The following is a 57,198-nucleotide window of genomic DNA, read 5'->3' as shown; positions in this document are numbered from 1 at the left end:
CGACGGCCCACTCGACGTCGTCGGCGGCCAGCAACGCCGGGTCGGCCGCCCGGCACGCCGCGGCGGCGCCCAGGTCGTCGGACTCGTCGGCGGTGAGCAGCCGCTCCTCGGCGGCGGCCCGCACCACCCCCGGGGCGCTCCACCGCATGCCCAGGTCACCCTCCACGGTGCGGGCCCGCCACAGGCTGCCGGCGACCTCCCGACCCGGCCCGGTGGCCCGCTCGTCCGGGGTGAGCACCGAGTACACGTCGGTGGTGGCGCCACCCACGTCGACCACGGCCAGGTCACCGCCGAGGGTGTCGGCGAGCACCTCCACACCGGTGAGCACCGCGTCGGGGGTGGCCGCGCGCACCAGCCGCGCGAACCGGGTGCCCCTCGACAGCCGCTTCCCACCGATGACGTGGCGCAGGAACACCGCGCGGATCGCCGCCCGCGCCGACACCGGGGCGAGCACCCCGATGCGCGGCAGGACGTTGTCGGCGTCGGTGACCGGCACCCCGGCGTCGCGCAGCAGCCCGGTCAACTGCTCGCGGACGTCGGCGTTGCCCGCGTACACCACCGGTCGGCGCCACCGGGCCCGGGCCAGGCGGGTCGCGTTGTGGGTGACCGTCTCGGCGTCACCGCCGTCGGTGCCCCCCACGAGCAGCACCACGTCCGGGCGGGACGCCCGCAACGCCGTCAGGTCCGCCGCACCGAGCCGACCGGCCGCGACGTGCACCACGTGCGCGCCAGCGGACAACCCGACCCGCCGGCCCGCCTGCGCGGTGACCAGCGGCTCGTAGCCGACCACGGCCAGCCGCAGCCCACCACCGGCCGACGAGCACACGTACCACGGCACGTCGCGCACCCCGAGCCCGACGGTGGCCGCCGCGACCGCGGTGTCCAGGCCGTGCAGCACGTCGGTGCCCACCGTGGTCGGCGCGGCCGCCGCGCCGACCAGGACACCGGCGGCCAGGTCCACCACCGCCACCTTGGTGTACGTGGACCCGACGTCCGCGCAGACCGCCAGGCTCACGAGGCGGGCGGAACGACCACGGTGCCGGTCGCGGTGACCGCCACGATCGGCGGGTCCAGGACCTCGGCGGCGGACGCGGAGCGGTCCGGACGGCCCCGGCACACCACCGCGCAGGACAACTCCAGGGTGCGGCTGCGGGTGCCCACCCGCGACACCCGCGCGGTCACCTCCACCACGTCACCGGCTCGGATCGGGGCACCGAACCGCACGTCGGAGTACCCGGCGAACAGACCCTCGTCGCCGTCGGTGCGGATGCACACCTCCGTCGCGACGTCCCCGAACAGGGCCAGGGCGTACGCCCCGTCGACGAGGTTGCCCGCGTAGTGGGCGTGCGAGTACGGCACATACCGCCGGTGCGTCACCGTCAACCCGAGCCGTTCGTCAGTCATGCCATCGCCTTCCGCTGCGTGATCAGGGCGTGCACGAGGTAGCTGGCCACCTCGCCGGGCGTGGTGCCCCGACCGAAGATCCGGTCCACGCCCAACTCGTCGGTCATCGACTCGTCGAACCGGGGACCACCGACGATCAGCAGCGGCCGCCGACCCGCCGGCATCGCCTCCCGGAACGCCGCCGACATCTCCCGGGTGTTGTGCAGGTGCGCGTCGCGTTGGGTGACCACCTGCGACACCAGCACCGCGTCGGCCTTCTCCACCCGGGCGGTCTCCACCAACTCCGGCACACTGACCTGCGCACCCATGTTGGTGACCTTCAACTCCCGGTAGTACTCCAGGCCCTTCTCCCCCGCGATGCCCTTGACGTTGAGGATCGCGTCGATGCCCACGGTGTGCGCGTCGGTGCCGATGCACGCCCCGACCACGGACAACTTGCGCCGTAACCGCTGCTTGATCACCGTGTTGATGTCCTTGGCCGACAACAACGCGAAGTCGCGTTCCGCCACCTGCACGGCGGTCAGGTCGACCAGGTGGTTGACCCGCCCGTACACCACGAAGAACGTGAACCCGTCACCCATCGGCTTGGCGTGCACCACCATCGCCGGGTCGATGCCCATCCTGTTGGCCAACTGCACCGCCGCGCCCTCGGCCCGCTTGTCGTGGGTCACCGGCAGGGTGAACGACACCTGCACCATCCCGTCACCGGTGGTGTCCCCGTACGGCCGCACGATCTGCTTGCTCACGCCGCCGCCTCCAGGATGTCGGTGGCCGGGTTGCAGTAGTCGGCCTCGTGCGCGGCGACCCCACCCAGGCCCTTGCCCCGGTCGGCGGGCCGCTTCATGATCCCGAACGTGCCCTCGGCGATCGCCGTGAGCAACGTCTGCTCCCCGATGCGCTCCAGCAGGTCCAGTGCCTCACCGAGGACCTGGTTGGCGCGGCGGCGGATGAACCCGCCCGGCGCCGGCACGAAGTCCTCGTGCAGCCCACCGGCCGCACCCAGCACGTAGCGCACGTTCTGCAGGGCGATGTCCCGATCCGACAACCACGGCGTCACCACCGCCTCGGTCATCATCCCCACCAGCAGGATGCCCTGACCGGTCAGCGCCCCGGCCAGGTTGAAGAACCCGTCGAGCAGGTTGCCCCGGAACACGTCACCGGTCATGTGCTTCGTCGGCGGCATCCACTTCAACGGCGCGTCCGGGAACAACTCCCGCGCCAGCAGGGCGTGCGCCAACTCCAACCGGAACGACTCCGGCACCTCCGGGTTGATCTCGAACGCGTGCCCCAACCCCAACTGCCAGTCCGCCAACCCCGCCTCGTGTGCGAAGAACTCGTTGAGCAGCTGCGACACCGTCACCGTGTGCGCCTCGTCCACCGCGTCGGCGGTGGTCAGGTAGTTGTCCTCACCGGTGTTGATGATGATCCCGGCACGGGCGTGCACCTGCCGGGAGAACCGCTGGTCGACGAACGTGCGCACCGGGTTGATGTCGCGGAACAGGATCCCGTACATCGAGTCGTTGAGCATCATGTCGAGGCGTTCCAACCCGGCCAGGGTCGCCATCTCCGGCATGCACAACCCGGACGCGTAGTTGGTCAACCGTACGTAGCGGCCCACCTCCCTCGACGACTCGTCCAACGCCGCCCGCATCAACCGGAAGTTCTCCTGCGTGGCGTACGTGCCGGCGAACCCCTCCCGGGTCGCACCCTCCGGCACGTAGTCCAACAACGACTGCCCCGTGGAACGGATCACCGCGATCACGTCCGCACCGGCACGCGCCGCCGCCTGCGCCTGCGGAATGTCCTCGTAGATGTCACCCGTGGCGACGATCAGGTAGATCCACGGCCGCTGCTGCGGATCACCGTGCCGCTTGACCAGCCGGTCCCGCTCGGCGCGCCGCCGGTCGATGCGCCGGATGCCCGCACCGACCGCCTTCCGCGCCGCCGACCGGGCGACCGTGGCGGCCCGACCGGACGGCACGGCGAACCGCACCGACCCGGCGGCGGCCTTCTGCGCCAGCAACGTCACATCCGTCATGCCGTCCCGGGCCAGGGCGTCGAACACCGGCACCGCCACCCCGTGCCCCAACCCCACCTCCGCGGCGACCGCGTCGACGAGCCGGTTGACCCACGGGATGCCGTCCGGGTCCGCGCCGGTCACCCCGGCCAGGCGCAGCACCGCCCGCTCCACCGACACCGTCGTGTGGCTACGCGCCAGGTCCACCACCGGCTGCCCGGCCCGCCGCGCCAACTCCCGCGCCCGCGCCACCAACACCGGATCAAGATCAAGCTTCCCGGTCATGATGACCCTTCCTCATAGATGACCTCACCGCGCAGCACCAACCGCCGGCACACCGGCAACGGCGTCGGGTCGTCCGGACCCCGCAGGTCCGGGTCCTCGGCCAGCAGCACCGGCAGACCCCGCTCCACCCCCGCCGGCGTCGACCACACCGCGAACGTCGCCGGCGCACCCAGCGCGAGAACCCCCTCGGCGTCCAGGTGCACCGCCCGCCACCCACCACGAGTGTGCGCGGCGAACGCCGCCCGCACACTCATCCGCTGCGCCCGGTTGTGGTGCGCCGCCGCCGCCCGCACCGACCCCCACGGGTCCAGCGGCGTCACCGGCGAATCCGACCCGAACGCCAACGCCACACCCACACCGTGCATGGCACCCATCGGATTCGACTCCAACGCCCGGTCCAGACCCAGCCGCGACTCGTACATCCGACCCGCACCACCCCACAACCTGTCGAACGCCGGCTGCATGCTCGCCACCACCCCGTACTCCACGAACCCGGCGATCAACCGCTTGTTCATGATCTCCGCGTGCTCGATGCGGTGCCGGGCGGCCCGCAACCGCTCCACACCCAGCGTCCGCGCCGCCTGCCCGAACCCGTCGAGGACCGTGCCGATCGCCGCGTCACCGATCGCGTGGAACCCGCCCTGCAAGCCGTGCGCCGCGCAGTCCAGCAGGTGATCACGCACCTGCTCGGCGCTCAGGTAGGCGTGCCCACAACCGTCACCGTCGCCGTACGCCTGCGACACGTGCGCCGTACGCGCACCCAACGCACCATCGGCGAACAGGTCACCACCGGCACCCACCGCCCCCAACTCCCGGGCCCGCGCCGCACCACCCAACTCACCCCAGTACCCGTACACCTCCGGCAACCCCGCACCCGAGATGCCCAGCAGGCCGGTGAAGTCCTCCTCGTCGGAGATCTCCGGCCCACCGCACTCGTGCACGGCCGCGATGCCCAGCGACGCCGCGTGGGCGAGGGCCACCCGCTGCGCGGCGACCCGCTGCGCCCGACTCACCGACCCCTGCGCCGCCGCCCGCACCACGTGATGCGCGTCGCGACGCAACCACCCCGACGCGTCGTACCCGGTCGCCCTCACCACCTGCGGACACGCCGCCAGCAACGCCGACGACACCAACGCCGAATGCAGCGACGCCTGCGACACGTACACCTGCCGCCCACCGGCCGCCCGACCCAACGCCGCCGCGTCCGGCACCGTCGCATCCGACCAGGCCGACTCGTCCCAGCCGTGCCCGAGCACCACCGCGTCCGCCGGCAGACCCGCCGCGAACCCGGCCACCGCGTCCAGCAGCTGCCCCGCCGAGCGCACCCCGGCCAGATCCAGCCCGGACAACGCCAGCCCGGTGTCGGTGGCGTGCACGTGCGCGTCGACGAACGCCGGCGTCACCAACGCACCACCCAGGTCCACCACCTTCTCGGCCGGCGGCGCGTCACCGTCGGTCCCCAACCAGGTGATCCGCCCACCGGACACCAGCAGCGCGGTGGCGCTCGGGTCGGCGGGGCAGTGCAGCACGCCGCCGCGGTACAACGTCGAGGGGTTCGTCATGACCTCAGTCTGCCGCGATCCGCGCCGTGAACAGCTGACGCACCCCCGGCTCGGAGCGCAGCAGCCCCAACGCCAACTCCGCGTGCCCCGGCACGTACCCGTTGCCCACCAGCATCGTCACGTCCGCCGCCAGCCCCTCCGCGCCCAACGCCGCCGCGGAGAAGCTCGTCGCCATCGAGAAAAAGATCACCGTGCCGCCGTCCGCGGTAGCCAGGACCGCCCCGTGCTCACACCCCGGCACGTCCACGCACACCACAGTCACGTCCGCCGGCGCCCCCAACGCGGTGGTCACCGCCGTGGACAACCCCACCGGGTCCCGCGCGTCGGCCACCGCCACCACCGACGCCAGGCCAGCGGCCGTCAGCGCGTCGCGCTCCGCCGCCACCGGCACCACCCCGACGGTACGCGCGGCACCGGCCCGCCGCGCGGCGGCCAGCGACAGCGACCCGCTCTTGCCCGCCCCGCCGATCACCGCGACCCGCACCGGTGTGGGATCACCAGCCCGTTGGCGGTCCTCGACGTAGCGCGACACCACCCGCGCGGTCAGCGCGGGCGCCCCGCACACGTCCAGCACCGCCAGGGACAACTGCGGGTCCTCGTCCTCAGGCAACACCGCGGCGATGGACCGCGCGAACAGGATCGCCCACCCGTCACAGGGCACCTGCTCACTGCGCCCGTCCCAACGAGCCAGCCCGTCGGTAATCACCAACGGCGTCAGGGTCAACGACACCAGAGTGGCCACCCGCTCCCCCACCCGGAGCCCCAGCGGGGACCGCCGACCGGCCTCCTCGACCGTGCCGATCAGCATCCCACCCGACCCGGTCACCGGGTTCTGCATCTTGCCCCGCGTCGAGATGATCTCCAGCACCTCGGCCCGGACCGCGGCACCGTTCCCGCCGTGCTTCTCCGACAACTGTCGGAAACTCGCCGCGTCCAGGTTGAGCCGCCGCACCCGGATCCGCACCTCGTTCGGCGCGATCGCCGCCGACGCGTCCAGGCGCCAAGCCGCCTGCGGCAGCACCCCCGCCGGTTGCACGACGCGGTGCAGTCCCACCGGTGACGTCACGCCAACCTCCCCTGCCAAGCCGCTCGAAGCCCCGGTCAAGGCTCGCGTAACGGGAAAACTTACGGCAGACTAATTTCTTCACCGAATATTTTCCAGTAGCGTTCGGGCTCCGATGATCAGCCGCACCACCGAGGAGGGGCCGTGACCCACACCATCCCGCACCCGAGTCACGCCCCGGTCGCCACACCGACCGCCGGGCAACCCTACGAATACGTCCGCCGTCCCCTCGTCGAACCCGACTGGACCCGCTTCCCCGGCTGGCGCCACGTCACCCGCGACCAGTGGGAATCCGCCCAGTGGCAACGCGTCAACTGCGTCAAGAACACCAAGCAGCTCCGCGCCGTCCTCGGCGACCTCGTCGACGACAGCTTCTACGCCAACCTCGAGGCCGACCAGAAGACCCTGGCCACCATGTCCATGCTGGTGCCACCACAAATGATCAACACGATGGTGCCGTTCGCGACCCCCACCACCGAGGCACTGCTCGCCGACCCCATCCGCCGCTACATGATCCCCGTCGCCTCCGACCGCCGCACCGACTGGCCCTCACACCCCTACGCCAGCCGCGACAGCCTGCACGAGCACGACATGTGGGTCGCCGAAGGCCTCACCCACCGCTACCCCACCAAGGTCCTCGCCGAACTGCTCTCCACCTGCCCCCAGTACTGCGGGCACTGCACCCGGATGGACCTCGTCGGCAACTCCACCCCCGCCGTCGACAAACTCAAACTCACCCTCAAACCCGTCGACCGCTACGACGCCCACATCGCCTACCTCAAGGCCCACCCCGGCGTCCGCGACGTGGTCGTCTCCGGCGGCGACGTCGCCAACGTCCCCTGGCGCAACCTCGAGTCGTACCTCATGCGCCTGCTGGAACTGGAGACCGTCCGCGACATCCGGCTCGCCACCAAGGCCCTCATGGGCCTGCCCCAACACTGGCTGCAACCCGACGTCGTCGAAGGCCTCGAACGCGTCGCCCGCACCGCCGCCCGCCGCGGCGTCAACCTCGCCATCCACACCCACGTCAACCACGCCCAGTCACTCACCCCACTGGTCGCCAAGGCCGCCCAGACCGCCCTCGACGTCGGCGTCCGCGACGTCCGCAACCAGGGCGTCCTCATGCGCGGCGTCAACGCCACCACACCCGAACTGCTCGACCTCTGCTTCGCACTCCAGGGTGAAGCCGGGATCCTGCCGTACTACTTCTACATGTGCGACATGATCCCCAACGCCGAACACTGGCGCGTCCCCGTCTGGCACGCCCAGCAACTCCAGCACGACATCATGGGCTACCTCCCCGGCTACGCCACCCCCCGCATCGTCTGCGACGTGCCCTTCGTCGGCAAACGCTGGGTGCACATGCTCACCGACTACGACCGCGAACGCGGCATCTCCTACTGGACCAAGAACTACCGCACCTCCATCGAATCCGCCGACCTGGAGGCGCTCAACAAGCGCTACGCCTACTACGACCCGATCGACACCCTCCTCGCCGACGGCCAGCAGTGGTGGCACGACCACCGCGACGACTGACCCACCAACGGCGGCACCCCCGGATTCCCCCGGGGGCGCCGCCGTTCCCCGTCACCGGCAGCCCAGGGCCTGCACATACCCGGCCCGCACCGTCCCCGCCGCGACCTCGTCGGCGTACTCCCAGAACACCTCCGCCCAGTCACCGGCCCCGTCCAGGTCCCGCAGCACCCGCCACCCGTGACTGCCCCGCAACGCGTCCGCGGCCCGCCGCACCGCGGCCTCGTCCCCGCTCGCCCGCGCCCGCTGCCACTCCGCGATCCACCCGCACCCGACCCGGGACGTCACACCCACGCCGAACTGGTACGAGTCACTCACACCGATGCCGTCCAGCGAGGCGCCATCGAACCCGGGCGGCAGCGGCACGCCAACGAGCACCCGCACCGCCCGCTCCCGCACCGGCATCACCATCTCCGCCGGCAGCGCAGCCAACCACGTCCGCACGTCCACCCGCACGATGTCCGCGAGAATCCGGTCCAGGTCCGCACGCGACCAGCTCCCGGAGGTACTCATCTCCACGAACACGTCGTCGCGGGGACGCAACAGCACCGTGAAATCACCGTTGAGGTTCTGGAACAGCTCACCCGGCCACCCATCGACCCGCACCGACTTCGCGGGACCGTCGGCAAGCCGATCGGAATAGCGGTACGCGTACACGGACGCCGAATACCAGTTCATCTCCAACTCCCGCCCACCCCGGCGAAAACGGATCATGCCCTGCTCCTCGGCAAACCCGGACAGATCAGTCACCTTCCAGCCAGCCCGATCGATCAGCAGCCGTGGGTTCCGCTCCGCCGCCGCCATCGCCAACGGCGCATAGACCACGCCCGCGTCGACGGTGGGAATCGGCGAGACCCCACCACCCTCGGCCTGCCCCCGCAACACCATGGAGGCCGGCACGACGCTCATGAGCACGGCTGCCGCCGTCACGACGCCCGCGAAACGACGCACCCGCAACCGCCGCCGCGGCACCTCGACGACACGATCAGGCTCCGACCCGGACATGATCCCCTCCAGCAGGTCCCGCTTCACCCCGCCGAGATCCCCCAGCCCACCGAGCCCACCCGGGTCGGCAACCCGAACCAGCCGGTCGACACCCTCATCCGCGCTCACCAGTCCTCCTTCCGAGTCGATGCGCTCAGCACGTCGAGTACATGTCCGGGCGGCCCCGGGTCGTCACCGACCAGCCCCCGCAACCGCGCCCGCGCCCGCGACAGCCGGGTCCGCACCGCGGCAGGAGCCACCCCCAACACCGCAGCCACCTCATGCGGCCGCAGACCCTCCCACACGGTGAGCATCAACACCTCCCGATCCACCTCAGCCAGACCCGCCAACGCCGCCCGCACGGCAAGCCGCTCCGGCACCTCACTCCCCGGATCCGTGACCGAAGCAGAGATCTGCTGGCGCAACCGCTCACCGAGACGCTGCCGGCGAACACCACCACGGTGCTGGTTGGCCAACACCCGCCGGGCCACCCCGTACAACCACAGCCGCGCCTCCCCGCCGACCGGAATGTCCTGCCGGCGACGCCACGCCACCAGGAAGGTCTCCGCGACGACGTCAGCCGCGTCCTCCGGATGCGCGACACGGCGCAGCGCGTACGCCAACAACGACTCGAAGTCCTCGGCATACGCCCGCCGGAAGCGGTCCTCGTCCTGCGCTGTCCCTGAGCTCACGTCCAGTCCATGTCCGGTGCGACCACAACCGTGACAGCCCGCACCAGTCAGGCGCGGATACCGGCGAGCACGAGACCGGCGACCCTACCGATCACCTCGGCACTCGTCGTCGCCGGCAACCGCCGTAGCGACGCAATGGCCAGCAGGCCGGCCCGGACATCGCCCGCGTCGACGCCGTCGCGCAGCACACCCGCGGCCCGCGCCCGTACGACGAGCACATTCAACGCCTGCGCATGCTCCCGCCGCTCCGCCTGGAACGCCGCACCCACCTCACCCGGCCCCAACAACGCCTCGTTGAGCGCCCGGTCATGGATCTGCCGCTCAGCGAACTCGCGCACCACCCCCGACAGCGCCCGCCACGGGTCCGGGTCGTCGAGCGCGCGGCGCATCCGCACACCGCAGTCCTCGACACGCTCGGCCAAGACCGTCGCGACCAACTCCGTACGCGTCGGAAAGTGCCGGTACAGGGTCGCCACCCCCACCCCAGCCCGTCGCGCCACCTCCCGCATGGGCACCTCGAGCCCCGCCGACGCGAACGCCGCCCGCGCCGCCGCCACCACCCGATCACGGTTGAACCGGGCATCGGCACGCTGCATCTGAGACATCCTCGGCCGGCCTCCCTCTCACTTGACCCCACAACGGAACAGCTGCTCCGTTTCCCGCCTACGGTACGACCAACGCCCCGTCACCCCAGGCAGAGGAGCCCTTCATGTTCGCCGTCCAGTACGACGGGTTCGGTGGCCCCGAGGTACTCCACCTTGGCACCACCGACGCGCCGCACCCCCGGGCCGGCCAGATCCGCATCCGCCTCCAGGCCGCCGGGGTCTCCCCCGTCGACGTCGGCCTCCGCTCCGGCCGCACCCCGATGAGCGCCCAACTACCGCTGCCCCACATTCCCGGGGTCGACGCGGCCGGCATCGTCGACGAGATCGGCGACGACGTCGACGATGTGACAGTCGGCGACCACGTCTTCGGCATCGTCGAGCTGGCCAGACTCGGCGGCGCGAGCGCACAGTTCGCGGTACTACAGCTCTGGGCGCACAAGCCCAGCACCATGCCGTGGGCCCAGGCGGGCGCGGCGGGCACCAGCATCGAGACCGCCACCCGAGCCCTCGACCTGCTGGACCTACGGCCCGGCCTGACGCTCCTCGTCGACGGCGCCGCTGGTGGCGTCGGCAGCATCGCCATCCAACTCGCCGCCGCCCGAGGCATCAACGTCATCGGCACCGCCCGCGCCGACAACCACGACCTCCTCCGCCAGCTCGGGGCGACACCGCTCACCTACGGCCCCGACCTCACGAACCGCCTCGACGCCCTCGGCGTGACCCGGGTCGACCGCGCCCTCGACGTCGCCGGCGCCGGGTCCCTGCCCGAACTGCTCCACCTCACCGGCGACCCGACAGCGGTCGTCACCCTCGCCGACTTCACCGCCCCCACGCACGGCGTCCGCCTGTCGATGGGGCAACTGGCGGGCCAACCCGACGGCCGCCACGGCCTGCCCGCAGCAGCCGAACTGTTCACCGAGGGCCGGTTCAGGGTGCCGATCGACGCCGCCTTTCCCCTGGAGAAGGCGGCCGACGCGCACCAGGCGGCCGAACGCGGCTCCCGCCGCGGCAAGATCGTCCTGACTGTCGACGACGTACGGGAAAGCTGATCCTCAGCCGCCGGCCAGCACCTCCGACAACGGCGCCGGCGCCAAGCCTCGCTCCCGCAACCCGGCCAGGATGTGCGGCAACGCCTCGTCGGTCATCGCCGCGTTCGCCTCGGTCACGTGCATGATCACCACCGAGCCGGGGCGGACGTGATCCAACACCGCCCGCACCAGCGGCTTCCACGCGGTCGCGAAGGGATCACCACTGACCACGTCCCCGTCGACGACAGTCACACCCAGCGGGGCCAGGGCATCCAGCGTCGCCGCGTTGTGGCACAGCCCCGGAAAGCGGAAGTACCGGGTCTGCCGACCCCCGTACGGCTTGATGACCTCGAACGTCTTCGCCACGTCCCCGGCCAACTTGTCCACCGGCAGTGAAGGCAGGTCATAGCAGTCAGCGGTGAACGCCGCGTGCCCGTAGGTGTGGTTGGCCAGCTCGAAGCGCGGGTTGCCCGCGATCCGCCGGGTCACGTCCGGGTACCGCTGCACCCACTTGCCGGTCAGGAAGAACGTGGCCGGCACCTCGTCGCGCTCCAGCAGGTCGAGGATGCGCAGGTTGGCGTACGACGTCACCCGACCGGCACGCAGACTGGCCAACATCGCGTCGGTCATGTCCGCGTCGAAGGTCAACGCGACCCGGTTGCCCCGACGTGGCCCGTGGTCCACCACCGGCGCCCGGGTCCCCACCCGCGTCGCCCCCGGGACGGCCGACGCCCCCTGCGGTGCGGTGGCGCTGACCGACGGGGCGGCCGTGGTCTCGGATGAGCCGACGAAGGCCGGTCGCTCCGTCGGCGGCACCCGGGACGCCGAGCACGCGGCGCTGCCGAGAACAGCCGCCGCCACCAGGACGCCCAACCGGAAACGAAGCCGAGGTCGATTCACGCCGCCGATCATCGCAGAAGCGAGGAACGCTCACCGTCCCCGAAGCTCAGGGCAGCAAGGACCTCAGGCGCCCCGGGGGGCGTACATGATGACCGCGACGCCGAGCAGACAGAACGCCGCGCCGGTCAGGTCCCACCGGTCCGGGCGGAAGCCGTCCACCACCATCGCCCAGCCCAACGAACCCGCCACGAACACCCCGCCGTACGCGGCCAGGATCCGGCCGAAGTGCGCGTCCGGCTGGAACGTGGCGACGAACCCGTAACAGCCCAACGCGACCACCCCGGCGGCGATCCACCACAGGCCCCGCTGTTCGCGCCAGCCCTGCCACACCAGCCAGGCGCCACCGATCTCGGCCAACGCCGCCAACGCGAACAACACCAGGGAACGCAGCACCGTCACCGGCCGACCCTAGCCGCGGACAGCGACGGGTCCCCGGGCGGCAGTGCCACCCGGGGACCCGGGGACCGCTCAGGTCACTTCGTGAAGGAGTCCTTCACGTTGCGACCGGCGTCCTTCATGTTCTGACCGGCCTGCTTGGCGCGCGCGTCACTCTCCTGGCTGGCGCCCTCGCCACGCATCCGCTCGTTGTCGGTCATGTCGCCGACGCGCTCCCGTGCGGCGCCGGCCATCTGCTCGACCTTGTTTCGTGCCTTCTCGGTGAAGCTCATCGCGCCTCCTCGGTCTGGCGGTTGTCCTGGCTCGCTTGCCCGCTGTCCGGGTGCCGAAACCGGCGGTGTCGGTCGGCACATCCGCCAAGGCATCCTAGGAAGATAGGTTGAGGGAGGGTCGCCTGCCGGGGTCGATCCCGATGGTTAACTTGCCGCATGGGAGAGCTCCTGCTGATCCGGCACGGCGAGACCACCTGGAGTGCCAGCCTGCGGCACACCTCGTACACCGACCTGGAGCTGACCCCCGACGGCGAGCGACAGGCGCGCACGCTCGCCGCGTTCCTGGCCGGACGGCGGTTCGCGACGGTGCTGTCCAGCCCCCGCTCCCGGGCGCTGCGCACCGCACAGCTCGCCGGCCTCACCGTCGACGCCGTCGACGAGGACCTCAGCGAGTGGAACTACGGCGAGTACGAGGGCCGCACCACCGTCGACATCCACGCCGACCAGCCGCACTGGAACATCTGGACCGACGGCTGCCCCGGCGGCGAGTCACCCGCGCAGGTGGGCGAACGACTCGACCGGGTGCTGGCACGGGTCACCCCGCTGCTCGACCGGGGCACCGTCGCACTTGTCGGGCACGCGCACAGCCTGCGGGTCCTCGGCGCCCGCTGGATCGGCCTGCCCCCGTCCGCCGGCGGACGGCTGCGCCTGGAGACCGCCACGGTCAGCGCGCTCGGTCACGAGCACGGCCGGCAGGTCATCCTGCGCTGGAACCAGCCGGCTCCTCCGGCACCCGGGACCGCGACCGACTCGGTGCCGCCGCGTTGAGCTGACCCGGTGCCGCCGCGCCGATCTTCGGCGGCCGATTCTCGTACGGGGTGGACAGCACCACCGTGGTCCGGGTCGTCACGTTCGCCGAGGTGCGGATCTCCTGGAGCACCCGCTCCAGGTCGGTCGGGCTCGCCACCCGCACCAACAACAGGTAGAAGTCCTCCCCCGCCACCGAGTAGCACGAGTCGATCTCGGGCAGGTGGGCCAGCCGCTCCGGCGCGTCGTCCGGCTGCGACGGGTCGAACGGGCGGATCGCCACGAACGCGGTGAGCGGCAGGTCCAGCGCCTCGAACGACACCCGGGCGGCGTACCCCTTGATCACCCCGCGCTGCTCCAGCCGACGCACCCGCTGGTGCACCGCGGACACCGACAACCCCACCTTCTCGGCCAGGTCGGTGTACGACAGTCGGCCGTCGGCGGTCAGCGCGGCGACGATAGCGCGGTCGATCTCCTCCACGGCGTGCAACCTACCGGGAAAACGGCCCGACGGCGACGAGGTACCCGCCGGGGCGGCCGCGGTGGGTCCCGCCGCGGCCGCCCCGGCACTGCTCAGCCCTTCGCCAACGCCCGGGAAATCACCATCCGCTGGATCTGGTTGGTGCCCTCCACGATCTGCAACACCTTGGCCTCGCGCATGTACCGCTCCACCGGGTGATCGGCCACGTAGCCGGCGCCGCCGAGCACCTGCACCGCGTCGGTGGTCACCCGCATCGCCATGTCGGTGGCGAAGAGCTTCGCCTTGGCCGCCTCGATCGCGTACGGGCGGCCGGCGTCGCGCAGCCGGGCCGCGGCGAGGGTCAGCGCGCGGGCGGCGGAGATCTGGGTGGCCGCGTCGGCGAGGAGGAAGCCGAGGCCCTGGAAGTCGATGATGGAGCGGCCGAACTGCTGCCGCTCCCGGGCGTAGGAGACCGCGTAGTCCAGGGCCGCCTGGGCCAGACCGACCGCGCACGCGGCGATGCCCAGGCGACCGGAGTCGAGCGCGGACATGGCGATGGTGAAGCCCGCGCCCTCGCCGCCGATCAGCCGGTCGGCCGGCACCCGCGCCTCGTCGAAGGCGATCTGCGCCACCGGGGAGGCGCGCAGCCCCATCGTCCGTTCCGCGGCCTGCGGGTTGATGCCGGCGGTGCCCGCGTCGGCGAGCAGGCAGGAGATCCCCTTCGGCCCGGGCCCGCCGGTGCGGCAGAAGACGTTGTAGAAGTCGGCCGTGCGCGCATGGGTGATCCATGCCTTGGTGCCGGACACCAGGTACGCGTCGCCGTCGCGAACCGCCCGGGTGCTCAGCGCCGCCGCGTCCGAGCCACCCTGCGGCTCGGAGAGGCAGTACGCGCCCAGCAGCTCCCCGCCGATCATGTCCGGCAGCAGCTTGCGCTGCTCGTCACTGCCGAACGCGAACACCGGGTAGCAGGACAGGGTGTGCACGCTGACCGCCTCGGCGACCGCGAGCCAGCGGCTGGCCAGGATCTCCAGCACCTGCAGGTACACCTCGTAGGGCTGGGCCGCGCCGCCGTACTCCTCGGGGTAGGGCAGGCCGAGCAGACCGGCACGGCCGAGGGTCCGGAGCACCTCGCGGGGGAATTCGGCGCGCTCCTCGAAGGCGGCGGCCTTCGGCGCGAGCTCGCGGTCGGCGAGCTCGGTGGCGAGACCCAGCAGGTCGTGGGCCTCGTCGGTGGGCAGGATCCGGTCGACAGTCATAGCGCGATGAGCTCCGTGGGGGTGGTGTTGAGCCGTTGCACGCCGTCCGTGGTGCAGACGACGATGTCCTCGATGCGGGCGCCGTGCCGGCCCGCCAGGTAGACGCCCGGTTCGATGGAGAACGCCATCCCGGCCTCGATCGGGCGGTCGTTGCCGGCCACCAGGTAGGGCTCCTCGTGACCGTCGAGACCGATGCCGTGGCCGGTGCGGTGCAGGAAGGCGGGGCCGTAGCCGGCGGCGGCGATCGGGTCGCGGGCCGCGGCGTCGGCCGCCGCGGCGGTTACTCCGGGCCGCACCGCGGCGACCGCGGCGCGCTGGGCGTCGTGCAGCACCGCGTAGTAGTCCAGGAAGTCCGCCGGCGCCGGCGCACCCATCAGGTAGGTGCGGGTGCAGTCCGAGCGGTACCCCGACGCCATCGTGCCGCCGATGTCGACCACCACCGGCTCGCCGGCGCCGATCGGCCGGTCCGAGGTGCCGTGGTGTGGGCTGGCCCCGTTGGGTCCGGCCGCCACGATGACGAAGTCGACGGTGACGTGCCCGGCGGCCCGGATCGCCGCGGCGATGTCGGTGGCGACCTCCGCCTCGGTGCGACCGGGGCGCAGCCACTGCCCCATCCGCAGGTGCACCTCGTCGATCGCCGCGCCGGCCTCGGCGAGGGCCGCGACCTCCGCCGGGGACTTGCGGATCCGCAGCTCGCGCAGCACCTCCCCGGCGAGGCGTTGCGCGGCGCCGGGCAGGGCGGCGCGCAACGCGAGGACCTGCTCGGCCCACATCCGGTCGGCCAGCCCGACCGCCGCGACCGGCCCGCCGAGGGCGGCGACCACCAGGGGGTACGGGTCGGAGCCGTCGACGTGGTCGACGATGCGCACACCGGTGGCCGGTGCCGCCTCCGCCGCCGGACGTTCCAGCCGGGGCACGACGAGGGTCGGCTCACCCACGGCGGGCAGCACCAGGCAGGTCAGCCGCTCCCCCGCGTGGGCGTCGTACCCGGTCAGGTACCGCAGGTCGGAGCCGGGGGTGAGCAGCAGGGCATCCAGACCGGCGGCGGCGGTGGCGCGCTGCGCGGCGATCAGCCGATCGGGCGGGTACAGCTCGTCGATTCCCACCCCAGCAGCTTAACGGTCGTTTGGGTAAACCCCCATATCGGTTCCGGCTCGCGGAAATCCACAGGCGTTGATTGACGCGGACAGTTAACACTCTTTAAGATTTGGCTGCCTCGAGGCCCACCCGTTCCTGCGTCCCGCACTCCCGCCCGCGACAACCCTGCGCGGGTGGCGTCGTTCCCCGCCCACGGGAAGGCCCCCGATGTCCTCACCACTGCGCCGCGCCCTCGCCGCCGGCCTGCTCGCGCTGGCCACCGCCGGCGCCACCCTCACCGTCACCTCCACCGCCGCGCAGGCCGTGGTGCTGCCCAACAACTTCAAGAGCGTCGGCTACATGCCCTCCTGGGCCGGCAACATCAACACGATCCAGTACAACAAGCTCACCCACATCAACTACGCCTTCATCCTGCCCAACAGCGACGGCAGCCTGCAGGGGGTCGACGGGGCGCGACTGTCCTCGCTGGTCTCGCAGGGACACGCCAACAACGTCAAGGTGTCGATCGCCGTCGGCGGCTGGAACGACGGCAACGACTCGGCGTTCGAAGCCCTGGCCGCCAACTCCGGCAGCCGGACCAACTTCGTCAACAACCTGGTCAACTTCGTCAACCAGTACAACCTCGACGGCGTCGACATGGACTGGGAGTACCCCGACGCGGGCGCCTCGGCCAACAACTACACGGCGCTCATGACGCAGCTCGGCAGCGCCCTGCACAGCCGGGGCAAGCTGCTCACCGCCGCCGTGGTCTCCGAGGGCCCCAGCGTGCAGGGTGTGCAGACGGCCGTGTTCAACCAGGTCGACTGGCTCAACATCATGGCGTACGACGGCGGCAACCCCCACGCCAACTACGACTGGTCGATCAACAGCATCAACCTGTGGAAGGCGCGTGGCCTGCCGGCCAGCAAGGCGGTGCTCGGCATCCCGTTCTACAGCCGCCCGGTCTACTACAACTACTCGTACATCGTCGGCCTGGACCCGGCGAACGCCAACCGGGACTGCGCCACCATCGGCGGGTCGCAGCAGTGCTGGAACGGCATCCCGACGGTCAAGCGCAAGACGCAGTGGGCGTTGGCCAACGCCGGCGGCGTGATGAACTGGGAGCTGAGCCAGGACACCAGCGGCTCGACCTCACTGCTCAGCGCCATGTACGACACCATCATGGGCGGCACCACCCCGCCGCCGACCGGTCGCACCGGCCAGATCACCGGCCTCGGCGGCAAGTGCGTCGACGTGGCGGCGGCCAGCACCGCCAACGGCGCCGCCATCCAGCTCTACGGCTGCAACGGCACCAACGCCCAGACCTGGACGGTGGCCGGCGACAGCACGCTGCGCGCCCTCGGCAAGTGCGCCGACATCGCCAGCGGCTCCACCGCCAACGGCGCGAAGGTGCAGCTCTGGGAGTGCAACGGCAGCGGCGCCCAGGTGTGGCAGGCCCAGTCCAACGGCACGTTGCGCAACCCGCAGTCGAACAAGTGCCTGGACGTCACGGACAACAGCTCCGCCGACGGCACCCGGCTGCAGATCTGGGACTGCTTCGCCGGCGCCAACCAGCGCTGGACGCTCCCCGCCTGACCGTACGGCCCGCCCGGTCCCCGGTCGACGCCAGGCGTCAGCCGGGGACCCGCGCGTGTGCGCGGGCCAGGGCGAGCATCTCCTGCACCGAGCCGGCCGGGTCGGTGACCGGGAACTGCACGGCACGCACCACCGCCGCCGGGTCGACAAGCAGCGTCAGCCGCTTGAACCGGGTCACCCCGCCGGCCCGGAAGACCGGCAGCAGCAGCCCCGCCGCCAACCGGCCGTCCTGGTCGGACAGCAGCGGAAACGGCAGCCCGGCGTACGCGGCGAAGTCGGCGAGCTGGTCCGGACGCTGGGTGCTGATCCCGTGCACCCGCACCCCGGCGGCCTCGAAGTCCGAGTGACGCTTGGCGTACGTGCTCGACTCCAGGGTGCAGCCCCGGGCGCCGGGGATCTCCGCCCAGCCCGGCGGATAGCCGGGCGTTCCCGGCGCGTACGCCCCAGGGAAGAGGTAGAGGACCGCCCAGGTGTCCATCGTTGCCAACGCGACCGGCCGACCGTCGGGACCGGGCAGGACGACCTCGGGCAGTCGCCGCCCGACCAGGTGGTGGGCCCGGCGCGCCTCGGCGGAGTCGGCGTCGGCCGTCGCGGTCAGCTCACCGTCACCCATGAGATGCCTCGTTCCCCAGTCCTGTAGGGCGATCAGAACCGGCAGCAGCCCCTCGCCCCGAGCGGTGAGCAGGTAGTCGTAGCGCGGTGGGTGTCGCGAGTAGGACCGGCGCTCCAACACCCCGTGCTCGACCAGGGCGGCGAGGCGTTCGGTAAGCGCCCGCCGGCTGACGCCCAGTTCACGTTGCAGCGCGTCGAAGCGGGTCGTCCCCCCGGCGACGTCGCGCACGATGAGGAACGTCCACCAGTCCCCCAGTACGCCGAGCGCCTGCGCGATGCCGCAGTCCGCGTCGGCGAGATCCTCTCGCCGCACCCGCTACCTCCGTCGGTCCTCATCCGACTATAGTGCGTTCCAGATTGGAACTCATTGGTCCGACGAAACGGGGGCCGACGACACGCGCGTCGACGATCGGGCCGGGATCGTCTGGCGTTGGTGGGCCGCCGGCACGACCAGCATGGTCGGGTCGGCGGTCGGCTCGGTGGCCCGGCCGCCGACACCCGTCGGGGCGGTGCGATCACCCGGCGCGCGACGACGCCATCCGTAGCGCGGTGGCGGCGTCCGGCGGACCGAGCACGATCCACGAGCCGTCGGCGAAGAGCAGGGCGAGACGCCCGATCGTGCCGCCGGGCAGCGCGTCGAGGCGGACCAGCGACTCCACGCCCAGCTGCCAGGCCACCTCCAGTGGCCCGTCCCGGTCCACCGGGCCGGGCCCCTGCCAGGCCGCCCGCACCTGGTTGGCCGCCGCCGCGAGGCGATCCCGCAGACCGCCGCCGGCGGGTGGCGGCGTCGGGGCCGGTCGACCGCCCGGGCGGCGCAGCACCAGCACACGACGGTTGGTCAGCGCCAGCACCTGGGCGACCGTGGGCTCGGGCAGCCGCTCGTCCAGCCCGACGCCCACCGAACCGGGCGGGCCGCCGAGCACCCCGTTGCGGGCCGCCTGATACCACTCCACGCCGGGCCCGGTGGAGGCAGTCACCCCGACGGCATCCCAGGCCAGCCCCTCCGCCACCCGCAGCGGATTCAACTCGGCACGGAACACCTCCCCCGCCGATCGCCGGCCCGGGACGCGGGTGAACCAGCACGCCTCCCGCAGGGTCTCGCCCGGGGCCAACCCGGCCCCCACCTGAGCGAGCAGCTCCGCTCGGCGCGCCGCCTGCTCGTCCATCGATCCTCCCCGCGTCACGGCGCCCGGTCGGCTGCCGGGTCCGTCCAGGAACTCACGGTACGCCGCCAGCGACTGCCGTCGCCGTCGTCACCGCCGCGGCGATCCTCGTACTCGTCGGCGGAGGAGTTGATGACCATGTCACCGACCGACTGCAACCCCTCGCCGACGATCGACCCGTCCAGTGGGGTGGCGAGCTTGATGCCCATCTTCAGCATGGCCTTCGGGCCGTACAGCTTGTTGATGGTCCACGCGGCGATCTTGCCGACGGTGCCCAGCGCCTTGAGGGCCTCCATCATGGCCTTGTACGCCTCCAGCGCCCGGTGCAGCTGCGCCATGATCCGGGTGGTCCGGCTGACCGCGATGCCGGTCTCCGCCGCCGAGGCGACGGCGGCCGCCGCCTCGGACGCACCGGCGGTGATGATCGCCAACGCCTGCGCGGCGAGCCAGGTGATCACCAGCCACTCGACCAGCTCCCGGATGATGGTCCGGATGATCTCCTCACAGTCGCGCAGGTCCATCGCGGTGTCGCCGAGGCTGTCGGCGGTCCGGGCCATCTCCCCGGCCGCCGCGTCCAACCCCTGCACCAGCGCGTCAATCCGCTTGGCGTACGCCTCGGCCGCCTGACCGGTCCATTCCGGACGCAGCGCGTCCAGGCCCTGCCGCTCCTGCTCGGCGACCTGCCGCAGCTGGGTGGCGGCGTTGCGCCAGGCACCCGCGTGCGCGTCGAGCTGGTCGGGGTCGCCGACGCACAGCTCCAGCAACTGCAGCAGCGGCCAGACGAACGGGTAGAGCAGCGCGTCCAACCCGGTGTTGAGCGCCTCGGAGGCGGGGCTGGTGACCTGGTCCCAGGTGTCGCGGACCTGCTGGTAGCCCTTGGCGACGTCGACGGCGCCCGGCTGGCTCATGACCGCTCCGGGTACTGGCTGGCCAGGTGGTCGGCGTTGCCCGAGTCGGTGTGCTCGTACGCCTCGGCGTTGGCGTGCAGCCCGTCGGCCAGGTCGTGCAGGTACTGGACGAGCGCCTCCAGCGAGGTCACCTCGTCGGCCACCCAGCCGCGGTAGCCGGCGTCCAGGCCGGCCATCTGCCCGATCACGCCGAAGAGGTTGCCCTGGGCGGTGGCCGACTCGACGGTGCGGGCGGTCGACTCGACGGCCCCGGCCACGGCCTCCTGAGCAGCGGCAGCCGCGCGCAGCGCCGCCGGCTGGACGGTGAAGCCGTCGCCGCTCACCGACGCCTGCCGAACTGGTCGTCGGCGGAGTCGAGCTGCTCCGCGGCCGCACGGAACCGGCCCTTGTCGACCGCCCGGTCGACCATCGATCGCACGTCGACGGCCCCGCCGGTGGCCGGGCCGATGAGCTCCTGGACCACCTCGGCCTGCCGCCGCCCGGCCTCGGCCGCGGCCTCCCGCTGGGTCGCCACGATGCGCTCCGCCAGCTCCTGCGGCCCCAGCCGCAACGCCGAGGCGCTCAGCGTGAGCCGGACCGGCATCCCCCCGGGCGCCACCACCGCGACGACGCCCTCCGGGGACCGCGCCTCGCCGTACAGCCGCTCGGGGTCGTCACCGAGCTCGGCCAGCCCCGCGAACCGCTCCCGCGTGTCGGCCACCAACCGCCCGAACCAGGCCCGGGTCTCGTCACTCACACTCACCGTCACCCCCGTCAGAACCGTACGAGCGACGAGCGTACCGATGCCGGTCCAACCTGGCTGTCCCGTGCCGTCGGCTCGGCGTGCGCGCGGATCCGCCAGCGCCGGGGTTTTCCCCTTCGCACGGCGGGTGGGGCCATAGCCTGGATCCGGGAACGCCCGCGCGGGCGCCCGGCCGGGAGGATCACGTGGCAACGAACGAGGCGAACCGGACGGCCACCCGCCGACGCCGTCAGCTGTGGGCCGGGGTCCTCGCGCTCGTCGGCCTGGTCCTGCTGATCATCGGCGTCACCGTGGCCGACGGTGTCGCGGCCTGGGTGGAGGTGCTTGTCGCGATCCTGCTGCTGGTGACCAGTTACGTCGTGCAGCACCTGGCCCGGCGGGCGACCGTCTACCGGCACGACGAGCGGCGCTGACACCGCCGACGGCCGGGCGTACCCCGGATCGTCGGGGGCTTGTGCCAGGCTGTCCGGCGTGGCACACCGACCCCCGATCCTGCTGATCGACGCAGCCAGCCTCTACTTCCGGGCCTACTTCGGCATTCCGGAGTCCGCCGCGCGCACCGCGGACGGCACCCCGGTCAACGCGGTGCGCGGCTTCCTCGACATGCTCGCCACCCTCATCCGCGGGCGCGGCGCCGACCGGATGGTCTGCGCACTGGACCACGACTGGCGGCCCGCGTGGCGGGTCGACCTGTTGCCGTCGTACAAGGCGCACCGGGTCGCCCCACAGGGCGGCGAGATCGTTCCGGACACCCTCTCCCCGCAGGTGCCGATGATCCTGGAGGTGCTGGCGGCGGTCGGCATCACCGCCGTCGGCGCGACCGGCTACGAGGCCGACGACGTGCTCGGCACGCTGTCGGTCACCCAGCCGGGGCCGGTCGAGGTGGTCTCCGGCGACCGGGACCTGTTCCAGCTCATCGACGACACCCGGCCGGTCCGGCTGCTCTACGTCGGGCGCGGCGTGGCCAAGCTCGACGACTGCGACGACGCCGCGGTGCGGGCCCGCTACGGCGTGCCGGCCGACCGCTACGCCGACTTCGCCGCGCTGCGCGGTGACCCCAGCGACGGGCTGCCCGGCGTGACGGGCGTCGGCGAGAAGACCGCCGCCCGGCTCATCGAGCGCTACGGCAGCATCGCCGGCATCCTGGCCGCGCTCGACGACTCCGACTCGTCCTTCGCACCGGGCCTACGCACCAAGCTGGCCGCGGCACGCGACTACCTGGCCGTCGCGCCGACGGTGGTCCGGGTCGCGCTGGACGTGCCGCTGCCGGAGCTGGCCACCGAGCTGCCGACCGCGCCGGTCGACCCGGACCGGCTGGTCGAGCTTGCCGGCCAGTGGAACCTGGCCGGCTCGACCCGCCGCCTGGTGGACGCCCTCGCGGCCCGCACCGACGCCGCCTGAGCGCCGGGTTCGCAGCGCCCCGATGTCGCAGCGCGCCTGCTTCGCAGCGCCCGGCCCGCGGGCGTGGTCGCCGCCGTTGGCGGCGGCGCGGGCGGGCGAGGCCGGGCTTCAGGGGCGCAGCCTCGCCGCGAGGTCGCCGATCGCGCCCATCGCGTACCGCTGCATCCCCGGGCCGAAGGTGATGCGCGTGGCGCCGTGGCGGCCCAGCTCGGTCACGGACTCCCGGTCCGGGTCGGCGGCCATGTTGAGCGGCCCCGCGATGCCCTCCCGCAAGCGCGGGAGCACCGCCAACGGGGCCAGGATCGGGTAGACGCAGTCGGCGCCGGCCGCCACGTAGAGACGGGCACGACGCACCGCGTCGGCCGGGTCACCCTGCCCGACCAGGAAGGTGTCGACGCGCGCGTTGACGAAGAGCGCGTCACCCGCCTGCGCCCGCACCTCGGCCAGCCAGTCGGCGTGCCGCTGCGCATCCTTGAGCGTGCCGTGACCGTCCGAGTCCTCCAGGTTGCAGCCGACGACACCGGCGTCCAGGAGCCGCCCGACCAACTCGCGAGGGGCGAGCCCGTAACCGCCCTCGACGTCGGCGGACACGGGCACGGACACGGCCCGGACGATCCGCGCCACCGCCGCGAACATCTCATCGGCCGGGGTCGCGCCGTCCTCGTACCCGAGCGAGGCGGCGACCCCGGCGCTCGGGGTCGCGAGCGCCGGGAAGCCGGCGTCGGCGAACACCCGCGCACTGCCGGCGTCCCAGGGCCCGGGCAGGACGAGCGGGTCGCCGTCGGGGCGGTCGTGGTGCAGGGCGCGGAAGGTGGAGGCTGTCATCGTTCAGGGCTCCCGGGGGTTGCGCAGGGGCGGGATCAGGCGGTGTACCCGCCGTTGGAGTCAAGCACGGCGCCGGTGATGTACGAGGCCGCGGGGCTGGCCAGGAACGCGATGGTGGCGGCGGTCTCGGCGGCGTCGCTGACGCGTTGGAGCGCGACGTCCGCGCCGGCGTCGGCCAGAGCGCGGGCCGTGGCCGTGCCGAGACCGCGTGATCCGCCGGTGACGAGCGCGACCTTGCCCGCAAGAGGCTGTGCGATGAGTCGTTCCTCTCCGTGACCGAATTCTTGACCGTTCGGTCCACCATAGGCTTGATGGACTGAGCGGTCAAGAATCGCTAAGCTGGTCACATGGCCAGGCCACGGCAGTTCGACGAGGAGCAGGTGCTACGCGCCGTCCGGGACCAGTTCTGGGATGCCGGTTACGCGGCGACCTCGCTGGAGGACCTGGTCCGCGTCAGCGGGTTGGGAAAGGGCAGCCTCTACGGCGCCTTCGGCGACAAGCACCGGCTGTTCCTGCGCGCGCTGCGGGAATACACCGACACCAGCGGCGGCTACCTGCGCGACATGCTCACGTCCACCCCGCGTGCCGTGGACGCGCTGCGCGCGTTCGTCATGGCACCGGTGCACGACCCGGGCGGGGCCGCCGCCCGGCGCGGTTGCCTGATGGCCAACAGCACGTACGAACTCGCCACCAGCGACCCGGACGTCCTCGCCGAGGCCCGCCGCACCTACGAGGCGACGACCGACCTGGTCGCGCAGTGCGTCGGACGCGCCCAGGACGAGGGTGACCTGCCGCGCGACGTCGATCCGGTCGAAACGGCGCGCGCCCTGCTCGCCGCGCAGCAGGGACTCGTGTTCATGGGGCGGACCGGGCTGGACATCGACACGCTGACCGCCACCGCCCGCACCATCGCCGCCAGGTTCCTCCCGGACGCCTGACCGGGGCGCGTTTACTTGATCTTGCGGGTGGACCGGACCACGATGCCCTCGTACTCCGGGTGCTTCACCAGCCAGTCGGCGAGGAACGGACAGATGGGCACGACGGTCCGCTTCCTGGCCCGCGCGTCGTCCATCACCGCGCGCGCCAGCGTCGACCCGACACCCCTGCCCTCGAAGGCCGGATCGACCTCGGTGTGGGTGTAGGCGATGATGCTGCCGGTCAGCTGATAGGTGACAAACCCGGCGAGCGCCCCCGCCTCGTCACGCGCCTCGAAACGCTCCCGCTCCGGCGCGTCTGCCACGGTGATCTGCATCCGACCATCCAACCACCCACCCCGCGTCACCCACCGTGCGGCCGGGCTGGAGGTGACGCCGCGCGCATTGTCCCGGCGGTAACGGGAAACGCAGCGCCGCCGGCCGGGACGTGGGCCGCCGGCCGGGACGTGGGCCGCCGGCCGGGACGTGGGAGGAGACGCGCCACATGACGTACCCGTCGAGGGACCTCGGCTTCGCCGTGGTGGAGATGTTCACCTCGCAGGGCTGTTCGAGCTGCCCTCCGGCGGAGGAGGTGCTGACCGAGATCGAGCGCGACGCCCGGGATCGGGGGCAACCCGTCTTCGCCCTCGGCTTCCACGTCGACTACTGGGACGATCTGGGCTGGCCCGACCGCTTCGCGGACGCGGCGTACACCGCGCGGCAGGAGGCGTACGCCCGCGCCTTCGGCACCGGACGGCTGTACACACCGCAGATGGTCGTCAACGGCACCGTCGAGTTCGTCGGCTCCGACCGTCGGCGTGCGGCCGGCGCGATCGCGTCCGCCCTGACGTCGACCGCCACCACGCCGGTCACGCTCACCGCACCGGACCTCGGCGGGCAGCGGGTGGCGGTGGACTACCAGATCGCGCAGCCGCCGCAGGGGGCGGTGCTGCACGTGGCGATCGTGGAACGCGGCCTGGACAGCGAGATCGCCCGGGGGGAGAACGCCGGACGGACGCTCCGACAGGACAACGTGGTCCGCGCCTTCACGTCCGTGGATCCGCACGCCGAGCGGGGACGGGTGGAGCTGGCGGCACCACCGGATCTCGATCCGCGCGGCGCCACCGTCGTCGGCTACGTGCAGGAGAGCGGCAACCGGGCCGTCCTCGGTGCCGCCGCCGTCGACCTGTCCACCGCGTAATCTCGGCACATGCTGATCGTGCACGGTGCGGGGGGCCTCGGTGGCTGACGCCGATGACGTACGCCGGATGGCGCTGGCCCTGCCGCACGTGGTGGAGAATCCCAGTGACGGCTTCGACTTCCGGGTGGCCGACAAGGGCTTCGTCTGGTCCTATCCGGAGCGCGTCCCCGGAAAGCCCCGGGTGATCCGACTCGACATCGCCGTGCTGTTCGTCGGTGACGAGGCCGAGAAGCAGGCGCTCCTGCTCGGCGAGCCCGACCTCTTCTTCACCACGCCCGGCTACCACGGCCTGCCCCTGGTGCTGCTGCGGCTGGCGGTGGTGGACCTCGAGCGTCTGCGCGAGCTGGTGACCGACGCGTGGCGGATGCGGGCACCGGAGGCGCTCCTGGGCGACGTCGACGACGGCGTGTCGGTCGACGCGACGGAAGCGGGCACCGGCAGCTAGGGTCTGCGTCAAAGCCCCTGGCCGGCCTGCGGCGGGCCCAGGCGACGACCGGCCGCGTTGGAGATTCGTCCGGATACAACACCGGTACCCGGACGAATCTCCGCCTCGCCGGATCGCCGCCTGGACTCCGCCTCGGCTCGACCGAGGGCTTTGACACAGACCCTGGCGACATCGGCACGCAACGGGTTGGACACATTGACGGGGATCTCGGTGCTCCACTACCGTGACCTGTGAGAGCGCTCTCTCACTCGACCTTCCCCCCAATTCAGACGCACCGCGTCGGGCCCGGCTAGGGCCGCATCCCGGCGCGCGATGGAGGCACCATGAAACCTCCCGTCCCCCGCCGCCGCTGGGCCCTGGCCACGGCCACCGCTCTGGCCCTGGTCGTCGGCGGTCTCGCGATCCCCGTCACCCGCGCCGCGGAGGCCGCACCCGTGGGCGCCGGCAGCTACACCACCACCGGAGTCGGCCCGCTCCCCACCGGATGCGGCGCGATGTCCAGTAACCCCCGGCAGTTCGCCACCGCCAACGCGCCGGCCGGGCCGATACCCACCAACGACTGGTGGTCCTCGCTGCTGTGGAAGCGCACCGACTGCTCCTTCAGCGAACCGCTGCACGCCCACCCGATCTCGTACGACACCTTCACCGACGGCCTGGGCTTCTCCGCCAACTCCACGCCCGCCATCAGCGGCACCGCGACCGGCGTCGGCGAATACCACTACCCCTACGTCCAGGACATCCGGGTCGGCGTGGCCGGGCTCGGCGCACCCCAGGTCAGGGTGGACGGCTGGACCGACTGGACGGTCAGCCCACACTGGAGCGACGGCACCCGCACCATGCGCGCCACCATCGGCCACGGGCTGCCCTTCGCGTACTTCCAGACCACCGGCGGCGACGCGGTGATCGGCACCGCCGGCACCCCCGAGGTGTGGTCCGCAGGCGGCGCCACCATCGGCTTCCGGGTCAACGGTCACGACTACGTCGGGTACGCGCCCAGCGGCGCCACCTGGACTGTCGCCGGGGGCCGGCTCTCGTCCACCCTCGCCGGTCGGGGCTACTTCTCCGTCGCCCTGCTGCCGCCCACGTCCAGCGCCACGGAACGCGCCGACCTGGCCGCCACCTACGGCCGGTACGCGCACGCCCACGTGACCGGCACCCAGGTCTCGTACGCGTACAACCCGGCCACCAGCGGCGTGACCACCACGTACGCGTTCACCACCACCGCCCGGGAGGGCACCGCCACGCAGACCGTGGTCAGCCTCTACCCGCACCAGTGGAAGTCGCTGAGCGGATCCACCGCGATCACGCCGACCTACCCGTCGGCGCGCGGACGGATGAAGGTGCTCACCGGCGTCAACCAGTTCCGTACCGCCATGAAGTTCCAGGGCATCCTGCCGGAACTGCCGGCCGTCGGCGACGGCAGCGGCAGCGACCTGGCGACGCTCACCGGTCAGTTGGCCGCCGCCCGCGCCAACCCGATGGACCAGCGCGGCAACGACACCTACTGGACCGGCAAGGGGCTCGGCCGGGCCGCCCGCATCGCCGAGATCGCCGACCTGGTCAACGACACCGCGACCCGCGACAGCGCGCTGAACGCCATCCGCAGCACGCTCACCGACTGGTTCACCGCGTCCAGCGGCAAGGCCAGCCGGGTCTTCTACTACGACAACAACTGGGGCACCCTGATCGGCTACCCGGCGTCGTACGGCTCCGACCAGGAACTCAACGACCACCACTTCCACTACGGCTACTACATCGCCGCCGCCGCCACGCTTGCCAAGTTCGACCCGACCTGGGCCACCACCAGCCGCTACGGCGGCATGGTGGACCTGCTGATCCGCGACGCCAACAACTACCGCCGCGACGACACCCGCTTTCCCTACCTGCGGGACTTCGACATCTACGCCGGCCACGACTGGGCGTCCGGGCACGGCTCGTTCGGCTCCGGCAACAACCAGGAGTCCTCGTCGGAGGGGATGAACTTCGCCAGCGCCCTCATCCAGTGGGGGCAGGTCACCGGCGACACCGCCGTCCGTGACGCCGGCGTGTTCCTCTACACCACCCAGGCCGCCGCCATCGCGGAGTACTGGTTCGACGTCAGCGACCAGAACTTCCCCGCCGCCTTCGGGCACTCGACGGTCGGCATGGTCTGGGGCGACGGCGGCGCGTACGCCACCTGGTTCAGCGGCGAGCCGGAGATGATCCAGGGCATCAACCTGCTGCCGATCACCGGCGGGCACCTCTACCTGGGCAACAACCCGGCGTACGTGCGGACCAACTACGCCGAACTGGTCCGCAACAACGGCGGACCGCCGACGGTGTGGCAGGACATCCACTGGCAGTTCCAGGCCCTCGGCGACCCGGACGCGGCGCTGGCGAACCTCCGCGCGAACCCCGGCTACACCCCGGAGGAGGGCGAGAGCCGGGCACACACCTTCCACTGGATCCGCAACCTCGCGGCGCTGGGCACCGTCGACACCACGGTGACCGGCAACCACCCGCTGTCGGCGGTGTTCTCGCGCAACGGCGCGCGCACCTACGTGGCGTCGAACCCGACCGCCGCCCCGATCACCGTGACGTTCTCCAACGGCACTACCCTCACCGTGGGAGCCGGGAAGACGGCGACCACCGGGGCGTACACGTGGAGTGGGGGCAACGCCTCCGGCGGCGTACCTCCGACGACCACCCCACCGACGACCACGCCGCCACCGACGACGGCGCCGCCGACGACCCCGCCGCCGACGACCGGCGGTCCCACCCGGTACCTGCTGCCCGGGGGTGGGTTGGGCGCCGCCGGCAGCGCGGCCACGGCGACTGTCGCGGCCGCCAACGGCAACCACGACGGTACGCCCACCAACCCGCAGGTCTTCACGGCGACCGGCCTCAACCTCGCCTACTCCGGCGGGCAGACCGCTGTCGACCTGTTCGTGGATGCCGGGATGGCGGTCGGCAACGGTGTGCAGGTGCGGGTCTCCTACGACCTCACCGGCAACGGCAGTTGGGAGCGGGTGGAGACGCTGCGCTACTTCGCCACCGACCCGGTGCCCGGCTACGAGCACTACACCCAGAGCGCCGGCCTGGCCTCGGCCACCGGCACGTTGGGCACGTTGAGCAACGGCACGGTCCGGGTGGAGATCTGGTCGGCGATCGGCAACAACCCCAGCACCGTGGGCATCGGCAACCAGTCGGTGGTGCGGCTGCCGTACTCCTGATCGGCTCGTGCACGGCGAACGGCCGGTGTGCGGGACCAGGAACGGTCCCGCACACCGGCCGACGGGGACGGGTCGATCAGTCGTGCTCGGTCAGTCGTGCTCGGTCAGGAGGCGGTGCAGGTGGGCGTGATGCCAGCCCCGCTGCCGGTGCCCTGGAAGCCGAACTCGGCGACCTGGCCGGCGGCGAGCCGGCCGTTGTAGTTGACGTTGGCGAACCGGACCGTGCCGGTGGAGCCACTGGCCGTCGCACTCCAGGTGTTGGTGACACTCGCGCCACTGGGCAGCGTGACGCTGACGTTCCACCCGTTCGTGCCGGCCGAGCCGGCGGTGACCTTCACGCTGGCCACGAAACCACCGGTCCACGAGTTGACCGACACCGACGCCGTGCAACCCTCCGGGCCCGGCGGGGGCGTCGTGGGCGGCGGGGTGGTGGGCGGAGGAGTCGTGGGCGGCGGGGTGGTGGGGCCGGGCGTCGTCGGCCCCGGCGTCGTCGGCGACGGGGTGATCGCCGGGCCGGCGTTGAGGGCGTTCAGAACGCTGGTGTACGCGGCCTTCTTGTTACCGCTGCACTCGAAGAGCAGGGCGTTGTCCGACCCACGCCACGAGTCACAGTCGCGCACACCCCACGTGGTGATGCCGGTGCAACGCGAGACGTTCATGCACGCGCGGGTGACCCCGGCGAAGACGTTCGCCTGGTTGCCGCCGCTCATCACGTCCAGCTCGGTGATCTGCACGTCCACGCCGAGATCGGCGAAACGCTGCAGATTGGCCTGGTAGTCACTGGACAACGACGTGCCCAGGTGCGACTGGAAACCCACGCAGTCGATCGGCACACCACGGGACTTGAAGTCCCGCACCATGTTGTAGATCCCGGTCGACTTCGCGTTGATCCCGTCGGTGTTGTAGTCGTTGTAACACAACTTCGCACCCGGATCCGCCGCCCGCGCCGCCCGGAACGCCGCCTCGATCCAGTCGTTACCGGTGCGCTGCAGGTTCGAGTCACGCCGCCCACCACTGTTGCCGTCGGCGAACGCCTCGTTCACCACGTCCCACGCGTAGATCTTGCCCTTGAAGTGGGTCGCGACCTGCGTGACGTGGTTCATCATCGCGCTGCGCAACGCGCTGCCAGACATGTTCTGCGCCCAGCCGGGCTCCTGCTGATACCACAGCAGCGCGTGGCCCCGCACACTCATACCGTTGGCCTGCGCGTGCGCGACCAGCCGGTCACCACCTGTGTAGTTGAACCGACCCTGCTGCGGCTCGGTCGCGTCCCACTTCATGTCGTTCTCGGCCACGACACTGTTGAACTCGCGGTTCAGGATCGTCACATACGTGTTGTCGGAGAGCTTCTGCCCCGCGACGGCCGCGCCGAAGTAGCGGCCCTTCTCGGCCGCCGACGCCTTCAGGGTCGTGCCGGCACTGGCCGTGGAGGTCAGCGTCATCGTCATGCCGGCGGCGAGTGCGCCGGTGGCAGCGACGGTCACCGCCAATCGCAGGACTCTCTTGTGATTCATGCGAATTCCTTGTCTGTGGTGGTTCGGTGATGGAGGTGCAGCGCCCGAATCTGCTCCTGCGAAGTCGGTGACATCGGCGCTGTCGACGCCAGCCCGCCGTGGGGTCGGCTCACCAGCGCGAAACCAGGAAGCCCAGTCGCCAGCACGGCACCGGTGGTGGGAGACCCGACACGACGTCCGGCATGCCCTGGGCGGACGTCGCGCTCCGAGGTGCGGCCGACAGGCTCGCCCGGTGAACCACAGGTGCGGCCGCCCTCAACCATCGACTGTGAGCGATAACATGCCGTTCGTCAAGTCGTAACGATCCGCCGCCGGGACGCGTGTCGCTCCGGTCGTCACGCCGGGGCACGGCGCTGCCGGAGCCGCCCACGGACGGCTCCGGCAGCAGGCGTCACTGGAACGAGGCGTCGTCGACGAGGAGGCCGTCGGTGCCCGCCGCCGTCTCGACGTAGAAGGTCGCGTTGGACAGCGTGCCGCTCCACGACACGGTCGTCGTGCCGGTGAGCAGGGTCCAGCCGTTGACGTTCACCCCCACGGCCGGGGTGAGCTGGACGTAGTTCGTCGTGCCGTTCGCGGTCAGCGACAGGGTCGCCTTGGCCGACGGTGTGCCGCTCTGCGCCCGTACCCAGACGTTCGTGGTGTAGGTCTTGCCGTTGGTGAGCTTCGAGGTCACGTCCTGGCCGGGGCCGTTCCACGCCCCGGTCCGGCCGGTGATCGACAGCGACCCGCCGCCGCCGTGGGCGACCGACGTGTTCCGGGAGAGCGTCCCGCTGCCGTGCACACTCCAGCCCGTCGTGCCGTTCTCCACGTCACCGTTGGTGAGCACGGTGCCGCTGCCGCCGGTGCCGGTGAACTGCCACCAGTTGATGTTGAACAGGTTGCCGCTACCGCCGGCGAAGCGCAGGTACAGGTCGTGGGTGCCGGTGGCGCCGTTGACCGCGCAGGTGGTGCTGGTCCAGGTCTGCCAGCCGCCGGTGCCGCCCACGGTGCAGGTGCCGACGACCGGACCGGTGGCACTGTCGAGGCGGACCTCGATGCGCCCACCGCTGGTGGCCGAGGCGACCCGGGCGGTGAACGACGTCGCGCCCGCGCCGAACGCGACGCCCTTGACCTTGACGTAGTCGCCGTTCTCGATCCACCCGACGTTCATACCGCCCTCGCTGGCGACCTCGGTCTCGATCCCGGAGCCCCACGCGATCGTCTCGGCCTCCTGGCGCACGTACGGGTTCAGGGTGCCCACCTGCGGCGCCCCGGTCGTGCTCATCGTGATCGTCGGGAACGTGCCATTGGAGTTGTAGGAGAACTTCTCCACCGCCACCGACCTGGTGTAACCACTACCGCCGGGCAACGCACCGTTGTGGTAGAAGAAGTACGATCCGCCGTTGAAGTCGACGACCCCGGCGTGATTGGTGAAACTCGCACCCTGCCGCGGCATGATCGTCCCGCGGTACGTCCACGGGCCCGTCGGACCGGTAGCCGTCGAGTACGCGATGAACTCCGAACAACACTCCGCCGCGAACACGTTGTAGTACAACCCGTTGCGCTTGAACACCCACGGCCCCTCCTCGTACAGCGTCGGCCGGGAGGCGTTCCCCGTCCGAGTGCCGAAGCCCGCGGTCGTCAACGGAATCCGCGTCGCGCTGCCCGAGTAGGAGATCATGTCCGCGTTCAGCCGCACGTACCACAGACCGGGATTACCCCAGTACAGGTAGGCCTGCCCGTCATCGTCGATGAACACGTTCGGATCGATCTCGTTGTTGCCCACCAGGGGCCGACCGAGCGCGTCACGGAACGGCCCGGTCGGGCTGTCCGCCACGCCGACGCCGATGACCATCTGCCCGTTCGACCGCTGCCGCACCGGCACGTACCAGTAGAACTTCCCGTTGCGGGCGACCACGTGACCGGCCCACGCGTTGGCGTCCGCCCACGCGAACGTCGCCAGACTCATCGGCGACCCGTGATCGGTCCAGTTCACCATGTCCGCCGACGAGAACACCCGCCAGTCGCGCATGGTGAAGTACGTCGAACCGTCCTCGTCGTGCCCGGTGTACAGATACACCCGACCGTCGTGCACCAACGGTGCCGGATCAGCGGTGTAGACGTGCTGGACGATCGGATTGTCCGCCTTCGAGGCGGTGGCGGGGGCCAGTGCGAGGACGCAGACGAAACTCGCCAGCCAGGCGACGGCGCGCCTGAGCCCGCGGGTGGTCCGGGTGGTGGTGGTTCGGGTTCTCACCTTCACGATTACTCCCAGAGAGAGCGCGCTGTGCGCGAGGCCCGCGTCGAGTCGACGAGTCACCGCTACCCGGGTTGCCGGTCGAACGGGCCGCACCGTGCGCGTGCGAAGGAGCACGGGCACCCGTGTTAGCGCTAACAGATCTTCGTCAATGCTTTCCTCGGCGCCTGACCTGGACTTTTGAGCGATGCGGAATGGCCGCCGTAACGACATCGCCGCACGGATGTAGCGACGACGACATCCAAGATTTACGATGCAACGTACTGAGCTGTGCCGCCGACGTCAACGGGGCGGCCGCCGCCGGCCGGCAGCGACTGCCCGTTACGCGCTGTTATCTTGTGGTGGCCAGAAGCCCCATCCGCGTCCATTCCGGACCAACGGCCACCCCCTCGACGGCCGCCGACCAGGGGCCACGGGGTGCCGCCACCCGACCGACGCGCAAGGGCGATCAGCGAGGCGCACTCGGGGGTTGCGGGCGTGTTAACGACCAACTATGTTAGCGATCACATCGATGTGCCGCGATAGGCCTCCGGGCAGCCCGTCGCGACCACGGCGGCAACCGCTCCACCACGCCGCGCCGACGACCGCCAGCACCGACGCGCACCGTGGCAGTTCGAGCACCGCCGACCGCCAGAACCCCACCGTGCGTAGCACCCCCCATAGCGCACCCGTCCCCGTACCAAAGTCCCTGGAGGTTTCCATGCCACCCCTGCCCCTCAGCCGTCGCCACCTCCTTCAGGCCGCCGGAGCCACCGCGGTGGTGTCCGCCACCGGCACCACCCTCGTCGCCGGCAGCGCCGCGGCCGCCGTGGTTCCCCCGGCCCGGGCGGACATCGGCGTCTCGGCGTACGCGTTCGACCTCGGCCAGGTGCGGCTGACCTCCGGCCGTTGGATGGACAACCAGTCGCGGACGCTCAACTACCTGCGGTTCGTCGACGTCGACCGGATGCTCTACAACTTCCGGGCCAACCACCGGCTGTCCACGAACGGCGCCGCCACCAACGGGGGCTGGGACGCGCCGAACTTCCCGTTCCGCACCCACATGCAGGGCCACTTCCTGAGCGCGTGGGCGTACGCGTACGCGGTGCTGGGCGACACCACCTGCCGGGACAAGGCGAACTACATGGTCGCCGAGCTGGCCAAGTGCCAGGCGAACAACGGCGCCGCCGGATTCGGCGCGGGTTACCTCTCCGGCTTCCCGGAGTCCGACTTCAACGCGCTCGAGGCACGGACGCTGTCCAACGGCAACGTGCCCTACTACTGCATTCACAAGACCCTCGCCGGCCTGCTCGACGTCTGGCGCTACATCGGCAACACGCAGGCCCGCACCGTGCTGCTGTCCCTCGCCGGCTGGGTCGACAACCGGACGAGCCGACTGAGCTCCAGCCAGATGCAGTCGATGCTGGGCACCGAGTTCGGGGGCATGAACGACGTGCTCGCCGACATCTACCAGCAGACCGGCGACAGCCGGTGGCTCGCCACCGCGCAGCGGTTCGACCACGCCGGCGTGTTCGACCCGCTGGCCAACAACCAGGACCAGCTCAACGGCAAGCACGCCAACACGCAGGTGCCCAAGTGGATCGGCGCGGCCCGGGAGTACAAGGCCACCGGGACCACCCGTTACCGGAACATCGCCAGCAACGCGTGGAACATCACCGTCGGCGCGCACACCTACGTCATCGGCGGCAACAGCCAGGCGGAGCACTTCCGGCCGCCCAACGCGATCGCCGGCTACCTCACCAATGACACCTGCGAGCAGTGCAACACGTACAACATGCTCAAACTGACCCGGGAGCTGTGGCTGATCGACCCGAACCGGGCCGACTACTTCGACTACTACGAGCGCGCGCTGATGAACCACCTGATCGGCGGACAGAACTCGGCCGACAGCCGCGGCCACATCACCTACTTCACCCCGCTGCGGCCAGGTGGCCGTCGGGGCGTGGGCCCGGCGTGGGGTGGCGGCACCTGGAGCACCGACTACAACTCGTTCTGGTGCTGCCAGGGCACCGGCCTGGAGATCAACACGAGGTTGATGGACTCCATCTACTTCTACAACGGCACCACGCTGAGCGTGAACCTCTTCACGCCGTCGGTGCTGGACTGGACGCAGCGCGGCATCACCGTCACCCAGACCACCAGCTTCCCGGTCAGTGACACCACCACCCTGACCCTGGGCGGCTCGATGAGCGGCTCGTGGAGCATCCGGGTGCGGATCCCGTCCTGGACCAGCGGTGCGACGATCTCCGTCAACGGCACGGTGGAGAACGTCACCACCACGCCGGGCAGCTACGCCACCGTCACGCGCACCTGGGCCGCGGGCGACACCATCACCGTGCGGCTGCCCATGCAGGTCGCCGTCAAGGCCACCAACGACAACGCCAACGTCGGCGCGGTCACCTACGGCCCCACGGTGCTGGCCGGCAACTACGGCAACACGGCGCTGAGCACCCTGCCCACCCTGACCGTCTCCTCGATCACCCGGACCAGCACCAGCTCGCTCGCGTTCACCGCCACCGCCAACGGGTCCACGGTGAACCTCGCCCCCTTCTACGACGCCCACGGCTACAACTACACGGTCTACTGGAACACCAGCGGCAGCGGCGGCGGCCCCACCGGCAGCTACCGCCTGGTCAACGTCGGCACCGGCCTGGTCCTCGGCGTCCAGAACATGTCCACCGCCGACGGTGGTCTGGCCGTGCAGTGGAGCGACAGCGGCACCGCCGACCACAACTGGGTGGTCGTGACCGACGGCAACGCGGTCCGCTTCCGCAACGCCCACAGCAACAAGGTGCTCGGCGTGGAGAACATGTCCACCGCCGACAACGCCCGGGTCCTGCAGTGGGCGGACAACGGCACCGCCGACCACCGGTGGATCCTCGTCGACAACGGCGACGGCACCTACAAGATCCGCAACGTCAACAGCAACAAGCTGCTCGGCATCCTGAACGCCTCGACCGCCCTGGGCGCCCAGGCCGTGCAGGACTCGGACAACGGCAGCGCGGACAACCGCTGGCGGCTGGTCCGCAACGCCTGACGATCCGCCCAGGGCCTGTGTCAAAGTCCTCGGTCGAGCCGAGGCGGAGTCCAGGCGGCGATCCGGCAAGGCGGAGATTGGTCCGGATACCGGTGTTGTATCCGGACCAATCTGCAACGCGGCCGGTCGTCGTCTGGGGCCGTCGCAGGCCGGCCAGGGGCTTTGACACAGGCCCTAGGCCGGCGCGGTCACCCCGAGGACCGCGCCGGCGACGCCGGGCGGGCGGTCGGCAGCGGTCGTACAGTGGCAGGGTCCTGGCCCCAGTGATCGTGGCGGATCTGTCGGCGCGTGCCGCCCTCCGCCCGGAAGGAGCACAGTGAACCGACCCATTCGGGCCGCGCTCGGCGGTGCCCTGACCGCCGTCCTGCTGACCTCCGTCGCCGTCGCGCCCGCACAGGCGCACCCCGCGGGACGGCTGCCCACCGTCCTCGCCCTGCCCGACGGGTTCCCACCCGAGGGCATCGCCACCGCCGGCCGGTACGCCTACATCGGCTCCCGCGCCACCGGCGCGATCCAGCGCCTCGACCTGGTCACCGGCCGGGGCACGACGATCGGCGCACCCACCGGCACCCCGTCCCTCGGCCTCAAGATCGACCCACGCGGCCGGCTCTTCGTCGCCGGGGGCACCGCCGGCGACGCCCGCGTGCTCGACACCCGCACCGGCGAGGTGCTGGCGAGCTACCAGTTCGCCACCACCCCCACGTTCGTCAACGACGTCATCCTGACCCGCGACGCCGCGTACTTCACCGACTCGAACCGGCCGGTGCTCTACCGGCTGCCGCTCGGTCGCGGTGGGGCGTTGCCGTCCGCCGACGGCTTCACCACCATCGCCCTGACCGGGGCGTACGCGCAGGTCGGCACCGGCGTGAACCTCAACGGCATCACCACCACACCGGACGGCAGTGCGCTGATCGTGGTGCAGTCCAACACCGGGACGCTGTACCGGGTCGACCCGGCGACCGGCGCGACCACCGTCGTGGACGTGCCCGGCTACACCTTCACCAACGGCGACGGGCTGCTGCTGCGCGGGCGCACCCTCTACGTCGTACAGAACAGCCTCAACCAGATCGCGGTGGCCACGCTGAACCACGCCGGCACCAGGGGCACGGTCACCGGCACCATCACCGACCCGAGCTTCGACGTGCCCACCACCGTCGCCGAGGCGCTGGGCCGGCTCTACCTGCCCAACGGCCGCTTCACCACACCCCCGACGCCGACCACGCCGTACACGGTCGTCGCGGTCCGCGCCGGCTGAGCGCCCGAGGGGGTACGCGCACCGCGGGTGCCCCCTCGGCAGCCCAGGCCAGGGCCGGTCGTCAGTAGGATCACGGGCACCTCGGCGAAGACTGTCGCCCTCTGCACCCGGAGCCCGCGTGGCCGACCGCCGTTCGCACCGCCCTCTGCGTCGCGCCCTGGCCGTCGGCTGCCTGCTCGCCGCCGCCGCACTACCCGCCGGGCCGCCGGTGACCAGCTCGACCGACAGCACCGGGCCCACGATCGTGCGGGTGCTGCAGATGAACCTCTGCAACAGCGGTCGCGCCGGCTGTTTCACCGGCCGAGCGGTGCACCGGGCCGCCGAAGTGATCAGCGCCGAGGCACCCGACCTGGTCACCCTGAACGAGATCTGCCGGGACGACGTCACCACCCTGGAGGGGGTGTTCGCGACGGTCCACACCGGCCGGCGGGTCGTGTCCGCGTTCCAGGCCGCCGGTGACCGCCCCAGCGGGGACGACACCCGGTGCCGCAACGGCCAACCGTACGGCGTGGGACTGTTGACGCGGGTGCGGACAACCGACACCCCGCCCGCCGTGTATCGCGGGATCCACCCGACGCAGGACCTCGCGGACCCCGAGGAACGCGCCTGGCTCTGCGTCGACGTCGACGGGGTCCTGCTCGCCTGCACCACGCATCTCGCGAACACCGGTGACGGTGTCGCGCTCACCCAGTGCCGGCACCTGCTCGACACGATCCTGCCGACCGTCCGCCGGCGGACCGGGCACGCGCCGGTCCTGCTCGGCGGCGACCTCAACCTCCGCGACGGCGGCGACCCGGACGTACGGTCCTGCACGCCGCCGGGTCACCAGCGCATCGACGACGGCGCGCGGCAACACATCGTGGCGACGACCGACATCGGTCTCTGTTGTCGCAGGTCCGTGGCGATGGGTGGGGCGACCGACCATCCCGGGCTGCTGGCCACCCTCCGCATCGTCGGCAGTCGGCCCGGCCGGCCGCCGACCTGACCCCGCACCCGCCCGGTCGCCGCTCAGCGCGGCGGGTTGTCCCGGCGGGACGGGAACGGGGTGCCCGGCTGACCGAGGGTGGATCGGGCCCGCAACCCGACCGGGTCCGGGGCGACGGCGGGCGTCGCGGGCGCCGGCTCCGGGGCCCGCCGCCCATCGAGGTACGCGGCGGCGGCCCGGTCGTCGTCGGTCGGGGCGGCGAGCAGGGCGTAGAGCAGACCGACCACGCCGAAGATCACCGCCACCATGATCGGGACCAGCAGCGTGCTCACCTGGGCGCCGGTCACCCCGCCCACCCGTTCGTGCCGGTGCACCGACAGGGCAGTCATGCCGGTGAAGTGCATCCCGTTCACGGCGACGCCCATGACCAGCGCGGAGGCGAAGATCGCCAACCCTCGGCGGACGGTCATCGCGAGCCACAGCGCGACGGTGGACGCCACGACGGCGATGACCACCGAGAGCACAACCCGGGTGGTGTCGTAGCCGAGGCTGCCGTTGAGGCGCATCGCCGCCATCCCGGTGTAGTGCATGGAGGCCACCCCGGCACCGGTGAAGACGCCACCGGCGACAAGTCGTAGCGGATTCAGCCGGCCGGTGCCCACGATGGCCAGGCCGATGCCGACGGCCACCACGGCGATGGCCGTGCTCGCCGCGGTCAGCGGCACGTCGTAGCGGATCCGGGTGCCCTGCACGGCGAAGCCCAGCATGGCCATGAAGTGCATCGCCCAGATGGCGGTGCCGCCCAGCGCCCAGGCCGCCAGCAGACCCCACCAGGCCCGCTGGCCGGTGGTGCGCGCGGTGCGGATACGTCCGGCGCACACCAGCCCGAGGACCGAACCGAGCACGGACAACGCGTAACTCAACGCGGGCGTGATCCACCCGTACTCAAAGTGATTGATGTCCGCCACAGCGGTCTTCCCCCGTTCGTTACCGGCGCGTTAACAGGCGCGCTCGGCAATGATCAGGGGTGGCGTGAACAGGCGCAACAGTGCCCCCCAAGCTATTCGGGGGGTGCTGTCGCGGTGACTGTCCGAAGCGCCGACTCGTCGGCGCCCGTAACTGAGTGTGACGATCAGGCGGAGGTGTGGTAGGCCAGCACGCCCCGGTTGACGGCCGCGATCGCCTGGCGGGCGGTGGACCGCAGCTCTGGCGAGGCACCGCCGGAGTCGGCGAGCTGACCCAGCAGGTCGACCACCTGTCGCGCCCACCGGACGAAGTCACCGGCGGGCATCTCACCGTCGATCTCGTGACCGCTGCCGAGCACCTTGGCCAGCGCCTCGCCCCGCGCCCAGCGGTAGACGGGCCAGGCGAAACCCAGATCCGGCTCCCGGGTCGCGGTCAGCCCGCGTGCCGCCTCGTCGGCCTCGATCTCGCCCCACAGTTTCAGCGTCTCCTCCACCGCGTCGGCCACCGGCCCGCGCGGCAACGACGCCCGCTCGTCGACGTCGCGGCGCGCCTCGAAGACCACCACCGACACCGCGGCGGCCAACTCCGACGGCGACAGCCCGTTCCACACCCCCCGGCGCAGACACTCGGCGACCAGCAGGTCCGCCTCGGTCCAGATCCGACCGAGCATCCGACCGGCGTCGGTGACCGCGCCGTCGCGGCCCAGGTAACCGCGGTCGGTCAACAACGCCACGATCCGGTCGAAGGTCCGCGCGAGCGACCCGGTCCGCCCAGAGACCCGCTCCCGCAGCTCCTCGGTGTCGCGCTCCAGCCGCCGACGCCGCTCCGCCCACCGGGCATGGTCGTCGCGCTCCGGGCAGGCGTGGCAGGGGTGGTTGCGCAGCTCCGTGCGGAGCTGGGTGAGCCGATGGTCCTCGCCGGTCGCCTGCCGGGAACGGCCACCCCGTCGGCCGCCGTGCCGGTCCAGGCCGGTGCCGCTGACCTCGGCGGCCAGATCCCGGCGGGCGGCCGGTGAACGGTGGTTGAAGTGCTTGGGCACCCGGATCCGGGCCAACACCTCGGCGGGGGTGGTGAAGTCGCCGAGGCTGACCCGACCGGCCCAGCGGTCCTGGGTCAACACCATCGGCCGGGGCTCCCCGAACCCGCCGGTCGCCGGGTCCAGCACGACGGCCAGCCCGGCCCGCCGACCCGACGGCACCCGGATCACGTCGCCGACCCGCAGCCGCTCCAGCGCCGCCACCGCGGCGGCCCTGCGCTGGGTCTGCCCCTGCCGGGCGATCGCCTTCTCCCGGTCGGCGATCGCCACCCGCAGCGCGAAGTACTCGTCGAAGTCGCCGTGGTGGCAGGCGGCCTCCGCGCCGTACGCGTCGATGGTCTCGGTGTTGCGCTGCACCTGCCGGGCCAGGCCGACCACCGACCGGTCGGCCTGGAACTGGGCGAACGAGGACTCCAGCAGCGCCCGGGCCGGCTCCGCGCCGACCGTGCCGACCAGGTTGACCGCCATGTTGTACGACGGTCGGAAGCTGGAGCGCAGCGGGTAGGTGCGGGTGGACGCCAGACCGGCCACCTGCCGTGGGTCGGTCTCCGGGGACCACACCACGACGGCGTGCCCCTCCACGTCGATGCCCCGGCGGCCGGCCCGGCCGGTGAGCTGGGTGTACTCCCCCGGGGTCAGGTCGACGTGCGCCTCGCCGTTGTACTTCACGAGGCGTTCCAGGACCACGCACCGGGCCGGCATGTTGATGCCCAGCGCCAGGGTCTCGGTGGCGAAGACCGCCTTGACCAGACCGCGGACGAACAACTCCTCCACGATCTCCTTGAACACCGGCAGCATGCCGGCGTGGTGGGCGGCCAGGCCGCGCTCCAGGCCGTCGAGCCACTCCCAGTAACCCAGCACCGACAGGTCCTCGCCGGGGATGGCGGTGACCCGCGACTCGACGACCCGGCGGATCTCGGCGCGCTCGTCGGGCGAGGTGAGCCGCAGCCCGGCGGCGAGACACTGCTGCACGGCGGCGGCGCACCCGGCGCGGCTGAAGATGAACAGGATCGCCGGGAGCAGGCCCTCGCGGTCCAGTCGGTCGACGATGTCCGGTCGCATCGGGCCACGCCAGCGCGGGCCACGGCGGCCCGCACCGGGCCCCGCGCTGCGCCCCTCGCCCAACTCCAGTCGCCGCGCGGTCTCCCGGGTGTAGCGCAGCAACTCCGGGTGCACGTCGTGCTTGCGCGCCGCGTCGGCGTCGTGGAACAGGTCGAACATCCGCTTGCCGACGAGCATGTGCTGCCACAACGGCACCGGCCGGTGCTCGCTGACCACCACGGCGGTCTCGCCGCGCACGGTGACCAGCCAGTCGGCGAACTCCTCGGCGTTGGACACGGTCGCCGACAACGAGACCAGGGTGACCGAGGCCGGCAGATGGATGATCACCTCTTCCCACACCCCGCCCCGGAACCGGTCGGCCAGGTAGTGCACCTCGTCCATCACCACGTACGCCAGCCCCTGCAACGTGCTGGAGCCCGCGTAGAGCATGTTGCGCAGCACCTCGGTGGTCATCACCACCACCGGCGCGTCACCGTTGATGGCGTTGTCGCCGGTCAGCAGGCCGACCTGGTCGACGCCGTACCGGGCGACCAGGTCGTGGTACTTCTGGTTGGACAACGCCTTGATCGGCGTGGTGTAGAAGCACTTGCGCCGGGCCGGCGGGGTCGCCGCGTCGTCGGCCGCCGCCGGGTCGCCGGGCCGCCCCCGCAGAGCCAGGTGTACGGCGAACTCCCCCACCACCGTCTTGCCGGCGCCGGTGGGGGCGCAGACCAGCACACCGCTGCCCCGCTCCAACGACTGACACGCCTCCCGCTGGAAGTCGTCGAGGTCGAACCCCAGGTCAAGGGCGAACTCGTCCAGCGCCGGAAACTCTGCGGCCTGCGCGGCCCGGCGGCGCGCCGCTGCGTACCGCTCGGCGGGGCTCGACATGACACCAAGATTAGTGCGTGCCGGCACGGGACACCCCACAAGGCCGTCCGGTTGGGCCATCGGGGGCGATCGGTAGGGTGCACGGCGTGCCGGACCATGCCGAACCGCCCCAGACCCGTCCGCCAGGCAGCGCCGAGGCGGCCGCCCCCCGGGCGTCCCGACGGCCTGTCAAGGCGGTGCTCTTCGACTTCCACGGCACCCTGGCCCAGGTGGAGGAGCCCCGGCAGTGGGTGCTGGAGGCCGCGGCGGCGTGCGGGGTCACCCTGGACCGCGTCAAGGCCACCTCGCTGGCCGACCGGCTGCTGACCGCCGGGCGCGCCGGCGGGCCACTGCCGGCACGGGTGCCGCCCCGGCTGGCCGAGCTGTGGGCCGACCGGGATCTCTACCAACACGCCCACCGGGGCGCGTACGTCGGGCTCGCCGAGACCGTCGACGCGGGAATCGAGGGCTTCGCCGACGCGCTCTACGAGCGGCTGCTGACCGCCGAGGGCTGGCAGCCGTACGCCGACGCCGCGCCCACGCTGACCGCGCTGCGGGACGCCGGGGTGCCGGTGGCGGTGGTCAGCAACATCGGCTTCGACCTCCGGCCGCACTTCGACACCTGGGGGTTGACCGACCTGGTCTCCGCGTTCGCCCTGTCGTACGAGGTGGGACGCTGCAAACCCGACCCGGCGATCTTCTGGCGGGCCTGCGGGATGCTCGGCGTCGACCCGGAGCAGACGCTGATGGTCGGTGACACCCCGTCCGACGCGGGCGCGGTGGCCGCCGGCTGCTCGGTGCTGGTGCTCCCGGCCGCCGAGCCGGGCCGGCAGAACGGGCTGGGCGCGGTGCTCGACCTCACCCTGCCGGCCTGAACCCGCCGTGCTGTGCCGTCAGCCGGGGAGGTGAATCACCGGTAGCTCGTCACCGTACCGGGCCTCCCCGGTGAGGATCGAGGCGTCGTGTTCGAGGACGGCCAGCGCCGTGGTGGCCAGGTCGGCACGGCCCGTCAGCGTGCGCCAGAAGCTGAGCTCGTGCCAGGAGTGCCCCTCGGTCGAGAGCACCGCACAGGCGTCCAGATTCAGCAGCCGATGCAGAGTCGCTCGTTCCTTCGGGTCGTCGACGATCGCCAGGGCCTCCGCCGCGGTCACGGCGGTGACGCCGAACCTGTTGCGGTCCTGGATGACCTCGTGCAGCGGCTCCCCGACATGCACCGACCCCGCCAGGTACGCCAGCAGTGCCGACCGGTCCAGCACGAGCCGGACCGGTCGGTCGTCCTCGGGGCTCACGCGGCCGGTTGTGCGGGCGTTCCGGCGGCGGCGTCCAGCGCGTGCTGGCGGGCCCGTTCGCGAAGGGCGCTGCGGCGCTCCGGCGACCAGTCGGCCTCCACGGCGGCCCGGCGGGCGCGCGCCTCGGCCACGCCCTGCTCGGTGATCGGGATGCCCTGGTGGGCCAGCTCCGCGTCCAGGGCGTCCAGCCGCATCCGGTCGCGGACGGCCTGGGTGATGTAGGCGCTGGCGTTGGACTCCCGCTCCAGGCGCTCAGCCACGTCGGGTGGCACGGAGATCGATAGTTTCCGCATCGCACTCGTCACACCAGGAACCGTACGCCGGTAGCACCGTGGGTGGCGAACATCTACCGCCGTGTCGACTTTGCGGTCTCGCGGCGCACGGCCAGAGCGGTCGGAACCTCGGAGCGCCACCCCGGATACCTCGGTGGCGAGCGGCGAGACACCGCCGCTCGACACCGAGGCCAGGGCGGTCAGGCGGCTCCAGCTTCGCGCAGGGGACGCCAGGCGAGGACGGTGATCGTCACCATCACGGCGGCGGCGATCCAGAACGGTGTGGTGATCTCCCAGACGCTGGCGAACAGGCCGCCCAGGAGCGACCCCAGCGCGGCTCCGCCGAGATCCAGCAACGCGTACACGCTGCCGACGCGGCCGCGTAGCGGTGGCGGCACGACCCGCTGCCGGGCCGAGGTGACGACGATGCCCCACACCATGGCATGGATGCTGAACACGACCAGGGCGATGGCGGCCAGCCAGGGTGTCGTCGTGATCGCAAGGGACACGTGGGTGACGATCTCGACGACGAGGCCGGCGCGCAACACGGTGGCGTTGCCGAGCGCTCGCGTGAGTCTCGCGGCGATGGTCGTGCCGACGAGGCCGCCGACCGCGAACGCGGTCAGCAGGAAGCCGTAGCCGACGCCAGACACACCCAGACGCTCCCGGCAGTAAAGTACGAACACGGCGAACGCGGCACCGAACGCGATGTTGCTCAGGCCCATGCTGACAGCGAGGAGCCGCAGCAGGCGGTGTCGCCACAACCACTTCAGACCTGCGGCGACCTCGGCACGCAGTGAGGTCTGCAGACGGGGTTTCGCGGAGACCGGCTGAGGTCGGATACCCGCTATCAGCGCCGCGGAGATCGCGAAGGTGAGCGCGTCGACGCCGAAGGGTACGGCGGCGGAGATGACGAACAACCATGCGCCGAGCGGCTTGGCGACGAACTGGTTGCCGACGGTGAAACTCGCGTAGAGCCGGGCGTTGGCGCTCGCCAGTTCGTCGGGGGCGACCACCGCCGGGAGTAGGGCGCCCATGGCGGTGTCCGCGAGGGTTTCTCCGACACCCAGGATGAAGAGCACCAGGTAGATGATGATCACGCTGACGGTCTCGGTCGCGATGGCAGCCGCCAACCCCGCCAGGGCTCCTGCCCGCGCCAGGTTGACAACCATGACCATGCGGCGCCGGTCGAGTCGGTCGACATAGGCGCCGCTGATCAGGGCGAACAGCAGCCAGGGCAGTTGCTGCGCGAAGACGGCGCCGGCGATGAGGGCCGGTTTGTCGGTGACGGAAGCGACCAACAAGGGGCCGGCAGCCATGGTCACGCCGTCGCCGACGTTGGACACCGCGGCGGCGGTCCACAGTCTGGTGAAGTCCGCGCCAAGACGCGCGGATACAAGGGCACGCAAAAGAGCTCCTCGAGCCAGGGAAGGAAACGGTCGTCGTCAGACCGCTCCGCGGCGAGGAGCACCAGAGCACCGGCGGGAATCCGCGGTGCTGCCCGATCAGTACCGGGCGGGCTCTCGCGGCGAAGCGGAGACCGTGACCAGGTCGAGGCGCATCCCTGCTCCCAACTGTGGATCGATATCGTTCCGAACAGGGTAGCCGCCCATCGAGGCTCCTGTATCCCCGCAGACGCTCGCCAGACGGACGAGCAGCAGACGCGGGCTTCGCCACGAACCGACTGGGAGGGCACGCATTTCGGCAGGTGGACACCGCCGCCTGACGGCCGGAGCCGAGCGCCTACCGTCGTGCCCGTGACCGAGACCCTGCTGCCCACGCCATCGCCGGCCGAGACGCCACCGGCCCAGCGGGGTGGCGTCGTCGCCGTGGGGCTGGTGCTCGGCGGGGCGCTGTCGGTGCAGTTCGGCTCCGCCATGGCCGCGCTGCTGTTCCCGCGTACCGGCGTGGCCGGCGCGGTGACCCTGCGGCTGACCATCGCGGCGGTGCTGCTGCTCATCGTGTGCCGGCCCCGACTGCGCGGCCACGACCGGTCGGCCTGGCTCGCGGCGGGCGCGTTCGGGCTGGCGCTGGCCGGCATGAACTCGCTGTTCTACCAGGCCATCGAACGCATCCCGCTCGGCCCCACGGTGACGCTGGAGGTGCTCGGGCCGTTGGCGCTGTCGGTGGTCAGCGCCCGACGACTCGCCAGCTGGGGCTGGGCCGGACTGGCGTTGGCCGGGGTGGCGCTGCTCGGGCAGGGCGGCTTCGACCGGCTGAACCCGGCCGGGGTGGCATTCGCGTTCGGCGCGGGCGCCATGTGGGCCGCGTACATCGTGCTGAGCGCCCGGGTCGGCGGACGGTTCCCGGGCGCGGACGGGCTGGCCCTGGCGCTGACCCTCGCCGCGCTCGTCACCCTGCCGCTGGGCATCGTCGACGGCGGCGCGGTGCTGCTCGACCCGCAGGTGCTGGCGCTCGGCACCGGGCTCGCGGTGCTCGCCTCCGGGCTGCCCTACACCCTGGAGTTGCTCGCGCTGCGGCGGATGCCGACCGCCACGTTCGCGGTGCTGATGAGTCTCGGCCCGGCCATCGCCACCCTCGCCGGGTGGCTGGTCCTGCGGCAGGCCCTGACCCTGCTGGAGTGCGCCGCCGTCGTGCTGGTCATCGCGGCCAGCATCGGGGCGGTGCGGTCATCGCAGCAGCCGCAGGGCGCCCGGGACGGCGCTGATCGTGACCGGCAGCTCCAGGGAGCGTTCCCCGTCGGCGTAGGTGACGATGCCGTCGGCGGCCAACTCCACGGTCCGGGCCCGATAGCTGGTCACCAGGGGGTGGCTGACGTGGGTGCCCTGGTAGATGCGCGGCTTCACCCGGATCAGGGTCCGGCGGTTGACGCGACCCGCGACCACCACGTCGAGCAGCCCGTCGGTCGGGTCGGCGGCGGGACAGATCCGCATGCCGCCGCCGTACGTCGGGCAGTTGCCCACCGCCACCAACACCGCGTCGAGGTCGAGCGGCACCCCGTCGAGGCGCAGCGTGTAGTGGCGGGGCCGCAGCCGGGCCAGCTCGACCAGGATCGCCAGGTCGTACCGGCGGGGGCCGCGCGGCCAGCGCATCCGGTTGGCCCGCTCGTTGACGATCGCGTCGAACCCCGCCGCGAGGACCGCCCCGAACCAGCGCTCGGCGCCGTCGACCCCGGTCATCCGGGCCAGATCGACGACGTGGGTCCGGTCGGCCCGCAGCGCTGACGCGATCACGTCCACCGCCGCCACCGGGTCGGCGGGGAAACCGGTGTCCAGGGCGAAGTCGTTGCCGGTCCCCGCCGGCACCGGACCGAACGGCACGGCGGTGCCGGCGACCGCCTGCATCGCCCGGTGCACGGTGCCGTCCCCGCCGATCGCGACCAGCGCGCCGACGCCCTCGGCGACCGCGGCCCGGCAGGCCGCCTCCGCCTCGCCCGGACCGGATGCGGCCAGCAGCCGGACCGGTCGGCCGGCGCCGGCCAGCCCGTCCAGCAGCCGCGGCAGCAGGGTGCGGTGGCGTCCCCGACCGGCGGTCGGGTTGGCGAGCACGGCCACCGGGCCATCAGCGACCGGGAAGCGGTCGGCCGGGCCATCGGCGGGCGGGCCGGGCAGGTGATCGTCTGCGGTCACGGGCAGCACCGTACCGGTCGGGCGCCCGACGTTCACCGGGGGCACGTGCCGTCACCGACGCCGCGGGTAACGCGACGACGCCGCCCCCGGGAAACGGGGACGGCGTCGGCTGACCGGGTGGTGCGGGGCCGTCAGGTCATGTCGTCGTAGCGGCGCTCGATCGGTGCCGGTGGGGCGACCGGCTCGGGTACGCCGATCGGGGCGGTCGCGTCGACCCGCTGCCCGGCCACGACCGGGTCCGCGTCGAACTCCAACGGCGACACCTCGTCGTCGTCGATGCCGGCGTAGATCTCCTTGCCCCGCCCTCGCCGCCTGTCGTTGAGGAAGGCGATGCCCACCGCACCGAAGTAGAGCGCGGAGAGGCAGATCGCCAACGCGGTCATCCCAAACGGGTCCGGGGTCGGGGTGACCACTGCGGAGAACGCGAAGAACACGAAGATCGCCACGCGCCACCAGCTGAGCAACCGCTTCGCGCTGGCGATGCCCACGAAGTTGAGCATCAGCACGACAAGCGGGAACTCGAAGGCCACACCGAACAACAGGATCAGGTTGGTGACGAAGGAGATGTACTTGGTGATCTCCAGGGTCGTGCTGATCTCGCTGTCCGAGATGCTGAGCAGGAACTCCAGGCCCTTGGCCGTGACGAAGTACGCCAGCACCGCGCCGGCCGCGAACAGCGGCGCGGCGAGGGCGGTGAAGAAGTACGCGTAGCGCCGCTCGTGCCGGTGCAGGCCGGGCGCGATGAACGCCCAGAGCTGGTAGAGCCAGATCGGCGCGGCCACGATCAACCCGACCCAGAGCGCGACCTTCAGGTTGAGCAGGAACAGGTCGGCCGGGCCGAGCTGCACGAACTCGCACTTGCCGTCGACATATCGGGCCTGCGGCAGGTCACAGTAGGGCTGCTGGAGCAGGTGCAGCACCGGCTTGGCCAACCAGAAACCGAAGCCGAAGCCGATCAGGATCGCCACGGACGCGCGGAAAAGACGGTTGCGCAACTCGCGGACATGCTCGATGAGCGTCATCGACCCGTCGGCGGCCCGCTCGAACGCCTTGGGGCCGCGTTTACGCAGTGCGAAGGCCACGGTGGTGGGGCCCTTCGGTCAGTTGTCGCGGACGCGGTGCACCGGGTCGACGACCGGCTGCTGCTGCGGCGGCGCCTGCTGGTACGGCGCCTGCTGCGGCTGCCCGGCGTACGGTGCCTGCTGCCCGGCCTGCGGCGGCAGCGGCTGGTAGCCGGCCTGCGCGTCGGCCTTCTCGGCGAGGTCGCGGTCGTCTTCCTGCAGGCTCTTGGTCTCGGCCTTGATGATCCGCAGCGACCGACCCAGCGAACGGGCCGCGTCGGGAAGCCGCTTCGCACCGAAGAGCAGGATCAGCACAACCACGAGAACAGCGATGTGCCACGGCTTGAGGGCACCCATGAGAAGCTCCAGTCGCTTTGTGTCCGAGGGGTGGTACGCAGCCCATCGTACGTGCGGATCGGCTGCCCGCCACCCGCCGGGTGGGGGTGGTTCGACCCGAAGGGTGAAGTCTTGACCAACGCGCGATGATCGTCAACTGCCGCCGGGAACCGGCTCGGCCGGGCCGGATCAGCCGCGCTTGGCCTTGATCACCGCGAGCCGCTGGGACGTGGTGTCGAGCTGGCGTTGGACATCCTCGGCACGTTGCTGCAACACCTCGGCGGTCTCCCGCAGCGCCTCGGCCTCGGCGGCCCGCCGCTGCAGGGCCACCGCGGCACGGTGCAGCCGAGGCAGCCGGGTCAGCACCGGGCGCACGGCCAGCGCGAGCGCCACGAGCGGGAGCAGCACCACCGCGAGCACGATCCAGATCAGCACGGCGGTCAGCCTACTGGGTGCGGCCAGCCACCGCCGGGTCACCCGTCGGCGCGCTCGGCGCGTCGAGGGCGGGCAGCCGGGGTGCGGCCGTGGGGGCGGGCACGGCGTACGCGTCAAGTGCGCTGGCCGCCGCCGCCCGCACCTGCTCGGCCAGCTCGACCGGGGCGACCACGACGGCGTCCGGGCCGAGGCCCAGCACGAACCTGCGGGCCCACCCCAGGTCGGTCACGCGCAGCGAGACGAGCCACTGGTCGCCGTCGCCGGCCTCCACCCGCTCGCACGGATAATATTCGGTGATCCACCGCTCGCCCCGACCGATGCGCAGCGTGATCAGCGGCAGGTCGGCCGAGGGGCGGAACACGCCCTCGGTGAGGTCGTGCGGGACGGCCTGCGGCGGCACCGTGGCCGGCTCGGCCAGCTCGGTGATCGCGTCGATCCGGTCGGCCCGGAACAGTCGGACGGCCTCCGCGCGCCGACACCACGCCTCCACGTACGCCCGACCGCCGACCATCAACATCCGCAGCGGGTCGATGACGCGCTCGGTGGTCTCGTCCCGGGCGGCCGTGTAGTAGGTGATCCGCAGCGCCCGGCCGCCCTCCACGGCGGCACGCAGCGCCTCGACCCGCGGGGTGTCCCCGGGCAACCGCACCGCCACCGGGGCGCCGACCAGGTCGCCCGCGGCCTCGATCTTGGCCAGGGCCCGTTCGACGGCCTCGCGGTTGGCCACCCCGGGCGTCTCGGCGAGCATCCGCAGTGCCACCACCAGCGCGAGGGCCTCGTCCGGGGTGAGTCGCAGTGGCCGGTCGATGCCGGCGTCGTAGGTGATGGTCACCCGGTCACCGTCGAACGCCATGTCGATCAGGTCGCCGGGGCCGTAGCCGGGTAGCCCGCAAACCCACAGCAGCTCCAGGTCCTCCCGGAGCTGACGGTCGGTGACACCCAGGTCACCGGCCGCCTCGGCGATCTCGATGCCGGGTCGGGCCAGCAGGTAGGGCACCAGGTTGAGCAGTCGGGCCAGCCGGTCGGCGGACGCACGGGAACCGCCCCGGGCGGCCGGGCGGGTCACCGGGCACCCCCGGCGACGGCCAACTCGTCGTGGCGGACGGCGATCTCCTTGAGTCGTTGGATGACCGCCTCGCGGACCTCCGGTGGGTCGAGCACCCGCACGTCCGGCCCGTAGCCGACGAGGTGACCGGCCAACCCGTCCGGGTCCGCGTACGGCAGGACCAGGCGGTCGCCGTCCGGCCCGGTGGTCACCTCCACGGCCCAGCGGCGCAGCCCGGCGGCCCGGCCCGGTGCGGCCAGCACGGTGGCCCGGCCGGTGCGCTCCACCGGACCCGACCAGCGGGCGACGTGGCTGATCAGGTCGACGTTGGCCGGCGGCTCGTACGCACCAGGCGCACCGGTCACCCGGACCGCGCCGACCACCCGGGACAACCGGAAGCAGCGGGTCGCCGCCCGGTCCAGGTCGTAGCCGACGACATACCACCGGCCGCGCCAACAGACCACGCCCCACGGTTGCAGTCGCCGACGGCTGGGCGCGTCCCGGTCGGGCACCCGGTAGTCGAAGCCGACCTCGCGGCGGTCCCGGGCCGCGGCCGTCAGCGGCGCGAACGCCGGATCGACAGTGACCATCGGCTCCAGACCCAGGGTGGCCTGCGGGTCCACGTCGACCCCGGCGGCGCGCAGCTTGGCCAGCCCGGACGACGCGGCGGCGGCCAGACCGGCGTGCTGCCACAGCCGGGCCGCGATGCCCACCGCGGCGGCCTCGTCCGGCTCGAGCAGGATGTCGGGCAGCGCGTACTCGCGGTGGGCGATGCGGTAGCCGGGCTCGGCGTCGAAGGCGCTCGCCGTGCCCGTCTCCAGTGGCACACCCAACTCGCGCAGCTCGGCCTTGTCCCGCTCGAACTTGCGTTGGAACGCCTCGTGGTCGCGCGCGTCGTCCGGGTCGTGCTCATAACCGGGCACGGTCGCGGCGATCTGCGCGGCGGTCAGGAACCGTCGCGTGGACAGCAGACAGATCACCAGGTTGACCAGGCGTTCGGTGCGGGTCCGCGACACCCGGTAGACGCTAGCAGCCGACACGCCCACACCGTGCACCCACGCGGGCGTGCCGCACACTTGTTCGGATCGGGCCTCCCCCGCCGCGCCGCCGCCGCTCGGTCATAGGGTGATCCTCATGTCGCAAACGGAGGCCAGGCCGGAGAGCGAGAGCATCGGCACCGTCGTCGTCGCCGGCGCCGCCAACCTCGCCATCGCGATCGCCAAGCTGGTCGCCGGGCTGATCTCCGGCTCCGCCGCGATGCTCTCCGAGGCGGCACACTCGGTCGCCGACACCACCACCGAGGTGCTGCTCTTCCAGGCGCTGCGCCGGGGCGCCCGGCCCGCCGACCAGCGACACCCCTTCGGGTACGGCAAGGAGAGCTACGTCTGGGCGTTCTTCGCGGCGATGTTCACCTTCGTCGCCGGTGCCGGTTTCGCCGTCACCCACGGCGTCACCACGATCCTGGTGCACGAGCACAGCGGCGACTACCTGGTCTCGTACATCGTGCTCGGGGTGTCGTTCGTCATCGAGTCGATCTCGCTGACCCGGGCCGTGCGCCAGGTGCGCCGCGAGTCGCGACGCTGGCAGACCACGCCCCGGCGCTTCCTGCGGCTGACCGCCGACACCACGATCAAGGCGGTCTTCCTGGAGGACAGCGCGGCCCTGATCGGTCTGCTGCTGGCCGGGGCCGGTGTCGGCCTGTCGCACGCCACCGGCGACGAGGTGTGGGACGGCGTCGCGTCGATCCTGATCGGGCTGCTGCTGCTCACGGTCGCCGGGATCCTCGCCGGCAACAACCTGTCACTGCTGGTCGGCCGGGCCGTCCCCGAGCGGCTGCGCCGCGAGATCGAGCAGGATCTGGCCGGGCTGCCCGAGGTGGAACGGATCGACACCCTGTTGACCATGCAGCTCGGCCCGCAGGACATCCTGGTCGCCGCGAAGGTCGACTTCCGCGACGAGGCCACCGGCGCGCAGATCGAGGCCACCGCCGACGAGGCCGAGCGCCGGCTCACCGACCGGTACCCGGAGATCCGCTTCGTCTTCCTCGACCCGACCCGTTCGATGCCGGGCGCCACCGGACCCGTCCGACACACCCAGGCCGGGCCGACCCCGGACGCCGGCGGCCCCGACCCGACCTGATCCGACACCCCCACCGCACCCGGGCGCGAACCGTCCGGGCCGCGCGGCTAGCGTGCCCGTCATGGTGCGATGGCGTACGGGGACGGTGGCGACGCGGCGACGGCAGTGGACCGGGGCGGTGGAGCTCGACGTCGACCTGCCCGACGGCACCCGCATGCGGGCGCTGGCCTATCCGGAGCTGGTCGGCACGCCCGAGCCCGGCGACCGGGTACTGCTCAACGCCGGCGCGCTGCTGATGGGGTTGGGCACCGGCGGGTACGCCCTCGTGGTGGCCCTGCCGGACCGGCTGCCCCCGGACCCGCCGGACGTCGGCGACACCCGCGACGCCGGGCACCTGGTCAAGGCCCGCTACACCCCGTTGCAGCCGATCCTGCTCGGCGTCGACGAGGAGGCGTCCCCGCACCGCGCGGTGCTGGCCGACGCGGACGACCTGGGCGGCCTGCCGGTGGTCACCGCTGACCTGCACTCGGCGCTGCCGGCGATCCTGGCCGGCATCCGGGCCGACGCCCCGCAGGCGCGGGTGGCGTACCTGCTCACCGACGGCGGGGCCCTGCCCGCCTGGTTCTCCCGCACCCTCGCGGGCCTGCGCGCCGACCTGGCCGGCACCATCACCGTCGGGCAGGCCTTCGGCGGCGACCTGGAGGCCACCACCCTGCACGGCGGCCTGCTCGCCGCCCGGTACGTGCTCGGCGCCGACATCGCCATCGTGGCCCAGGGGCCCGGCAACCTGGGCACCGGCACCCGGTGGGGGTTCTCCGGCGTCGCCGTCGGCGAGGCGGTCAACGCGATCGTCACGCTGGGGGGACGGCCGGTCGGCTCGCTGCGCATCTCCGCCGCCGACCCCCGCCCCCGGCACCGGGGCGTGTCGCACCACAGCCTCACCGCGTACGGCAGGGTGGCACTCGCACCGGCGGAGCTGGTGGTGCCCGACGACCTGGACCCGACCCTCGCGGCCGAGGTGGACGCGGCGCTGGCCCCCCTCGCCGCCCGGCACCGGATCGTCCGGGTGCCCACCGCCGGTCTCGACGCCGCACTGCGCGCCAGCTCCGTGCCGCTGTCCACGATGGGCCGCGGTCTCGACGCCGACCACGCGTACTTCCTCACCGCCGCCGCAGCAGGCCGCCACGCCACCACCCACCTCACCTAACCGCCCCCGGCCCCCCGCCCCCGCCCTCCGCCCCCGGTGGTTGATCATGAGGTTATTGCCCGCCGCTTCGGCGTGTCATGGCAATAACCTCATGATCAACGCGCGCTGGGGGTGGGGGTGGGGGTGGGGTGGGTGGGGGGTCGGGGTGGGTTAGGCCAGGAAGATTAGGGCTAGCCAGCCGCCGACGATGAGCACCAGCGCCAGGGCCAGCACCCACGTCGGCACCGTGTAGTCGCCGCGGCGGTTACGGTCGACCTCGGCGCGGATCTTCTCCCGCCGGCGTTCGACCCAGTTCTGCCGCTCGGTGCCGCCCTCAGGGCGGTCGGAAGGTCCAGAAGTCGTCATGGCGCGCTCAGCTTAACCGCTCGGTGCGCCGGGCTGACCGGCCCCGTCGGCGCAGCGCACCGCCGGGGCCGGCAACCGGTCACATGCTGGCGATCAACCGCTCCACCCGCTCGTCGTACGCCCGGAACGGGTCCTTGCAGAGCACGGTGCGCTGCGCCTGGTCGTTGAGCTTCAGGTGCACCCAGTCGACGGTGAAGTCCCGCCGCTTCTCCTGGGCGTGCCGGATGAACTCGCCGCGCAGCCGGGCCCGGGTGGTCTGCGGCGGGGTCTCCTTGGCCTCGAAGATCTCCGGGTCGGTGGCCACCCGGTCGACCTCGCCGCGCCGCTCCAGCAGACCGTAGAGGCCGCGACCGCGACGCACGTCGTGGTAGGCCAGGTCCATCTGCGCGACCCGGGGGTGCGACAGCGGCAGGTCGTGCTTGCGCTGGTAGCGCTCGATCAGCCGCAGCTTGCTGACCCAGTCGATCTCCCGGGAGACCGGCTCCAGGTCACCGCTCTCCACCGCGTTCAACACCCGCCCCCACAGCTCGACGACCCGCTTGGCGGCCTGGTCGCCCCCGCGCCGCTCGACGAACTCGGTCGCCTTGGACAGGTATTCCTGCTGGATGTCCAGGGCGCTGACCTCCTTGCCATTGGCCAGCCGCACCTTGCGCCGACCGGTGATGTCGTGCGACACCTCCCGGATCGCCCGGATCGGGTTTTCCAGGGACAGGTCCCGCATCACCACCCCGGCCTCGATCATCCGCAGCACGATGTCGGCCGTGCCGACCTTGAGTAGCGTGGTGACCTCGTTCATGTTGGAGTCACCGACGATGACGTGCAGCCGCCGATAGCGCTCGGCGTCGGCGTGCGGCTCGTCGCGGGTGTTGATGATCGGGCGGCTGCGGGTGGTCGCCGAGGAGACACCCTCCCAGATGTGCTCGGCCCGCTGCGACAGGCAGTAGACCGCGCCGCGCGGGGTTTGCAGGACCTTGCCGGCCCCACAGATCAACTGCCGGGTGACCAGGAACGGGATGAGGACGTCGGCCAGCCGGCCGAACTCCCCGTGCCGGGAGACCAGGTAGTTCTCGTGGCAGCCGTACGAGTTGCCGGCCGAGTCGGTGTTGTTCTTGAACAGGTAGATCTCACCCGCGATGCCCTCGTCGTGCAGCCGCTTCTCCGCGTCGACGAGCAGGCCCTCCAGGATCCGCTCGCCGGCCCGGTCGTGGGCGACGAGATCGGTCACCGAGTCGCACTCCGGTGTCGCGTACTCCGGATGCGACCCGACGTCCAGGTAGAGCCGGGCTCCATTACGCAGGAAGACGTTGCTCGACCGACCCCAGGACACCACGCGACGGAACAGATACCGCGCGACCTCGTCCGGGGACAGCCGCCGCTGCCCGCGATAGGTGCAGGTGACGCCGTACTCGGTCTCGAGGCCGAAGATTCGCCGCTCCATGGTGAGACATTAGCCGCCCGGAGGCCCCGTTCGTCACTGTCACACCACAGGTCGTGCCCCGGGGGCGGTCACATACCGGTTGAGTGCGACATTCCGTCCGGCCCGATGCTCGCCACGAACCGCCGGCAGTTGTCGTACTCCGGCAGCAGGCCGGTCTCGCGGGCCTGGGCGAGCGTCGGCGCCGCGTCGTCGCGCGCGGACAGCAGCGGGACGTCGGCCGGCCACTCGATGCCCAACTCCTCGTCAAGTGGGTGCACCGCGTGCTCACCTGTCGGGTTGTAACTGGCCGAGCAGAGGTAGCTCAACGTCGCGTCGTCGGTCAGCGCGCAGAAACCGTGCCCCAGCCCCTCGCTGAGGTAGACCGCCCGGCGGTCGGTGTCGTCCAGCCGGACGCCCTCCCAACGACCGAAGGTCGGCGAGCCCACCCGCAGGTCCACGATCACGTCCAGGACCGCGCCACGCACACAGGTGACGTACTTGGCCTGCCCCGGCGGGACGTCGGCGAAGTGGATGCCGCGCACCACACCGCGGGCGGAGACCGACAGGTTGGCCTGGGCCAGCCGCAGCGGATGCCCCACCACGTCGGCGAGCTTGTCGAAGCGGTACCACTCCATGAACATGCCGCGCGGGTCGCCGTGCTGCTGGGGGGTGATCTCCCAGGCGCCCTCGATGCTCAACTCCCGGATCTTCACCAGGTCACCCCGTGGCTGCCGTTCGGCTCGCCGAGCAGACCGAGCAGGTAGTCGCCGTAACCGCTCTTGGTCAACGGCGTGGCCAGCGCGCGCAGCTGGTCGTCGTCGATGAGGCCGGCCCGCCAGGCCACCTCCTCGACACAGCCGATCTTCAGACCCTGCCGCTCCTCGACCACCCGGACGAACTCGGCCGCCTGCATCATCGAGGTGAACGTGCCGGTGTCCAGCCAGGCGGTGCCCCGATCCAGCACCGTCACCGACAGCTCCCCGGTCTCCCGGTACACCTCGTTGACCGCCGTGATCTCCAGTTCGCCGCGGGCGCTCGGGGTGAGCTTGCGGGCGATGTCCACCACCCGGTTGTCGTAGAAGTACAGACCCGGCACCGCGTAGCGGGACTTCGGCCGGGCCGGCTTCTCCTCGATCGAGAGCACCCGACCGGCGTCGTCGAAGTCGACCACACCGTATTCCTGCGGGTTGGCCACCTGGTAGGCGAAGACCCGCCCACCGACCGGGTCACCGTGGGCGGCGAGCTGCCGACCCAGGCCACCGCCGTGGAAGATGTTGTCACCCAGGATCAGCGCCACCGACTCGGCGCCGATGAAGTCCGCGCCGAGGATGAAGGCCTGCGCGATGCCCTCCGGTCGCTCCTGGCTGACGTACTCCAGCCGCAACCCGAACTGGCTGCCGTCGCCGAGCAGCCGACGGAACTGGTCCTGGTCGTCCGGGGTCGTGATCACCAGGATCTCCCGCACCCCGGACATCACGAGGGTGGAGAGCGGGTAGTAGACCATCGGCTTGTCGAAGACCGGCATCAGCTGCTTCGAGACCGCACGGGTGATCGGCCAGAGCCGGGAACCGGTGCCGCCGGCAAGTAGGATTCCACGCACCGGGGCAGCCTAGCGGCACAAAAGCCGGCTGCGCCGGGGGGTCGCGCCCCGCGCACCGCACCCAACTTCGCGTACACTTCCCGACCCGTGAGGATCCTCGTCACCGGCGGAGCCGGATTCATCGGGTCGGAGTACGTTCGCCTGCTGCTGGGCAAGCCCCTCGGCAGTGCCGACGGCGTGCCACCACTCGAGCCGGCGGTCGTGACCGTGCTCGACAAACTGACCTACTCCGGCAACCTGGCCAACCTCGACCCGGTCCGCGACGACCCGCGACTGCGCTTCGTCCAGGGCGACATCTGCGACCCGGTCATCGTCGACGAGGTCGTCGCCGACCACGACGTG

At 71.8% G+C, this 57,198-nt stretch carries 57 protein-coding genes and 1 pseudogene (1 of these 58 only partly in view); 18 read left to right on the top strand and 40 right to left on the bottom strand.

Annotated elements, in window-relative coordinates; genetic code table 11:
* The 6 genes in view from AB0B57_RS09990 to AB0B57_RS09965 are tightly spaced (at most 4 nt apart) and all read right to left on the bottom strand, a layout consistent with a single transcriptional unit that may run on beyond the window.
* Window positions 1-1,015: the 5' portion of a glutamate mutase L gene (locus tag AB0B57_RS09990; RefSeq protein ID WP_357067349.1), read on the bottom strand. Its footprint begins 323 nt before the window's first position; only the first 1,015 of its 1,338 coding nucleotides appear in the window; it begins with the start codon at window positions 1,013-1,015; its stop codon lies off the left edge, out of view.
* Window positions 1,012-1,404, bottom strand: coding sequence for a hotdog domain-containing protein (locus tag AB0B57_RS09985; RefSeq protein ID WP_357067347.1), 393 nt, complete (start codon window positions 1,402-1,404; stop codon window positions 1,012-1,014). Before AB0B57_RS09985 ends, AB0B57_RS09990 begins: the two co-directional genes overlap by 4 nt.
* Window positions 1,401-2,150, bottom strand: coding sequence for an OAM dimerization domain-containing protein (locus AB0B57_RS09980; protein WP_357067345.1), 750 nt, complete (start codon window positions 2,148-2,150; stop codon window positions 1,401-1,403). Before AB0B57_RS09980 ends, AB0B57_RS09985 begins: the two co-directional genes overlap by 4 nt.
* Window positions 2,147-3,706, bottom strand: a complete 1,560-nt coding sequence (locus tag AB0B57_RS09975; RefSeq protein ID WP_357067343.1) for a lysine 5,6-aminomutase subunit alpha — start codon at window positions 3,704-3,706, stop codon at window positions 2,147-2,149. The genes AB0B57_RS09980 and AB0B57_RS09975 overlap by 4 nt, the downstream gene beginning before the upstream one ends.
* Window positions 3,703-5,268, bottom strand: coding sequence for an amidohydrolase family protein (locus AB0B57_RS09970; protein WP_357067341.1), 1,566 nt, complete (start codon window positions 5,266-5,268; stop codon window positions 3,703-3,705). The genes AB0B57_RS09975 and AB0B57_RS09970 overlap by 4 nt, the downstream gene beginning before the upstream one ends.
* 4 nt (window positions 5,269-5,272) lie before the next feature.
* Window positions 5,273-6,322, bottom strand: a complete 1,050-nt coding sequence (locus AB0B57_RS09965) for a zinc-binding alcohol dehydrogenase (RefSeq protein ID WP_357067868.1) — start codon at window positions 6,320-6,322, stop codon at window positions 5,273-5,275.
* 153 nt (window positions 6,323-6,475) lie between these two features.
* Here AB0B57_RS09965 and AB0B57_RS09960 point away from each other — a divergent pair, with 153 nt between their 5' ends.
* Window positions 6,476-7,867 (top strand): lysine 2,3-aminomutase, encoded by a 1,392-nt coding sequence (locus tag AB0B57_RS09960; protein WP_357067339.1) that lies wholly within the window; start codon window positions 6,476-6,478, stop codon window positions 7,865-7,867.
* A gap of 51 nt (window positions 7,868-7,918) precedes the next feature.
* Here AB0B57_RS09960 and AB0B57_RS09955 read toward each other — a convergent pair whose 3' ends face one another.
* The 3 genes from AB0B57_RS09955 to AB0B57_RS09945 are packed head-to-tail and all read right to left on the bottom strand — an operon-like array spanning window position 7,919 to window position 10,136.
* On the bottom strand, window positions 7,919-8,977 hold the full coding sequence (locus AB0B57_RS09955) for a hypothetical protein (RefSeq protein WP_357067337.1): 1,059 nt from the start codon (window positions 8,975-8,977) through the stop codon (window positions 7,919-7,921).
* Window positions 8,974-9,540: an RNA polymerase sigma factor gene (locus tag AB0B57_RS09950; protein ID WP_357067334.1), complete on the bottom strand. Its 567-nt coding sequence runs from the start codon at window positions 9,538-9,540 to the stop codon at window positions 8,974-8,976. Before AB0B57_RS09950 ends, AB0B57_RS09955 begins: the two co-directional genes overlap by 4 nt.
* A gap of 47 nt (window positions 9,541-9,587) precedes the next feature.
* Window positions 9,588-10,136 (bottom strand): helix-turn-helix domain-containing protein, encoded by a 549-nt coding sequence (locus AB0B57_RS09945; RefSeq protein ID WP_357067332.1) that lies wholly within the window; start codon window positions 10,134-10,136, stop codon window positions 9,588-9,590.
* A 113-nt stretch (window positions 10,137-10,249) separates the two neighbouring features.
* On the opposite strand from AB0B57_RS09945, the gene AB0B57_RS09940 reads away from it, so the two are divergent.
* On the top strand, window positions 10,250-11,194 hold the full coding sequence (locus AB0B57_RS09940; protein WP_357067330.1) for an NADP-dependent oxidoreductase: 945 nt from the start codon (window positions 10,250-10,252) through the stop codon (window positions 11,192-11,194).
* 3 nt (window positions 11,195-11,197) lie between these two features.
* Here AB0B57_RS09940 and AB0B57_RS09935 read toward each other — a convergent pair whose 3' ends face one another.
* The 3 genes from AB0B57_RS09935 to AB0B57_RS09925 all read right to left on the bottom strand — a co-directional run bounded on the left by AB0B57_RS09935 (window position 11,198) and on the right by AB0B57_RS09925 (window position 12,741).
* Window positions 11,198-12,073 carry a polysaccharide deacetylase family protein gene (locus tag AB0B57_RS09935; protein WP_357067328.1) on the bottom strand — a complete coding sequence of 292 codons (876 nt, stop codon included), beginning with the start codon at window positions 12,071-12,073 and terminating at the stop codon, window positions 11,198-11,200.
* Window positions 12,074-12,136: 63 nt separating this feature from the next.
* On the bottom strand, window positions 12,137-12,472 hold the full coding sequence (locus tag AB0B57_RS09930) for a YnfA family protein (protein ID WP_357067326.1): 336 nt from the start codon (window positions 12,470-12,472) through the stop codon (window positions 12,137-12,139).
* Between the two features lie 74 nt (window positions 12,473-12,546).
* Complete coding sequence (locus tag AB0B57_RS09925; RefSeq protein WP_357067324.1) at window positions 12,547-12,741, bottom strand: CsbD family protein; 195 nt, start codon at window positions 12,739-12,741, stop codon at window positions 12,547-12,549.
* 156 nt (window positions 12,742-12,897) lie between these two features.
* Here AB0B57_RS09925 and AB0B57_RS09920 point away from each other — a divergent pair, with 156 nt between their 5' ends.
* Window positions 12,898-13,509, top strand: coding sequence for a histidine phosphatase family protein (locus tag AB0B57_RS09920; RefSeq protein WP_357067322.1), 612 nt, complete (start codon window positions 12,898-12,900; stop codon window positions 13,507-13,509).
* Here the strand turns inward: AB0B57_RS09920 and AB0B57_RS09915 are convergent.
* From AB0B57_RS09915 to AB0B57_RS09905, 3 genes are all read right to left on the bottom strand, one after another.
* A complete protein-coding gene (locus AB0B57_RS09915; RefSeq protein ID WP_357067320.1) occupies window positions 13,439-13,969 on the bottom strand; it encodes an Lrp/AsnC family transcriptional regulator in 531 nt (176 codons plus the stop codon). The genes AB0B57_RS09920 and AB0B57_RS09915 overlap by 71 nt on opposite strands.
* Before the next feature lie 92 nt (window positions 13,970-14,061).
* Complete coding sequence (locus AB0B57_RS09910) at window positions 14,062-15,204, bottom strand: acyl-CoA dehydrogenase family protein (protein WP_357067318.1); 1,143 nt, start codon at window positions 15,202-15,204, stop codon at window positions 14,062-14,064.
* The gene (locus AB0B57_RS09905) at window positions 15,201-16,310 is read right to left on the bottom strand and encodes a Xaa-Pro peptidase family protein (protein ID WP_357067315.1); all 1,110 of its coding nucleotides are present in this window, start codon (window positions 16,308-16,310) and stop codon (window positions 15,201-15,203) included. Before AB0B57_RS09905 ends, AB0B57_RS09910 begins: the two co-directional genes overlap by 4 nt.
* A gap of 199 nt (window positions 16,311-16,509) precedes the next feature.
* On the opposite strand from AB0B57_RS09905, the gene AB0B57_RS09900 reads away from it, so the two are divergent.
* On the top strand, window positions 16,510-17,877 hold the full coding sequence (locus AB0B57_RS09900) for a glycosyl hydrolase family 18 protein (protein WP_357067313.1): 1,368 nt from the start codon (window positions 16,510-16,512) through the stop codon (window positions 17,875-17,877).
* A 37-nt stretch (window positions 17,878-17,914) separates the two neighbouring features.
* Here AB0B57_RS09900 and AB0B57_RS09895 read toward each other — a convergent pair whose 3' ends face one another.
* From AB0B57_RS09895 to AB0B57_RS09875, 5 genes are all read right to left on the bottom strand, one after another.
* A complete protein-coding gene (locus tag AB0B57_RS09895; protein WP_357067311.1) occupies window positions 17,915-18,802 on the bottom strand; it encodes a winged helix-turn-helix transcriptional regulator in 888 nt (295 codons plus the stop codon).
* Window positions 18,803-19,004: 202 nt separating this feature from the next.
* Window positions 19,005-19,655, bottom strand: a complete 651-nt coding sequence (locus AB0B57_RS09890; protein WP_357067309.1) for a hypothetical protein — start codon at window positions 19,653-19,655, stop codon at window positions 19,005-19,007.
* 14 nt (window positions 19,656-19,669) lie between these two features.
* Window positions 19,670-20,560 (bottom strand): WXG100 family type VII secretion target, encoded by an 891-nt coding sequence (locus tag AB0B57_RS09885; protein ID WP_357067307.1) that lies wholly within the window; start codon window positions 20,558-20,560, stop codon window positions 19,670-19,672.
* Entirely contained in the window at window positions 20,557-20,883 is a 327-nt protein-coding gene (locus AB0B57_RS09880; RefSeq protein ID WP_357067305.1) for a type VII secretion target, read from the bottom strand. Before AB0B57_RS09880 ends, AB0B57_RS09885 begins: the two co-directional genes overlap by 4 nt.
* The gene (locus tag AB0B57_RS09875) at window positions 20,880-21,296 is read right to left on the bottom strand and encodes a YbaB/EbfC family nucleoid-associated protein (protein ID WP_357067303.1); all 417 of its coding nucleotides are present in this window, start codon (window positions 21,294-21,296) and stop codon (window positions 20,880-20,882) included. The genes AB0B57_RS09880 and AB0B57_RS09875 overlap by 4 nt, the downstream gene beginning before the upstream one ends.
* Window positions 21,297-21,487: 191 nt before the next feature.
* Between AB0B57_RS09875 and AB0B57_RS09870 the strand changes: the two genes are divergently transcribed.
* Complete coding sequence (locus AB0B57_RS09870) at window positions 21,488-21,715, top strand: hypothetical protein (protein WP_357067301.1); 228 nt, start codon at window positions 21,488-21,490, stop codon at window positions 21,713-21,715.
* Between the two features lie 58 nt (window positions 21,716-21,773).
* The gene (locus tag AB0B57_RS09865) at window positions 21,774-22,703 is read left to right on the top strand and encodes a 5'-3' exonuclease (protein WP_357067299.1); all 930 of its coding nucleotides are present in this window, start codon (window positions 21,774-21,776) and stop codon (window positions 22,701-22,703) included.
* 108 nt (window positions 22,704-22,811) lie between these two features.
* On the opposite strand, the gene AB0B57_RS09860 is transcribed toward AB0B57_RS09865, so the two are convergent.
* The gene (locus AB0B57_RS09860) at window positions 22,812-23,528 is read right to left on the bottom strand and encodes an isocitrate lyase/phosphoenolpyruvate mutase family protein (protein WP_357067297.1); all 717 of its coding nucleotides are present in this window, start codon (window positions 23,526-23,528) and stop codon (window positions 22,812-22,814) included.
* Between the two features lie 35 nt (window positions 23,529-23,563).
* Window positions 23,564-23,875: an SDR family oxidoreductase gene (locus tag AB0B57_RS09855; RefSeq protein ID WP_357067295.1), complete on the bottom strand. Its 312-nt coding sequence runs from the start codon at window positions 23,873-23,875 to the stop codon at window positions 23,564-23,566.
* Here AB0B57_RS09855 and AB0B57_RS09850 point away from each other — a divergent pair, their 5' ends adjacent.
* A complete protein-coding gene (locus AB0B57_RS09850) occupies window positions 23,876-24,466 on the top strand; it encodes a TetR/AcrR family transcriptional regulator (protein ID WP_357067293.1) in 591 nt (196 codons plus the stop codon).
* Between the two features lie 11 nt (window positions 24,467-24,477).
* Here the strand turns inward: AB0B57_RS09850 and AB0B57_RS09845 are convergent, their stop codons facing one another.
* Window positions 24,478-24,810 (bottom strand): GNAT family N-acetyltransferase, encoded by a 333-nt coding sequence (locus AB0B57_RS09845; RefSeq protein ID WP_357067291.1) that lies wholly within the window; start codon window positions 24,808-24,810, stop codon window positions 24,478-24,480.
* 137 nt (window positions 24,811-24,947) lie between these two features.
* Here AB0B57_RS09845 and AB0B57_RS09840 point away from each other — a divergent pair, with 137 nt between their 5' ends.
* From AB0B57_RS09840 to AB0B57_RS09830, 3 genes are all read left to right on the top strand, one after another.
* Window positions 24,948-25,643 (top strand): DUF1223 domain-containing protein, encoded by a 696-nt coding sequence (locus tag AB0B57_RS09840; protein WP_357067289.1) that lies wholly within the window; start codon window positions 24,948-24,950, stop codon window positions 25,641-25,643.
* A 40-nt stretch (window positions 25,644-25,683) separates the two neighbouring features.
* On the top strand, window positions 25,684-26,088 hold the full coding sequence (locus AB0B57_RS09835; protein ID WP_357067287.1) for an MmcQ/YjbR family DNA-binding protein: 405 nt from the start codon (window positions 25,684-25,686) through the stop codon (window positions 26,086-26,088).
* 323 nt (window positions 26,089-26,411) lie between these two features.
* Entirely contained in the window at window positions 26,412-29,300 is a 2,889-nt protein-coding gene (locus AB0B57_RS09830; RefSeq protein ID WP_357067285.1) for a glycosyl hydrolase, read from the top strand.
* A gap of 104 nt (window positions 29,301-29,404) precedes the next feature.
* Here the strand turns inward: AB0B57_RS09830 and AB0B57_RS09825 are convergent, their stop codons facing one another.
* Window positions 29,405-30,748, bottom strand: a complete 1,344-nt coding sequence (locus tag AB0B57_RS09825) for an endo-1,4-beta-xylanase (RefSeq protein WP_357067866.1) — start codon at window positions 30,746-30,748, stop codon at window positions 29,405-29,407.
* A 457-nt stretch (window positions 30,749-31,205) separates the two neighbouring features.
* Window positions 31,206-32,990, bottom strand: a complete 1,785-nt coding sequence (locus tag AB0B57_RS09820; RefSeq protein ID WP_357067864.1) for a family 43 glycosylhydrolase — start codon at window positions 32,988-32,990, stop codon at window positions 31,206-31,208.
* Window positions 32,991-33,750: 760 nt separating this feature from the next.
* Between AB0B57_RS09820 and AB0B57_RS09815 the strand changes: the two genes are divergently transcribed.
* The 3 genes from AB0B57_RS09815 to AB0B57_RS09805 all read left to right on the top strand — a co-directional run bounded on the left by AB0B57_RS09815 (window position 33,751) and on the right by AB0B57_RS09805 (window position 38,327).
* Entirely contained in the window at window positions 33,751-36,087 is a 2,337-nt protein-coding gene (locus tag AB0B57_RS09815) for a beta-L-arabinofuranosidase domain-containing protein (protein WP_357067283.1), read from the top strand.
* 316 nt (window positions 36,088-36,403) lie between these two features.
* Window positions 36,404-37,342 (top strand): superoxide dismutase, encoded by a 939-nt coding sequence (locus AB0B57_RS09810; RefSeq protein WP_357067281.1) that lies wholly within the window; start codon window positions 36,404-36,406, stop codon window positions 37,340-37,342.
* Window positions 37,343-37,460: 118 nt separating this feature from the next.
* On the top strand, window positions 37,461-38,327 hold the full coding sequence (locus tag AB0B57_RS09805; protein ID WP_357067279.1) for an endonuclease/exonuclease/phosphatase family protein: 867 nt from the start codon (window positions 37,461-37,463) through the stop codon (window positions 38,325-38,327).
* A gap of 23 nt (window positions 38,328-38,350) precedes the next feature.
* Here the strand turns inward: AB0B57_RS09805 and AB0B57_RS09800 are convergent, their stop codons facing one another.
* The gene (locus AB0B57_RS09800; RefSeq protein ID WP_357067277.1) at window positions 38,351-39,235 is read right to left on the bottom strand and encodes an MHYT domain-containing protein; all 885 of its coding nucleotides are present in this window, start codon (window positions 39,233-39,235) and stop codon (window positions 38,351-38,353) included.
* A 164-nt stretch (window positions 39,236-39,399) separates the two neighbouring features.
* Window positions 39,400-42,201, bottom strand: a complete 2,802-nt coding sequence (locus AB0B57_RS09795) for a DEAD/DEAH box helicase (protein WP_357067275.1) — start codon at window positions 42,199-42,201, stop codon at window positions 39,400-39,402.
* Between the two features lie 86 nt (window positions 42,202-42,287).
* Between AB0B57_RS09795 and AB0B57_RS09790 the strand changes: the two genes are divergently transcribed.
* Window positions 42,288-43,055, top strand: coding sequence for an HAD-IA family hydrolase (locus AB0B57_RS09790; RefSeq protein WP_357067273.1), 768 nt, complete (start codon window positions 42,288-42,290; stop codon window positions 43,053-43,055).
* Window positions 43,056-43,073: 18 nt separating this feature from the next.
* On the opposite strand, the gene AB0B57_RS09785 is transcribed toward AB0B57_RS09790, so the two are convergent.
* From AB0B57_RS09785 to AB0B57_RS09775, 3 genes are all read right to left on the bottom strand, one after another.
* Window positions 43,074-43,469 carry a hypothetical protein gene (locus AB0B57_RS09785; RefSeq protein ID WP_357067271.1) on the bottom strand — a complete coding sequence of 132 codons (396 nt, stop codon included), beginning with the start codon at window positions 43,467-43,469 and terminating at the stop codon, window positions 43,074-43,076.
* Complete coding sequence (locus AB0B57_RS09780; protein WP_357067862.1) at window positions 43,466-43,762, bottom strand: hypothetical protein; 297 nt, start codon at window positions 43,760-43,762, stop codon at window positions 43,466-43,468. Before AB0B57_RS09780 ends, AB0B57_RS09785 begins: the two co-directional genes overlap by 4 nt.
* 179 nt (window positions 43,763-43,941) lie before the next feature.
* A complete protein-coding gene (locus tag AB0B57_RS09775) occupies window positions 43,942-45,150 on the bottom strand; it encodes an MFS transporter (RefSeq protein ID WP_357067269.1) in 1,209 nt (402 codons plus the stop codon).
* A 468-nt stretch (window positions 45,151-45,618) separates the two neighbouring features.
* On the opposite strand from AB0B57_RS09775, the pseudogene AB0B57_RS09770 reads away from it, so the two are divergent.
* Window positions 45,619-46,302, top strand: a pseudogene (locus AB0B57_RS09770) (EamA family transporter); the annotation flags it as partial.
* Window positions 46,303-46,371: 69 nt separating this feature from the next.
* Here the strand turns inward: AB0B57_RS09770 and AB0B57_RS09765 are convergent.
* The 6 genes from AB0B57_RS09765 to AB0B57_RS09740 form a co-directional block, all read right to left on the bottom strand.
* The gene (locus AB0B57_RS09765; RefSeq protein ID WP_357067860.1) at window positions 46,372-47,313 is read right to left on the bottom strand and encodes a diacylglycerol kinase family protein; all 942 of its coding nucleotides are present in this window, start codon (window positions 47,311-47,313) and stop codon (window positions 46,372-46,374) included.
* A 149-nt stretch (window positions 47,314-47,462) separates the two neighbouring features.
* Complete coding sequence (gene tatC / locus AB0B57_RS09760) at window positions 47,463-48,413, bottom strand: twin-arginine translocase subunit TatC (protein WP_357067267.1); 951 nt, start codon at window positions 48,411-48,413, stop codon at window positions 47,463-47,465.
* An 18-nt stretch (window positions 48,414-48,431) separates the two neighbouring features.
* Window positions 48,432-48,749, bottom strand: a complete 318-nt coding sequence (gene tatA, locus AB0B57_RS09755; RefSeq protein WP_357067265.1) for a Sec-independent protein translocase subunit TatA — start codon at window positions 48,747-48,749, stop codon at window positions 48,432-48,434.
* Between the two features lie 168 nt (window positions 48,750-48,917).
* A complete protein-coding gene (locus tag AB0B57_RS09750; RefSeq protein ID WP_357067263.1) occupies window positions 48,918-49,163 on the bottom strand; it encodes a hypothetical protein in 246 nt (81 codons plus the stop codon).
* 10 nt (window positions 49,164-49,173) lie between these two features.
* The gene (locus tag AB0B57_RS09745; protein WP_357067261.1) at window positions 49,174-50,229 is read right to left on the bottom strand and encodes a YafY family protein; all 1,056 of its coding nucleotides are present in this window, start codon (window positions 50,227-50,229) and stop codon (window positions 49,174-49,176) included.
* The gene (locus AB0B57_RS09740) at window positions 50,226-51,224 is read right to left on the bottom strand and encodes a WYL domain-containing protein (protein WP_357067858.1); all 999 of its coding nucleotides are present in this window, start codon (window positions 51,222-51,224) and stop codon (window positions 50,226-50,228) included. The genes AB0B57_RS09745 and AB0B57_RS09740 overlap by 4 nt, the downstream gene beginning before the upstream one ends.
* 118 nt (window positions 51,225-51,342) lie before the next feature.
* Here AB0B57_RS09740 and AB0B57_RS09735 point away from each other — a divergent pair, with 118 nt between their 5' ends.
* Window positions 51,343-52,347: a cation diffusion facilitator family transporter gene (locus AB0B57_RS09735; RefSeq protein ID WP_357067259.1), complete on the top strand. Its 1,005-nt coding sequence runs from the start codon at window positions 51,343-51,345 to the stop codon at window positions 52,345-52,347.
* A gap of 61 nt (window positions 52,348-52,408) precedes the next feature.
* Window positions 52,409-53,494, top strand: coding sequence for a DUF3866 family protein (locus tag AB0B57_RS09730; protein ID WP_357067257.1), 1,086 nt, complete (start codon window positions 52,409-52,411; stop codon window positions 53,492-53,494).
* A 150-nt stretch (window positions 53,495-53,644) separates the two neighbouring features.
* Here AB0B57_RS09730 and AB0B57_RS09725 read toward each other — a convergent pair whose 3' ends face one another.
* The 4 genes from AB0B57_RS09725 to rfbA all read right to left on the bottom strand — a co-directional run bounded on the left by AB0B57_RS09725 (window position 53,645) and on the right by rfbA (window position 56,856).
* Window positions 53,645-53,839 carry a hypothetical protein gene (locus AB0B57_RS09725; RefSeq protein WP_357067255.1) on the bottom strand — a complete coding sequence of 65 codons (195 nt, stop codon included), beginning with the start codon at window positions 53,837-53,839 and terminating at the stop codon, window positions 53,645-53,647.
* 79 nt (window positions 53,840-53,918) lie between these two features.
* The gene (pafA, locus tag AB0B57_RS09720; RefSeq protein ID WP_124816920.1) at window positions 53,919-55,277 is read right to left on the bottom strand and encodes a Pup--protein ligase; all 1,359 of its coding nucleotides are present in this window, start codon (window positions 55,275-55,277) and stop codon (window positions 53,919-53,921) included.
* Window positions 55,278-55,345: 68 nt separating this feature from the next.
* Window positions 55,346-55,969 (bottom strand): dTDP-4-dehydrorhamnose 3,5-epimerase, encoded by a 624-nt coding sequence (rfbC, locus tag AB0B57_RS09715; protein ID WP_357067253.1) that lies wholly within the window; start codon window positions 55,967-55,969, stop codon window positions 55,346-55,348.
* Window positions 55,966-56,856 (bottom strand): glucose-1-phosphate thymidylyltransferase RfbA, encoded by an 891-nt coding sequence (gene rfbA / locus AB0B57_RS09710; RefSeq protein WP_357067251.1) that lies wholly within the window; start codon window positions 56,854-56,856, stop codon window positions 55,966-55,968. The genes rfbC and rfbA overlap by 4 nt, the downstream gene beginning before the upstream one ends.
* Window positions 56,857-56,943: 87 nt before the next feature.
* Between rfbA and AB0B57_RS09705 the strand changes: the two genes are divergently transcribed.
* Window positions 56,944-57,198 (top strand): NAD-dependent epimerase/dehydratase family protein (locus AB0B57_RS09705; protein ID WP_357067249.1); only part of this gene is annotated, 255 nt, incomplete at its 3' end.

The organism is Micromonospora sp. NPDC049101, from assembly GCF_040648675.1.
GTDB lineage: Bacteria > Actinomycetota > Actinomycetes > Mycobacteriales > Micromonosporaceae > Micromonospora.
This window is presented reverse-complemented; position numbering and strand designations above follow the sequence as displayed.

Coding starts and splice junctions, on each gene's coding strand:
- AB0B57_RS09975 (WP_357067343.1), bottom strand. CDS start 3,706: ATGACCGGGAAGCTTGATCTTGATCCGGTGTTGGTGGCGCGGGCGCGG.
- AB0B57_RS09825 (WP_357067866.1), bottom strand. CDS start 30,748: ATGACGATGACGCTGACCTCCACGGCCAGTGCCGGCACGACCCTGAAG.
- AB0B57_RS09850 (WP_357067293.1), top strand. CDS start 23,876: ATGGCCAGGCCACGGCAGTTCGACGAGGAGCAGGTGCTACGCGCCGTC.
- AB0B57_RS09945 (WP_357067332.1), bottom strand. CDS start 10,136: ATGCAGCGTGCCGATGCCCGGTTCAACCGTGATCGGGTGGTGGCGGCG.
- AB0B57_RS09910 (WP_357067318.1), bottom strand. CDS start 15,204: ATGACTGTCGACCGGATCCTGCCCACCGACGAGGCCCACGACCTGCTG.
- AB0B57_RS09920 (WP_357067322.1), top strand. CDS start 12,898: ATGGGAGAGCTCCTGCTGATCCGGCACGGCGAGACCACCTGGAGTGCC.
- AB0B57_RS09840 (WP_357067289.1), top strand. CDS start 24,948: ATGACGTACCCGTCGAGGGACCTCGGCTTCGCCGTGGTGGAGATGTTC.
- AB0B57_RS09985 (WP_357067347.1), bottom strand. CDS start 1,404: ATGACTGACGAACGGCTCGGGTTGACGGTGACGCACCGGCGGTATGTG.
- AB0B57_RS09940 (WP_357067330.1), top strand. CDS start 10,250: ATGTTCGCCGTCCAGTACGACGGGTTCGGTGGCCCCGAGGTACTCCAC.
- AB0B57_RS09890 (WP_357067309.1), bottom strand. CDS start 19,655: ATGGACGAGCAGGCGGCGCGCCGAGCGGAGCTGCTCGCTCAGGTGGGG.
- AB0B57_RS09725 (WP_357067255.1), bottom strand. CDS start 53,839: ATGACGACTTCTGGACCTTCCGACCGCCCTGAGGGCGGCACCGAGCGG.
- AB0B57_RS09735 (WP_357067259.1), top strand. CDS start 51,343: ATGTCGCAAACGGAGGCCAGGCCGGAGAGCGAGAGCATCGGCACCGTC.
- AB0B57_RS09815 (WP_357067283.1), top strand. CDS start 33,751: ATGCCACCCCTGCCCCTCAGCCGTCGCCACCTCCTTCAGGCCGCCGGA.
- AB0B57_RS09970 (WP_357067341.1), bottom strand. CDS start 5,268: ATGACGAACCCCTCGACGTTGTACCGCGGCGGCGTGCTGCACTGCCCC.
- AB0B57_RS09885 (WP_357067307.1), bottom strand. CDS start 20,560: ATGAGCCAGCCGGGCGCCGTCGACGTCGCCAAGGGCTACCAGCAGGTC.
- AB0B57_RS09780 (WP_357067862.1), bottom strand. CDS start 43,762: ATGCGGAAACTATCGATCTCCGTGCCACCCGACGTGGCTGAGCGCCTG.
- AB0B57_RS09795 (WP_357067275.1), bottom strand. CDS start 42,201: ATGTCGAGCCCCGCCGAGCGGTACGCAGCGGCGCGCCGCCGGGCCGCG.
- AB0B57_RS09925 (WP_357067324.1), bottom strand. CDS start 12,741: ATGAGCTTCACCGAGAAGGCACGAAACAAGGTCGAGCAGATGGCCGGC.
- pafA (WP_124816920.1), bottom strand. CDS start 55,277: ATGGAGCGGCGAATCTTCGGCCTCGAGACCGAGTACGGCGTCACCTGC.
- tatA (WP_357067265.1), bottom strand. CDS start 48,749: ATGGGTGCCCTCAAGCCGTGGCACATCGCTGTTCTCGTGGTTGTGCTG.
- AB0B57_RS09860 (WP_357067297.1), bottom strand. CDS start 23,528: ATGACAGCCTCCACCTTCCGCGCCCTGCACCACGACCGCCCCGACGGC.
- AB0B57_RS09730 (WP_357067257.1), top strand. CDS start 52,409: ATGGTGCGATGGCGTACGGGGACGGTGGCGACGCGGCGACGGCAGTGG.
- AB0B57_RS09900 (WP_357067313.1), top strand. CDS start 16,510: ATGTCCTCACCACTGCGCCGCGCCCTCGCCGCCGGCCTGCTCGCGCTG.
- AB0B57_RS09830 (WP_357067285.1), top strand. CDS start 26,412: ATGAAACCTCCCGTCCCCCGCCGCCGCTGGGCCCTGGCCACGGCCACC.